The sequence below is a fragment of the Paraburkholderia bannensis NBRC 103871 genome (assembly GCF_000685015.1).
Classification (GTDB): Bacteria; Pseudomonadota; Gammaproteobacteria; order Burkholderiales; family Burkholderiaceae; genus Paraburkholderia; species Paraburkholderia bannensis.
On sequence record NZ_BAYA01000014.1, the window covers coordinates 113,599 to 168,183 of the forward strand.

Genomic DNA, 54,585 nt, shown 5'->3' on the forward strand with positions numbered 1-54,585 from the left:
AATATGCGCTCGTGAAGGCGCGCGCAGCCGAGTATGGCTTCGATTACTACGGCGGCTTCACGGCGGCGGGGCGGCATCTGCACCATGTGTTCGCGGCGATCTTTGAGCGCAACGATCCGCAGCAAGCCACCCGCGCGGGCGACCTGCTGCGTGCGCTGATGAGCGACGCGCGCGCGGCGGGATACGGCGTCTATCGCTCGCACCTGCTGTATATGGACTACGCGGCGGCGCAGTACAGCTTCAATGACGGCGCGCTGCTGCGTCTTGCGCAGACCGTCAAGGACGCGCTCGATCCGCAGGGCGTGCTCGCGCCCGGCAAGCAGGGCATATGGCCTGCGGCATTGCGCGATATGCGCGGCTATACGTGATTCAAGCGCAGCGAAGTCGAGCGAGGAGCCAGCCATGAACCGGCGCAACTTTATGGTGTCGATGGGCGCTGCGGCCCTGCCGGTTGCGCGATTCGTACGATACGTGCGATTCGCACCGGCGATTGCAGTGCCCGCACGTATCGCGCTTTACGATCGCGCGCTGCCACAGGGCGACGCGCTTGCGCGATATGCTGCGCTTGCAGCGATACCGTCGTTGGCGCTTCAGGACGATATCGGCGCGCTATGGCAAGCGCAGATGGCCGGCCGCGTCCGCGCGCCGGTCATCGCACTGTGTGCGCTGCGCGCTTCGGATCGCTTCGTGATCGAACGGCTCGCCACGCAGCAAGGCATCACCGTGATCGATATAAAAACGATTAGCGATCCTGATTAGCTGATGCTTTCTCCATTTTCCTGATTTCCTCGTCGCGCAACTCGCGACGCAAAATCTTGCCGACATTGCTCTGCGGCAGCGCATCGCGGAATTCCACCATGCGCGGCACCTTGTAGCCCGTGAGCTGCTGGCGGCAGAACTGGATCAGCGCGTCCTCGGTGAGCGCCGGGTCGCGGCGCACGACGAACACTTTCACGCGCTCGCCCTGCACGACGTCCGGCACGCCAATCGCCGCCACTTCGCGCACGCCGGGATGCTGTGCGATCACGTCTTCGATCTCATTCGGATACACATTGAAGCCCGAGACCAGGATCATGTCCTTCTTGCGATCGATGATGCGGATATAGCCGCGCGGATCCATGACGCCGATATCGCCGGTCGCCAGCCAGCCGTCGTCGACGAACACGCGCGCGGTTTCATCAGGGCGGTTCCAGTAGCCGCGCATCACCTGCGGGCCCTTCACGCACAATTCGCCCGGTTCGCCCAGCTCGGCCCACGTGCCGTCGTCGCGGCGCAGGCGCACCTGCGTCGAGGGCGCGGGCAGGCCGATCGAGCCTTCGAAATCGGCGAGATGCGCGATGTCGACGGGATTGAGCGTGACGATCGGCGAGCATTCCGTGAGGCCGTAGCCTTCGACGATCGGCTTGCCGGTGACGGCCTTGAAGCGATCGGCAATCGCCTTTTGCGTGGCCATGCCGCCCGCCATCGCAAGCTTGAGGCCGGAGAAGTCGCGCTGGCGGAACTCCTCGCTGTCGAGGAACGCGTTATAGAGCGTGTTGACCGCGCTAATGCAACTGAAGGTCTCGTTGCGCAGGATCTTCATGACGCGCTTCGTGTCGCGCGGATTCGCGATCAGGATATTGCGCCCGCCCAGCGCCATGAAGATCAGCGCGTTGATCGTGAGCGAATAGATGTGATAAAGCGGCAGCGGCGTAACCACCGTTTCGGCGCCTTCGCTGTCGAGCTGGCCCGCGACCCAGGCCTTCGCTTGCAGCACATTCGCGAGGATGGTGCCGTGCGTGAGCATCGCGCCTTTGGCTACGCCTGTGGTGCCACCCGTGTATTGCAAAAAGGCGAGGTCGTCGCGCTGCGCTGACGCCGGCGCGCGCGGCGCGCGTGCGCCTTGTTCCAGGACGTCGAGCAGACGCAGCGCCTGGGGCAGTCGATAAGCCGGCACCATCTTCTTCACATGGCGCAGCATGAAGTTGATGAAGCGGCCCTTCAGGTTGAGACCTTCGCCAAGCAGGTCGCCCAGTTGCGTGACGACGATGCGCTCGACGGCCGTGCCGGGCAGCGCGTCTTCGAGCGTCTTCGCAAAGCTCTCGAATACCACGATGGTTTGCGCTCCGCTGTCCTTGAGCTGATGCGCGAGCTCGCGCGCCGTGTAAAGCGGATTGACGTTGACGACGATTGCGCCGGCCTTGAGCGCGCCGAATAGCGCAACGGGGTACTGGAGCGTGTTGGGCAGCATGATCGCGACGCGCTCGCCGGGCTTGACGCCCGCGCCTTGCAGCCATGAGGAGAACGCCGTGGCCTTGCGCGCGAGCGCGCCGTAAGTCATCGGCGAACCCGCGCTCACGTAGGCGACGCGTTCGCGAAAGCGCGCGGTGCAGTCGTCGAAAAACTGCACGAGCGAGGCGTACTGCGCGACGTCCACTTCGTGCGGCACGCCGCCTGGGTAGGAGTCGTACCAGACGCCGTCGGTGTTCGGGGCGGCGGCGCCAGCGGTGGCGGTGGCGGCAGCAGGGTGTGGTTGCGGCGATTCGCTCATTATGGTTCTCCGGGGCATGCGTGATCCTTGGCCGCGCCCATCATGCACCGTGCCGCGCCGTCCGGGCAGGCGGACTTTCCCTGCCGGAAAGTTGCCCTGCGAGCGTCATGCAAACGCCATCCAAAAACCATCCAAAAGCCAGGGGCCGTGCGGGAGTCAACCCGGCACGGCCCCTGGTGGCGGTATGCGTTGCGCCTGGCGGCTAGCTGGTCACATGCTTCGCGGTCTGCGTCATGTCGATGCCGCGCCGCTCGCGGCTGAACAGGATCAGCACCGCAATCACGACCGCCACGGTGCCCGCGACAATCGCCATCGCCATGCCGTAGTTCTGGTCGTGGGTTTCAGCGAGCGAGGCCTGCAAGGTCGCGTTCACCGACGCGAACAGGTTGCCGAGTTGATACACGAGGCCGGGGAACGTCGCACGCACTTCGTCGGGCGAGATTTCGTTGAGGTGCACGGGGATCACGCCCCACGCGCCTTGCACCGAAATCTGCATGAGGAACGCGCCCAGCGCGAGCATCATCGGCGTGGCAGAGAAGGCCCACAGCGGCAGCACCGGCAGCGCGATCAGCGCGGCGATGCAAATAGCCTTGCGGCGGCCGATCTTTTCGGACATCGAACCGAAGAACAGGCCGCCCACGATCGCACCGATATTCAATACGATGGTAATGAGCGACACCGTATGCGGATCGAAGTGATGCTGCTCGCGCAGGAAGGTCGGATACAGATCCTGCGTGCCGTGCGAGAAGAAGTTGAACGCGGTCATCAGCACGATCGCGTAGATCGACAGCGCGGCGTTGTGCTTGAGCGTCGTCAGCAGGCTCGGGCGCGCGCGCTTTTCCATTTCCTTCCAGGCCGGCGATTCGGGCACGTGAGCGCGCACATAGAGCACCAGCAGGGCAGGCAGCACGCCGATGAAGAACATGCCGCGCCAGCCGATGTGCTGATAGAGCACGCCGAATACCACGGAGGCGAGCAGATAGCCGCTCGGATAACCCGCTTGCAGCAGGCCGGAAACGATGCCGCGCGCCTTGGGCGGAATGGTCTCCATTGTGAGCGCCGAGCCCACGCCCCATTCGCCGCCCATCGCGACGCCGAACAGCGCGCGCAGCACGATGAAGGTGGTGAGGTTGGGAGAGAAACCGGTGAGCAGTTCGAGCAGCGAGTAGCACGCGATGTTGACCATCAGCGTGGGGCGGCGGCCATACCGGTCGGCGAGCCGGCCGAATATCAGCGCGCCTAATGGGCGCATGGCCAGCGTTATCGTAATGGCAAAAGCGACAGCGGGAATCTTGGTGTTGAATTCAGTGGCGATATCTTTCAGAACGAAAACCATTAGAAAGAAATCGAAGGCGTCGAGCGTCCACCCCAAATACGCTGCGATCGTGACGTTTTTCTGCTCCGGCGTCCAGCTCATGTCTTTTTTCTCCTGAAAAACCCGCACCCTGCGTGTCTCCCGGCAGTGTGTGAGTGGCTCGCTCCGCCCCGCGCTGCGAGCTTCGTACGAGTGTACGCCCGGCATTAAACATTTGCATGAATGTCGGGCGCAACCGGACTAAACCCTTAGGGACGGATTTAGCGGCGCCTATCAGAAGAAAGCTGATTGTTTTAAATGTAATTTAAATGTAATTAAAATGAAGCCGGATATGAATATCGTGTGAATCGCGAATCGGCAGATTGATTCGCGATCCTGTTTAGTACGCGGCGCTATAGATGCCTAATGCTGCGATAGCCAGTTCGCGGCAAGATCCATCACGCCATTCCAGTCGCCCATTGTCGTTTGCCTCAGGACGTGAGCCGACGCCATCCACGGCGAGCGCGTGCTGTGGCGGCCCCAGCGCCATTCGCCGGTGGGATTGACGAGCACGGCGGTCGGTTTGCCCATCATGGCCGAGAGATTGGCGATCCCGGCGTCCACGCTCAGCACGGCGTCGAGCTGCTCGATACAGGCCGCCGTGTCGGCGAAGCTCGCGATGCCAGCCGAGTAATGCACCACGTTGCCGCGCGGCGAGCCGCTTTTCATCTCCGCCGCCGGGTGGTGCAGGCTCACGAACTGGACGCGGCGGGCGATTTCCGGGGCGAGCGTCAGGCGTTCGAGCGATTCGATCGGCAGGCTGCGCAATCCGGCCCAGCTCCGTTCCTTGCTGCGCATCGTGCTTTCATGGCGTTGCGCGCAATCCCAGAACACGCCCACCCGTTTTTTTTCGGGATGTTGTGCGCGCAACGTGTGCGCCCAGGCCGTCGCGCGCTCGCGCTGCGCTGCGGGCGCGCGCAGGAAGGCGGGGAAATACGGTGCGGGGCGCGGCACGTCGCGTATCGCGAGCATCGGCAGGTGAAGCAGGGTGGCCTGCATGGTCGGGGCAAAAGCGTGGACGGCGGGAAGCAGCGCTTCATCGCAGGGCGCGAAGAGCGCGAGCGGGCGTGCGCACGCGACGACCTTGCAGTCGGGCAAGGAGGCTTCGATCAGACTATGGATTGCCGCGTCGCAGGTCACCATCACTTGCGCGCCGGCGTCCCGCCAGTGCCGCACGCTGCCGAACAGCATGAACTGGTCGCCGTAGCCCATCTGGTGCGTCACGAGTACGCGCTCGCCGCGCAGATCGCGTTGTCCATTCCACATCGGGATATCGCTGTGCCGATAGCTGCCGCTGTCGCCGCAGTTGCGCCACAGCCAATGCGTAAAGCCGCTTGCGTCGCCCTTGCTGAGCATGGCTTCGGCCAGCCACTTGCGGGCGCGCAGTTTGTCGGGATGGCTGTCCGGCTCCGGTTGCTGGATCGCCTGGTTCAGCACGGCGATGGCTAGCTCGACGTTGCCGCCTAAATAGAGATCGCGGCCGAGCCGTCCCAGATAGAACAGCGGCGACCAGTCGAGCGTCGCGTGATCGATCCAGGTTTGCGCCGCCTGCGCATGGTGGCCGAGCAGTCGCAAGGCGCGGGCGCGCGCGTGGACGAAAGTGCGGCTGCGCGGATCGAGTACGAGGCCTTTTTCGGCCCAGGGGAGCATCTGCTCGTCGCGCTGTACGCCCGCGAGCGCTTCGCAGATCTGTTTGAGCGGTTGCGGGTCGGCTGGCTGGCGGGTGTGCGCGACGAAGGATTCGAGCAGGCGGTGTTCGGGATTGAGGCTCATGATCGGCTGGGCAAGTCACGGTTCAGGTATGAGAAAAATCTTATCGATGCGTCAGGCGCGTCGATATCGGAGCCGTCCTAAATCGTCTTGAAATGCCGCCACCCGATGTCTGGGCGCGTTTCGCCTGATTGTGCAGCCCATGCGCAGTTCGCTGCACGCCACTCACAATTTCACTGATAATGAACGACCGTGCTTTTCCTGATTCACTTCGTTTGCCGGAGTGACTAGAATCGGACGCGATCACGTTGGTTTCGCTATGCGGAACGAATGATGGCGGGCACCGACATCAGCAAGGACACAAGCGCGGACACAAGTACAGAGTCAGCAGAACCAGGAGGCGGGCCGCGTCGCGGCCCCCGCAGGACATCAGGCAGACATCAAGGAGACGCAGTCATGCAGGTCAGGGAATTGTTCGAATTGAAGGGTCAGGTGGCGCTCATCACGGGCGGCTCGCGCGGTCTCGGGCTGCAGATGGCCGAGGCGCTGGGCGAAATGGGCGCGCGCGTGGTGATCTCGGCGCGCAAGGCCGACGAACTCGCCGAGGCGCAGCGGCATCTCCAGGCGCTGGGTATCGAGGCCATGACGATCGTGAGCGATCTCCAGCGCCCGGACGCCGCCGTGAAGCTCGTCGACGAAACGCTGGCGGCGTGCGGCCAGATCGATATTCTGGTGAACAACGCGGGCGCTACATGGGGCGCCCCGGCCGAGGACTATCCCGACGAGGCATGGCACAAGGTCATGAACCTCAACGTCAATGCGCCGTTTTTCCTCGCGCGCGAAGTGGGCAAGCGCTGCATGATCGGGCGCAAGCGCGGCAAGATCATCAATATCGCCTCGATTGCCGGCCTCAAGGGCTCGCTCGGCCCGATGCAGACCATCGCCTATAACACCTCGAAGGCCGCCGCGATCAACTTCACGCGCGCGCTCGCTGCTGAGTGGGGCAAATACGGCATCAACGTGAATGCGATCTGCCCGGGATTCTTCCCGACGAAGATGGCGGCGGGCCTGCTCGACAAGCTTGGCGAGAGCGTGATCGCGCATACGCCGCTGCAACGGCTGGGCGACGAGAGCGACCTGAAGGGCGCCGTGGTGTTTCTCGCGAGCGGTGCGTCGCGCCATATCACTGGCCAGTATCTGGCCGTCGACGGCGGCGCGAGCATCGTCTGATCGCGGTCGACGCAAGACCGCGATTTATCTCGCATACCTAAGCCTATCGGATGGCTCGCGGCGCGGCCCAGCTGCCGCGAGCCGATTGCACGACCCGCGCGCCGCTCGTGGCGGCGCGCAATCCACGGGACGGAACCCGCCATGTCCACGCCTGCCGTCGCTGTATCGCGCAAGACCTCGTCGAAAAGCTCGCCTTTCTGGCCCGCGCAACTCTCGCCGAACCTCAGTATCCCTGCCACGAACCTGTTCTATAACGCCGAAGTCTCCGCTGCGCGTTATCCAGACAAGCCCTTCATCATCTTCTACGACACGCCCATCACGTTCGCGCAGTTCAAGGACGAGGCCGAGCGCGTCGCCGGTTATCTGCAAACGCAATGCGGCGTGAAGGCTGGCGACCGCGTGCTGCTCTACATGCAGAACAGTCCGCAATGGGTGATCGCCTACTACGGCATCCTGCGCGCCAACGCCGTGGTCGTGCCCGTCAATCCGATGAACCTGACCGACGAGCTTGAGCACTACGTGGAAGACAGTGGTGCGACGACGGCTTTCGTCACCCAGGAGCTTTATCCGCGCATCGCGCCGTTGGTGGGCGAAGGCGCGGGGCCGGGGCTGCGTCATCTGCTGGTGGCGACGTACAGCGACTACATCAAGCGCGAGCCGTTTGCGACGCCGCCCGAATTCGTGAGCGCGCCGCGCCATGTCGAAGGGCCGGGCGTCGCGCATTGGGCCGATGTGCTGGAAGCGAATATCGCACCGGCGCCGCTCACCGCAGGCCCCGACGATCTTTGCGTCATGCCCTATACCTCGGGCACGACCGGCAAGCCCAAAGGCTGCATGCATACGCATCGCAGCGTGATGTGCACCGCGGTGGGCGGCTGCAACTGGTTCGGAAGCAATCAGGACGCCGTACAGTTGTCGGTGCTGCCGCTCTTCCATGTGACCGGCATGCAGGGCGGCATGAACAGCCCGCTGTATAACGGCTCCACGGTCGTGATCCTGCCGCGCTGGGATCGCGACGTCGCGGCGCGTGCGATCGAGCATTACCGCATCAACGGCTGGCAGGCGATTTCGACGATGGTGGTCGATTTCATTTCGAATCCGCGCATCGGCGAATACGACCTGTCGAGCCTCGCGTGGATGCGCGGCGGCGGCGCGACCATGCCCGACGCCGTCGTCAAGAAGCTGCGCGATCTGACCGGTCTGGAATTCGTCGAAGGCTATGGCATGTCGGAGACCATGGCGGCCACCCACATCAATCCGCCGCAAAACCCGAAGCCGCAGTGCCTGGGCATTCCGGTGTTCGACGTCGATGCGCGTATCGTCGATCCGATCACGCTGGAAGAGGTCGCTGAAGGCGAGGCGGGCGAGCTCATCATGAGCGCGCCGCAGGTGATGCAGGGCTATTGGGGCAACGCGAAAGCGACGAAAGAGGCCTTCATCGAGCGCGACGGCAAGCGCTTCCTGCGCACGGGCGACCTCGTGCGGCGCGACGCCGACGGCTACTACTTCATGACCGACCGGCTCAAGCGCATGATCAATGCGTCGGGCTACAAGGTGTGGCCGGCCGAAGTGGAGGCGCTGATGTATCGCCATCCGGCGATCAAGGAGGTGTGCGTGATCGGCACGCAGGACGCGAAGCGCGGCGAGACGGTGAAGGCCGTGGTCGTGCTCGATCCGCAGCAACTGGGCAGCGTGAACGAGGACGACATCATCGCGTGGGCGCACGAAAACATGGCCGCGTACAAGGCGCCGCGCATCGTGCAGTTTGTCGATACGCTGCCCAAGTCGGGTAGCGGCAAGATCCTGTGGCGCAAGCTCCAGGAAGACGAGGAGGCCGCGCGGTGAGCCGGTGTATTGCGTTGATGTATGGCGACGGCGGCCTCGCCTTTGCGAAGGCCGCCGATCAAGACGTTTTTCGTCTGAACCCGATTTGAACCTTCCCGCGAGCATCAGGCTCCGGCCAGCGCCGGCAGCCCGGGCTCGCTCCAGTCCCATCCCCCTGTTTCGTGTCCCTGCGACGTCTGCCTGACCGCGGCTTGATGCGTGGTCTGCGCAGGTGTCCACTCGCCAGGCGCCTGCGCATTCTTGCGTCCGAGTATCGCTTCGCACAGGAAGTCGATGCTGTAGGCGTTCAGCAGGTGCGCATGATGCGTCCTGATATAGGCGGCAAGGCGTGCCGCCTCGCCCTCGATCGACGCCAGCGCATGCAGCGTGGCCGTATCCCAGCGAAACCGCAATCCCAGTTCGGCGAAGGCCGAATTGAATGCGCACAACTGTGCGTGGGTGTGCGGCTCGTGTTCGATGGCTTGCAGGGAAGGGGACGGCTGATTCATGACGTTTCTCCTGGTGCAGATGAAGAGTGGCGTGAATCCAGCGTAGAAGCGGCGATCAATAAACGATAGTTAAAGTTTTTTTCGATATTCATAAAGCAAAAGCTATGAAATCGGATTGCGTGCGATTTCCGTGGCTGGGTGCGTGTAAACCCGCTTTGTGATCTTCGGATTGCTGATATATCGTATTTCACATATCGCATTCGCCAGCAGCGCAGGCCACACGAACGTTGGAGACCCGTCACCGATGTCCGCCGAAACCCAAGACGAAGCCGCAGCGTCGCCGTTGTTCCTGGCGCTCGAACCCATTCATGCCACGGTTTCGTTGCGCGACCAGGCCTACGCGAAGCTCAAGCAGGCGATTGCCGAAACCGACATCTACCGTTCGCGAGACGAAATTCGTCTCGATGAGAAGGAGCTCACCGAAAAGCTGGGTGTGAGCCGCACGCCGGTGAGAGAAGCGATGACCCTGCTGGAGCAGGAGGGTTTCCTGCGGACGGTGCCGCGGCGCGGCGTCTATATCCTGCGCAAGACGCGCAAGGAGATCGTCGAGATGATCTATATGTGGGCGGCGCTGGAGAGCATCGCGGCGCGCCTTGCGACGCAGCGCGCCTCGGACGCGGACATCGCCCGCCTGCGCCGCATGTTCGCGGACTTCGGCGAGCACGCGCCTGCCGAACATATCGAAGAGTACTCCGAAGCAAACATCACGTTTCATCAGGCGCTGGTCGAGCTGTCCCAGTCGCCGATCATCGTCGACACCATTAAGAACATCTTCATGCATGTGCGCGCGATTCGCAGAATGACGATCGCGCAGAGCGACCGGGCCTCGCGCTCGATCGTCGACCACATGCGCATTATCGAGGCGCTGGAGGCGCGCGACACCGAACGCGTCGAGCGTCTTGTGCGCCAGCATTCGATCGAGCTTGCGCTGTTCGTCGAGGCGCACTGCGATTTTCTCGACTGAGTTGTGCGTATCGACCGGTGTGAACGTGCTGGTGATGTTATTCGGACTACGTAGTAACGATCAGGAAGTTTCAGCAGGCAAGACGGAGCGGAAAACGTCTTGACTAATGAAGTGTGTGGAATATTGTATATCACGGATCGCAGGCAACCCACGCGGCGACCCGCATAACGCCCCGCCAAAAGAGGACATGTCATGGCAGAAGCAGGCATCAACGACGCGCAGCGCAGCCCTGCGCAGGACGAGCAGGCGACGACGGACGGCTTTCATCTCGTCATCGACGCGCTGAAGCTCAACGATATCGACACGATTTTCGGGCTGGTCGGTATTCCGATTACGGATCTCGCGCGGCTCGCGCAAGCGCAGGGCATGCGTTTCATCGGCTTCCGTCACGAGCAGAACGCGGGCAATGCGGCCGCCGTCGCGGGCTATATGACGAAGAAGCCCGGCATCTGCCTGACCGTTTCCGCGCCTGGCTTTCTCAACGGCCTGACTGCGCTTGCGAATGCGACGACTAACTGCTTTCCGATGATCCTCATTAGCGGATCGAGCGAGCGTGAAATCGTCGACTTGCAGCAGGGCGATTACGAAGAGATGGATCAGCTGAATGCCGCTAAGCCCTATGCGAAAGCTGCGTATCGGGTGCTGCATGCGGAGGACATCGGCATCGGCGTGGCGCGCGCGATTCGCGCGGCGCTGTCCGGGCGGCCCGGCGGCGTGTATCTTGACCTGCCTGCCAAATTGCTGGCCCAGACGATCGACGCCGTAAAGGGCCAGCAGTCGCTCATCAAGGTGGTCGACGCAGCGCCGCGACAGATACCCGCACCCGATGCGGTTCAACGTGCGATCGATACGATAAGGAATGCAAAGCGTCCGTTGATCCTGCTCGGCAAGGGTGCGGCTTACGCGCAGGCCGATGCGCAGATTCGAGAGCTGGTGGAAAAGAGCGGCATCCCTTATCTGCCGATGTCGATGGCGAAGGGGCTCTTGCCCGATACGCACGCGCAATCGGCCTCGGCGGCGCGCTCGTACGTACTCGCCGAAGCGGACGCGGTCGTGCTGATCGGCGCACGCCTGAACTGGCTGCTGGCGCACGGCAAGGGCAAGACGTGGGGCGCACCGACGCCCAAGCGCTTTGTGCAGATCGATATTGCACCGACGGAAATCGACAGCAACGTCGCGATCGAAGCACCGCTGATCGGCGATATCGGATCGTGTGTGGAGGCACTCGTTGCAGGCCTGGGCGATCACTTCCCGCAGCCGCCCGCCGAATGGCTCGACGCAATCGCCCAGCGCAAGAACGCGAACCTCGCCAAGATGGCCGCGACGCTCGACAAGAACCCGTCGCCGATGAATTTCCATAGCGCATTGCGCGCTATCCGCGACGTGCTCAAGACGCGCCCCGACATCAACGTCGTGAACGAGGGGGCAAACACGCTCGATTACGCGCGCAGCATCATCGACATGGCGCAGCCGCGCAAGCGTTTCGACTCCGGTACGTGGGGAATCATGGGGATCGGGATGGGCTTCGCGATTGGCGCGGCTGTCACGAGCAGCACCCAGGTGGTGGCGATCGAAGGCGACAGCGCATTCGGTTTCAGCGGCATGGAACTGGAAACGATCTGCCGCTACAACCTGCCGGTCTGCACCATCGTCTTCAATAACAACGGCGTCTATCGCGGCACGGACGTGAACCCGACCGGCGGCGCCGACGTCGCGCCCACGGTGTTCGTGAAGAACGCGCGTTACGACAAGATGATCGAAGCCTTCGGCGGCGTGGGCCATCAGGCGACGACCCCCGAAGAACTCACGCAGGCGCTGCTTGAAGCGATCGCATCGGGCAAGCCCACGCTCATCAACGCGGTGATTGACGAAACCGCGGGCACGGAAAGCGGACGTCTCACGAACCTGAATCCGCAAAGCGCGGCGATGAAGAAATAAGTCGCGGCGAATCACGATCAAAACTCGACATACACGAAGCGGTAAAACAGACACACCAGGAGATAAGGCCATGAGCAACCCCCTCGACGGCATCAAGATTATCGACTTCACGCACGTACAGGCCGGCCCCGCGTGCACGCAATTGCTCGCGTGGTTCGGCGCGGACGTCATCAAGGTGGAGCGCCCCGGCGCGGGCGACGTGACGCGCTCGCAACTGCGCGACATTCCCGAAGTCGACGCCCTGTATTTCACGATGCTCAACAGCAACAAGCGCTCGCTGACGCTCGACACCAAGAAGCCCGAAGGCAAGGAGGTGCTGGAGAAACTGATTCGCGAATCGGATGTGATGGTCGAAAACTTCGGGCCGGGCGCGCTCGATCGCATGGGCTTTACCTGGGAGCGCATCAACGAACTCAATCCGAAGATGATCGTGGCGTCCGTGAAGGGCTTCAGCGAAGGCCATCATTACGACGATCTCAAGGTGTACGAAAACGTGGCGCAATGCGCAGGCGGCGCGGCGTCGACGACGGGCTTCTGGGACGGCCCGCCCACGGTGAGCGCCGCGGCGCTCGGCGACAGCAATACCGGCATGCACCTGGCCATCGGCATTCTCACGGCGCTGATTGGCCGCGACAAGACTGGCAAGGGTCAGAAGGTGGCGGTCTCGATGCAGGACAGCGTCATCAACCTGTGCCGCGTGAAGTTGCGCGACCAGCAGCGGCTCGATCGCATCGGCTATCTTGAGGAGTACCCACAGTATCCGCATGGCAGCTTCAGCGACGTCGTGCCGCGTGGCGGTAATGCGGGTGGCGGCGGGCAGCCGGGCTGGGTGCTCAAATGCAAGGGTTGGGAGACCGACCCGAATGCGTACATCTACTTCACGGTGCAGGGCCATGCATGGGAGCCGATTTGCCATGCACTCGGCAAGCCGGAATGGATCAACGATCCCAACTACAGCACGGCGCAGGCGCGTCAGCCGCATATCTTCGATATTTTCGCGACCATCGAAGCCTGGCTCTCCGACAAGACCAAGTTCGAGGCCGTGGACATCCTGCGCAAATTCGATATTCCGTGCGCGCCGGTGCTGAGCATGAAGGAGCTGGCGAACGATCCGTCACTGCGCGCGAGCGGCACGATTGTCGAAGTCCCGCACAAGGAGCGCGGTTCGTACCTCACGGTTGGCAGCCCGATCAAGTTCTCGGATCTGCGCCCGGAAATCAAGGGCTCGCCGCTGCTGGGCGAACATACCGACGAAGTGCTGTCCGACCTTGGCTATACGCCGCAGCAGATTGCGGCGCTGCATGAGGTGCGCGCGGTCTGAAGCCGGGTGCAGTCGCGTTGTTGAAAAGGAGCGGCGAATGATGCGCGAGCCTGCGAGCTGGCGCACCATTCGACCGCAACCGGAAAACCTGTTCCCCACACGGTCAACGCCATGTCATCAGCTATCGACTTCGCGCAGCTCGCCGACGCTATCGGCGATGCGGTCGTTATCTCCGACGCCGCCGGCGACATCACCTACTGGAATCCCGCTGCGACCCGCATGTTCGGCTACACGGTCGAAGAGGCGCTAGGCAGGACGCTTGATCTCATCATTCCGGAGCGCTTGCGCGGCCGGCATTGGGAGGGCTACCGGAAGACGATGGCGACGGGACAGACGCGCTATGGCAATGATGTGCTGCGCGTGCCTGCCGTAGACAAGAGCGGACGTGCATTGTCGATCGCGTTCACCGTCGCGCTCTTGCGCGATCCGCAAGGCACGTTGAACGGCATCGTCGCCGTCATTCGCGACGAGACGGCGCGCTTCCAGGAAGAGCGCAATCTGCGCAAGCGCGTCACGGAACTCGAAGCACTGGCAAATGCACCGCAGTCCTGATGTTCGCGTGCGTGTGCAGTAGAAGTAGAACATAAAGAACATAACGTTCAGGAGACAGTCGGCATGGCGATGACCGTCGCGATACCGCGCGAAATATTCGAAGGCGAGCGTCGAGTGGCTGCCACGCCGGAAAGCGTGGCGCACTTGCTCAAGCTGGGCTATGTGGTCGAAGTGCAGGCCGGTGCAGGCGAGAGCGCTTCTTTCAGCGATGAAGCGTATCGCGCAGCAGGCGCCTGCATCGTCGAAGACGCACTCGAACTCTGGAGCAGCGCGGACATCGTGCTCAAGGTGCGTCCGCCTTCGCTCGACGAAGCGCAGCGCCTGAAACCGGGCGCGACGCTGATAGGCTTTATCTGGCCCGCGCAACAGGATGCGTTGCTCGATGCACTCGCGGCGCGTGGTGCTACCGTGCTCGCCGTAGACTGCGTGCCACGCATCTCTCGTGCGCAGAAGCTCGACGCGTTGAGCTCAATGGCGAACATGGCGGGCTACCGCGCCGTGATCGAAGCCGCGCAGTATTTCGGACGCGTTTTCACTGGGCAGATCACGGCCGCGGGGAAAATGCCGCCTGCAAAGGTGCTCGTGATCGGCGCAGGCGTGGCCGGTCTGGCGGCGATTGGGGCAGCGCGCGGGCTCGGCGCGATCGTGCGTGCATTCGATACGCGTCCCGAAGTCGGGCAGCAGATCGAGAGCATGGGCGCGGAGTTCCTCACTGTGGAACTCGAAGAAGAAGGCGGCGGTGCGGGTGGCTACGCGAAGCAGATGAGCGCGAAGTTCATCGAAGCGGAAATGGCCCTGTTCAAGGTCCAGGCCGCCGAGGTCGACATCATCGTGACTACCGCGCTGATTCCTGGCAAGCCCGCGCCGCGCCTGATCGATGCGCAGACCGTTGCCTGCCTGCGGGCAGGGAGCGTGATTGTCGACCTGGCGGCAGAGCAGGGCGGCAACTGCGAATTGACGCGTGCGGGCGAGGTGGTGCGCGCGCATGGCGTGACGATCGTCGGATTCACGGATTTGCCAAGCCGGATGGCGAACCAGTCGAGCCTGCTCTATGCGACCAACCTCAGGCATCTGCTGACTGACCTCACGGTCAATAAGGATGGCGAATTAAAGATTGACATGGACGACGTGGTGCAGCGTGGCGCCACGGTCATGCTCAAAGGCGAATTGTGCTGGCCCGCGCCGCCCGTGCAGATGCCCGCGCCCGTTGCTGCGCAGGCCGGGGCCTCCAGGCCTGCCCCTTCGTCATTGCCTGCGAACGATTCCGCCGGGGAACCGTCGACTAGCGCAGGACGCCGCGGCATGGGCGGCCTTGTCGCGCTTGTCTGCATTGCGGTGCTCTTGCTTGCGCTGGGCGCAATCGCGCCGCCTGCGTTCGTCGCGCATTTCACGGTGTTCGTACTGGCCGTGTTTGTCGGTTATCAGGTGGTCTGGAACGTCACGCCCTCGCTGCATACGCCGCTCATGAGCGTCACCAACGCGATCAGCGGAATCATCGTGATCGGCGCATTGCTTCATCCTGTTGGCCACAATGCGCTCGTCAGTGTTCTCGCGGGTGTTGCGCTAGTGGTTGCGACCATCAATATTGCAGGCGGCTTTCTGGTGACCCAGCGCATGCTGAAGATGTTCCAACGAACCTGAGGAGACGTCATGCTGAATGGAATCGGCAATATGGCGTGGCTGGGCGCGGCGACGCTGTTCATTCTCAGCCTGCGCGGACTGAGCCATCCTGCGAGCGCACGCCGCGGCAACCTCTATGGTGTGTGCGGGATGACGATTGCGGTACTGGCGGCGTTGCTGGTGACGCGCGGCGCGGGTCTGAGCGTGGCGGTTGGCGCGGCGCTCGTGGGCGGCGGAATCGGCACGGTGCTGGCGCGGCGTGTAGAGATGACGCAGATGCCGCAACTTGTCGCGGTGCTGCACAGCTTTGTCGGCCTGGCGGCGACCTTGATTGCGTTTGCCAACGCGCTGTCGCCGGCGGCGACATCGAGTGTTGTCGAACGCGCGATTCACGATACCGAGATCTACGTGGGCGCGTTTATCGGCACGATTACGTTCACGGGTTCGATCGTCGCGTTTCTCAAGCTGCAAGGCACCGTGGGCGGCAAGCCGCTCATGCTGCCTGCGCGGCACGTCATGAATGCGGCAGCGCTCGCGGTGTGCGTCGTGCTTGGCTATCTTTTCGTGAGCGCGACAGACGGCGCGCAGGCGCTCATGGCGCTTGGCATCATGTGCGTGATTGCGGCGGCGCTGGGCGTGCATCTCGTGCTGGCGATCGGCGGAGCCGACATGCCCGTGGTCGTGTCGATGCTCAACAGCTATTCAGGTTGGGCGGCGGCCGCGACGGGCTTCATGCTCGATAACGATCTGCTGGTGACGACGGGCGCGCTGGTCGGTTCGAGCGGCGCGATCCTCAGCTACATCATGTGCCGCGCGATGAACCGCAGCTTTGTGTCGGTGATCCTGGGAGGCTTCGGTGCGGTGGCTGCCACGGCAAGTGCCGCGCCGCAAGGCGAGGTGGTCGCGACTACGGTCGACGAAGTGGGTTCGCTGCTGCGCGATGCGTCCGAAGTCGTGATCGTACCGGGCTATGGCATGGCGGTGGCCCAGGCGCAAGGCACCATCAGCGAAATCACACGCCGTTTGCGCGCACAGGGCGTGCGGGTGCGATTCGGCATTCATCCGGTGGCGGGGCGTCTGCCGGGGCACATGAACGTGCTGCTCGCCGAAGCGAAAGTGCCCTATGACATCGTGCTCGAAATGGATGAGATCAACCATGACTTCACGAGTACCGATGTGGTGCTCGTGATCGGCGCGAACGATATCGTCAATCCCGGCGCGCAGGAGGACGCCGCCAGTCCGATCGCCGGCATGCCCGTGCTGGAAGTCTGGAAGGCGCGCACGGTGGTGGTCTCGAAGCGCAGCATGGCGACGGGCTACGCGGGCGTGGACAATCCGCTGTTCTATAAGGACAACACACGAATGTTGTTCGGCGACGCGAAAGGCAGCGTCGATGCGCTGCTCAGGCAGCTTGAGACGGCCTGAGGCCGCTTGAGGCAGTTTGAGACCGCTTGACGCTGGCGATGACGCCAGCACGTCAACACATGGAGAGAGACAACCGTGCCACACACCGATCGCATCGAAGCCCCCTATACGGCTCGACGCCATAACCGCTGGGTGCAGCTCGTGGCGGGCATTGCCTGCATGGGCCTCGTCGCCAATCTGCAGTATGCATGGACGCTTTTTGTCGTGCCGATGGATGCGCGTCACCACTGGGGGCAGGCCGCGATCCAGCTCGCGTTCTCGCTGTTCATCGTCACGGAAACGTGGCTCGTGCCGGTCGAAGGCTGGCTCGTGGATCGCTTCGGGCCGCGTCCCGTCGTGATGGGGGGCGCATGTTGCGTGGCGCTGGGCTGGCTGCTCGACGCGTGGGCGCCCGCGCTGCCGGTGCTCTACGTTGCGGCGGTGATCTCCGGTATCGGCGCGGGCTGTGTGTACGGCACGTGCGTCGGCACGGCGCTCAAGTGGTTCCCGGATCGGCGGGGCCTTGCTGCGGGCATGACGGCCGCAGGCTTTGGTGCGGGCGCGGCGCTGACCGTCATTCCGATTTCGCGCATGATCCAGCACTCGGGCTATGAGGCCGCTTTCATTTTCTTCGGAATCCTGCAAGGTGCGTGCATCTTCGCGCTTGCACTGGTGATGGTGCGGCCCAGGCCGCCCGCGCAGGCGGTGCGCGTGAAGCGCGTTGTCGCGACGAAGACGGATTACACCACGCAGCAGATGGTGCGCGCGCCGTTGTTCTGGGTGATGTACGCGATGTTCGTCTGCGTGGCGACGGGCGGCATCATCGCGACGGCGCAGATCGGGCCGATCGCGAAATCGTATGGGTTTGCCACCATGCCGGTGGCGTTCATGAGTATTTCGCTGCCGCTGCTCACGATGACGCTGTCGATCAACAATCTTTGCAACGGCTTCACGCGCCCGTTGTGCGGCCTGATTTCGGATCGCATCGGTCGCGAGAACACCATGTTCATCACCTTCCTGGGCGAAGGGCTCGCATTGCTGGGACTGCGATACTTTGGGCACGACCCGTATCTGTTCATGCTTTTCTCGGGGCTCGTGTTCCTGTTTTACGGCGACATTTTTTCGAATTTCCCCGCAACCTGTGCCGATACCTTCGGCGCGCGCTACGCGGCGGGCAACGCGGGCACGCTCTATACGGCGAAGGGAACTGCTGCGCTACTCGTGCCGGTTGCGACGCTGCTCGCGTTGCATGGCGGCTGGAACAGCGTATTCGAATTTGCGGCGTGTATCGCGATGTTGGCGGGCGTGTGCGCGAAGGTCGTATTGCAGCCGATGCGCAGGCGGTGGATCTTTCAATCGGCTGCGCCCGGGGTTGCGTCCGAAGTGCGTCCTGAACTGGCGTTCAACGCCGAGCCTTTGCGCTCGCAGAAATAGCCGTAACGTTTAGATGGCCGCTTTGCGTCGACGGCGCGAAGCCGCCGCACACGCATTGCCCGCACGCGAGCGCAACGCACGAACCAGCTTCATGGCAGACGCGCTGGCTCGCACGCGCGAGCGGCGCACGCGACGGGTATCGGTGCGGGCCTGGTCACGGCGCGGGTCAGTCTCGTCAGGGAGTTCGACTTCAGTGAGCGAGCCATAGCGGCCTGCGTTCTGGCCGCGCTCGATCAACGCGGCTGGCAGGCGCGTCGCGATCATCCAGGTCGCCGTAGCGCCGAAGCCGACGGCAACGATCGCGGCGATGACGACAATTTCCATTCGGTCTCCATTCGTTTGGGTGTCGCGTTGCGGGTTCGATTCAATGTATCCAGAAGAATATATCGCTTCGATACGAACGAGGAGATCAGAATAGAAGGAAGGAGAGGGAAACAGCAAAGCAGAAATGAAAAAAGCCAGCTAGAAAGCTGGCTTTTTTCATGAATCTTGGTGCCCAAGAGAGGACTCGAACCTCCACAGTGTTGCCACCGCCAGGACCTGAACCTGGTGCGTCTACCAATTCCGCCACCTGGGCAAGGTGTCGCTTACTACTTGTTGCTGCGCTGTGTCGTGCAGCAGAGAGCGAAATTCTAGCGCATCTGCAGAGCTTGTCAATAGATGTTTTCAAAAAATCTTCACATCGCGGAAGATCTGCGTTCTCGCGCCTCGCAGCATGAGAGAGAAGGCCTCGTTGCGGAGACAAAAAACAAAAGCCCGGCAGAGCAGGGTGTGCTGTTGCCGGGCCGCTGGCGAATCGACTTCAAGACGACTTCGATGCGAGCGCAACCACTCGCGAGTCGGGATGAGCCAGGACGACAGAAATGAAAAAAGCCAGCTAGAAAGCTGGCTTTTTTCATGAATCTTGGTGCCCAAGAGAGGACTCGAACCTCCACAGTGTTGCCACCGCCAGGACCTGAACCTGGTGCGTCTACCAATTCCGCCACCTGGGCAAGGTGTCGCTTACTACTTGCTGCTGCGCTGTGTCGTGCAGCAGAGAAACGAGATTCTAGCGTATCTGTAGAGCTTGTCAACAGGTGATTGCAAAATTCTTTTGCGACCATGCCCGCTTGCCGTCTGCTCCCCGTCATCGCATCGATGTCGCGTGGTCAACCTCGCCAGTACGCGCGCAGCGGCCCGCACGCTGGATGGTAGGGTGCGGCGCGGGTGTTAGAATGCCTCGCAGCAGTATGGAGGGCGCACGACATGGTGTGGTGCGCGCCTGCTGCGCCAGCCGCATGTTGCAGCATACGAAGACCGGGGCGCGGCGCGTTTGCCTACCGAGCCACACTGAGCCACGATCCGCGCGCAATCCGACGTCCACGCAACGAGAACAACCATCGACAAGCCCTTGAGCAAATATCCGTACCCGATTCCCAGCCGCGAAGAAATCCTCGGCGTGCTGCGGACCAGCGAATCGCCCTGCACCGCGAACGATATCGCCGAGGCGCTCGCGATCAAGCGCCAGGAGCGCGAAGGGTTCTTCAGGCGGCTCGCCGCGATGGAGCGCGACGGGCAGATCCGGCTCGATTCGCGCGGCCACTATCAACTCGCGCATCCCTCTAACTTTGTCGCGGGCCGCGTCCAGGGCCATCGCGACGGCTATGGCTTCCTGATTCGCGACGACGGCCAGGACGATCTGTTCCTGCCGCAAGGCGAGATGCAGAAGGTCATGCACAACGACCGCGTGCTCGCGCGCATCGTCGGCTACGACCGGCGCGGGCGCCCCGAAGGGCACATCGTCGAGGTCACCGACCGCGCGAATCGCCGCGTGATCGGCCGCCTGCTCAATGAAAACGGCGCGCTGATCGTCGCGCCCGAAGACAAGCGCATTGGCCACGACATCCTCGTCTCGCAGAACCCGAAGAAGGCCAAGGTCGGCCAGGTCGTGGTGGTCGAGCTCACCGATTTCCCGAGCCGTCACTCGCAGCCGCTGGGCCGCGTGGTGGAAGTGCTCGGCGACATCGACGATCCCGGCATGGAAATCGAAATCGCCGTGCGCAAGTACGGCGTGCCGCACGAATTCAGCGCGCCGGCGCTCGCGGACGCCGCGAAGCTGCCTGACGCCGTGCGTCCGACCGATATCCGCTACCGCGTCGACCTGCGCGACGTGCCGCTCGTCACCATCGACGGCGAAGATGCACGCGACTTCGACGACGCCGTCTATTGCGAGCCGATGCAGGTCGGCAAGGGCGAGGGCTTCCGTCTGCTCGTCGCGATCGCGGACGTCTCGCACTATGTGCTGCCGGGCAGCGGCCTGGACGTGGACGCGATCGAGCGCAGCACCTCGGTGTACTTCCCGCGCCGCGTGATTCCGATGCTGCCGGAGAAGCTCTCGAACGGCCTGTGCTCGCTCAATCCGCACGTGGATCGCTGCGTGCTGGTCTGCGACATGGTCATCACCGCGCGCGGCGAGATCAAGGCGTACCAGTTCTATCCGGGTGTGATGCACTCGGCGGCGCGCCTGACCTATACCGAAGTCGCGGCGGTGCTCAAGAACACCAAGGGCCCGGAGGCGACGCGCCGCGCGGCGCTGCTGCCGCAGCTGCAAAACCTCTACGGCGTCTACAAGGCGTTGTTCGCGGCGCGCCAGAAACGCGGTGCGATCGACTTCGATACGACCGAGACCTACATCGTCTGCAATGCGCAGGGCAAGATCGAGCAGATCGTGCCGCGTCAGCGCAACGACGCGCACAAGCTGATCGAAGAGTGCATGCTCTCGGCCAACGTCTGCGCCGCGGACTTCATGAAGCGCAACAAGCACCCGGGCCTGTACCGCGTGCACGCGGGCCCGAGTGCGGAAAAGCTCGAAAACCTGCGCACCTTCCTGCGCGGCATGGGGCTGTCGCTGGGCGGCGGCGACACGCCGCACGCGAGCGACTACGCCGCGCTGATGGCGCATATCCGCGACCGACCGGACGCGCAGATGTTGCAGACGATGCTGCTGCGCTCGATGCAGCAGGCCGTCTACAGCCCGGACAATATCGGCCACTTCGGTCTCGCGTATGAGGCGTATGCCCACTTCACGAGCCCGATCCGCCGCTATCCCGACCTGCTCACGCACCGCGCGATCTACGCGATCCTGCAAGGCAAGAAGTATCAGCCGGCCGCGCCCGAAGGCGTCGACCTCAACACGGCGCTCTCGCCGCGCGCCCGCGCCATGCAGGCGGAGGACGAAGAGAAGCGCGGCCGCAGCCGTGCCGCTCGCGGTGCGAACACGGCGATCTGGGAAGAACTGGGCCTGCATTGCTCGGCCAACGAGCGCCGCGCCGACGAAGCTTCGCGCGACGTCGAAGCCTGGCTCAAGTGCTATTTCATGCGCGACAAGCTCGGCGAGGAATACGGCGGCATGGTCAGCGGCGTGACCTCGTTCGGCATCTTCGTGCAGCTCGATTCGCTCTTCATCGAAGGTCTCGTGCACGTGACGGAACTCGGTTCCGATTACTTCCAGTACGACGACATCAAGAACGAGCTGCGCGGCGAGCGCACCGGCATCCGTTATCGCCTGTCGGATCGCGTGCGCGTGCAGGTGAGCCGCGTCGATCTGGACGCGCGCAAGATCGACTTCCGCCTCGTGCGCGATACGCCGGTCAAGCCTGCCGCGAATCGTGGCCCGCAAGGCCAGCAGCAGGAGCGTGGCGCGGTCGAAGGCGGCGCGCGCGTGCGTCCCATGCCGCTCGCGGCAGACGACGTGCGGCGCAAGAAGGCTGCGCCGCCGCAGAGCGCGGCCGTGAAGGAAGCGCGTGCGGCGCGTGGCGCGGCCAAGACCGCGAAGAAGCGTGCGCCGTCCAAGCCGACGGCCAAGAAGTCGCCGCCGCGCAAGAAGCGTTAAAGCCGTACCCACGGCGCGAGCTTTGCTCCTGAAACGGAGCGGGCACGCGCCGTGACCCGGTGCGCGGAATCATCCGGCGCACCGGCGCAATATCACTCGTTCGCGGCGCCATCGATGCGCCGCGAACCGTTTATCAGGGGTAGTTCCAGTCATGTCACGTCTCAAGGTTCTTTACGGGTTTCATGCGGTGACCGCACGTATGCGGCACGACGCGTCCACGGTCGAGGATGTCTATTACGATCCGACGCGGCGCGACCGCCGCATGCAGGAATTCCTGCACGCCGCGAAGGAAGCCGGCGTGCGCGCGATCGCCGCCGACGAGACGCGCCTCTGGGGCCTCGCCCATACCGAGCGCCATCAGGGCGTGGTGGCGCGCGTGCACGACCTGGCGCTCGCGCAGAACCTGGCCGAGCTGCTCGACGGCATTCAGGGTTCGCCGCTGCTGCTGGTGCTCGACGGCGTGACCGATCCGCATAACCTCGGCGCCTGCCTGCGGGTGGCCGACGCTGCCGGCGCGCACGCCGTGATCGCACCGCGCGACCGCGCCGTGGGCCTGAACGCAACCGCCGCCAAGGTGGCCAGCGGCGCCGCCGACACCGTGCCGTACATCACCGTGACGAACCTGGCGCGCGCGCTGCGCGAACTCAAGGACGCGGGCGTGTGGGTGGTCGGCACGGCGGGCGATGCGCCCGCGGGCCTCTACCAGACCAAGCTCGACGGCCCGGTGGCGCTCGTGATGGGCGCCGAAGGCGAGGGCATGCGCCGCCTGACCCGCGAAACCTGCGACGAGGTCATGCAGATTCCGATGGCCGGTACGGTCGAGAGCCTGAACGTTTCCGTCGCGTCGGGCGTGTGCCTGTTCGAAGCGGTGCGCCAGCGCGCCGCGCGCTGATCCGGCTGCAGCGATCCAGTACGACCGGGGCAGCATGACGACCTTTCAAGGCGTGAGCCGGGCGGCGCTGGCCGCCGTGGGCGCGGCGCTCGCGCTCGCGGCCTGCGTGCCCGCCACGATGACCGACCGCGGCGCGTATATCGCCGATTCGCAGCATCACGCGCGCAGCGCCGACTCGCGCATCCGTTTTCTCGTGCTGCACTACACGGAAGGCGACGAGCCGACTTCGCTTGAGGAGCTGACGCGCGAAAACGTGAGCGCCCATTACCTGGTGCCCGAGCACCCGCCGCTGCGCGACGGCAAGCCCGTCGTGCTGCAACTCGTGCCCGAATCGCGGCGCGCGTGGCACGCGGGCGTGAGCGAGTGGCAGGGCACGACCGAGCTCAACGCGGCGTCCATCGGCATCGAAAACGTCAACTCGGGGCCGCACGACACGCCGCAAGGCCGCACGTGGGCGCCCTGGCCTGCCGATCAGGTGGCGGCGATCATCGCGCTGTCGAAGGACATCGTCACGCGCTACGGCATTCCGCCCACGCGGGTGGTGGGCCATAGCGACATTGCTCCGCAGCGCAAGATCGATCCGGGCGCGGCGTTCCCGTGGAAGCAGCTCTACGACGCGGGCGTGGGCGCCTGGCCCGACGACGCCACGGTCAAGGCCGATCTCGCGGGCCGCGCGCCCGATGCGCCCGCCGACGTGCGCGGCCTGCAGACCAAGCTCGCGCGATACGGTTACGACGTCGCCACCGACGGCGTGCTCGACGAGCGCACGCGCCGCGTCTTCGCCGCGTTCCAGATGCATTTCCGCCCGCGCGATTGTTCCGGCACGCCGGACGCGGAAACCGACGCCATCGCCCAGGCGCTGCTCGACAAATACGTCGATCGCAGCGCCCCCGCGCTGCCCGGCGCGACCGAAACGGCGCCCTGAATTGCACGCTTGCCGCGCGCCAATCCTTACCGGCGCGCGTAAGGAAATCGCCCGAAAAACCGGAAAACGCAGACCGCAGCGGCGGGTGCCGCCCGCAACTCCGGTAAACTATGCGTTTTCCGCGTTTCCTCTCCTCGGGCAGTACCCATCATGACTCAAGACGAACTCAAGAAACTGGTCGGCCAGGCGGCCGCCGACTATGTCAACGCGAACGTGCCGGAAGGCGCCATCATCGGCGTCGGCACCGGCTCGACCGCTAACTGCTTCATCGACGCGCTGGCCGCCAACAAGAGCCGCTACCGCGGTGCGGTGTCCAGCTCGATCGCCACCACGGCGCGCCTGGAAGCGCACGGCTTCAAGATTTTCGACCTCAACGAGATCGAATCGCTGCCCGTCTACGTGGACGGCGCCGACGAAATCGACGGCTCGGGTGCGATGATCAAGGGCGGCGGCGGCGCGCTCACGCGCGAGAAGATCGTCGCGTCGGTGTCGGAAGTGTTCGTCTGTATCGCCGATGCGAGCAAGCGCGTCGAGGTGATGGGCCAGTTCCCGCTGCCGATCGAAGTCGTGCCGATGGCGCGCACGGCCATTGGCCGCCGCGTGACGGCGCTCGGCGGCGTGCCGGTGCTGCGCGTGCAGAAGGACGGCTCGCCGTTCATCACCGACAACGGCAACGAGATTCTCGACGTGAAGGGCCTGCGCATCAGTGACCCGCGCACGCTCGAAGCGCACGTCAATGCATGGCCGGGCGTCGTGACCGTGGGCCTGTTCGCGGCGCGTGGCGCAGACTTCTGCCTGCTGGGCGGCGAGAACGGCGTCGAGCGCATCGACTACCGCAAGGCCTGATCGCTTGATCGCGTGATCGGATAAGCGACGGCGTGTAGCGATGCACGCTGTTGGCGGCCCGCCATGCTGCGGGCTTTTTTACGCGCCGATTAATAGGGATTCCTGATAAAGAGGAATGCCGTGCGGGCGCAAAAAAATCACCAGAAAAGCCGCAAAAACAGAAGAAAAGGCAAAGCGCGCCGCTGCCGGAACGCTTTGCAAAATCAAACACACACACGAGAAACGAGGCGTGGAGCCGCCGCGCGGCGGCCCCGGCCCTGCTTCTACGTCTTATTCCACCGTTTCGGCCTGACGCAGGCGCGGCAGCAGGCGGTCGAACTCGCGGCGCACGAGGCCATAGCACTCGCAGGCGCGCGCTTCGAGGCCTTCGCGGTCGAGCACGCGGATACGGCCGCGGCTGTGGTGGATCAAACCTTCATTGTGGAGCTTGCCGGCCGCTTCCGTGATGCCTTCGCGGCGCACGCCGAGCATGTCGGCGATGAGCTGCTGCGTGACCGTGAGGTCGTTCGACGCCACGCGGTCCACTTCGATCAGCAGCCAGCGGCACAGTTGCTTGCTCAGCGAGTGGTGGCGGTTGCAGGCGGCGGTTTGCGCGACCTGCGTGAGCAGCGCGTGCATGTAAAGCAGCATCAGGCGGCGCAGGAAGTCCGAGCGCGCGAACTGCTGCTTGAGGCTTTGTGCGCTCATGCGATAGGCGAAGCCCGCGCACTGCACCTGCACGCGGTTCGGCATGGTTTCGCCGCCCGTCAGGACGGGCACGCCCGTCATGCCTTCGCGGCCCACGGCGGCGATTTCCACGGAGCTGCCGTCTTCCATCGTCGAGAGCATCGAGATGATGGCCGTGGTCGGAAAGTAGACGTGGTGAATGCGCTGGCCGGAATCGCAGAGGAGTTGTTCGGTGCGCAGATGGACGAGTTCGAGATGCGGTGCGAGTGCTTGCCATTCATGCGACGGCAGTGCGCCGAGCAAATGGTTGCCGTGCAGATCCGATTGAAGGGTCAACATGATTTGGTCCTCGTGTGAAGGCGCTTGCGCAGCCTTCCGTCTTTTCATTCCGGTCGCCGAATCGGTTGTTGTTTGCCGCTTCCCGTAGCGGCTGTTCATTCGTCGTGCCGGCCCCATAGTCCCGAGTGCGTTCGCGTTTTTTGTTTGCGTCACGCTGTGTGGCGCTTCTCACTAAGCAGGGTGTGTGCCAGAAGGTCGCAAAGCGCGTCATTGCGAGCTTTCGCGGGTGTTACGGGCGAAGCGCACAGGGACAACTCCGCGTTTTTGTTTCAAATCTGTACGACGCCTGCGCGGGGTGCGCCAATCGGCTGAGCAATTTGTATTGCGATAAGTACTTGATTTGTAATGGATAAATAGCGCTCTGGAGCGGTATCGCAAAAATGACTCCAGGTTGAAACATGCCGTGCGGCAGCCCACTGCGATGGGGCCGGGGAGGGCCGCATAGCGTTCGAATTTGATTCATTGCTGTCGCGCGGCGGCTGATTGAGCCAGAAACGTTCTCCTGTGAAACATGACCGCGTTACGGCGCGTCACGTTACGTTGTGTGGGCTGGCGCACGGAGCGCCGCCGGTTCGGGTGCAACGCCGCGCCAGTCGTGGCTGCCACGCGTTGCGGGCGCAACGATCTTCATTGGCCGTCTGTCCGGACGGTCGTGTCAGCGTCGTCTCCATCTGCATCGCCAACTGTGTCGCCAGCATAGTCAAACGCGTCGGCGCGCCGCCGTGCGGCAGCGCTCGGTCAGTGTGGGTATGCGAACAGAATCGGCTGACAGCCTTTGTTCCAATGGAGTCCGACAACGAGGGAGCGCGCATGCATGACGAAGCGAGATCCGGTGCAGGTACTGAACCCGCCGCCGCTCGCGAGCGCCAACCCAATATCAGACTTTCAACGGGGAGCTTTTCGAATGAACCAGCTCGTCACACCGGCCGGCTTGATCGCCGCAGCCAATGAAGCCGAAGTTGCGCTCGTCGTGCAGCCGGTCGTGCTCGCCGGTGGATCCGGCACGCGTCTGTGGCCGCTCTCGCGCGAACATTGCCCGAAACAGTTGATCGATCTGCTCGACGGCGAGTCGCTGCTCGAAGCTACGGTGCGTCGCCTCGATGGTCTTTATGCCCGCGCAGGCGACAAGAGCGGTGACAAGAGCGGCGCGCAGACCGACGCGCCGATCCGCAAGGCCGCGCCCCTCGTCGTGAGCAGCGAAGAGCTGCGCCATATGACCGCTGACCGGCTGGGCCGCAGCGGCAAGGCCGCACGTATCGTGTTCGAGCCGCACGCGCGCAACACCGCGCCCGCGCTGACCGTGGCCGCGCTCGCCGCCCAGGCCGCGCACGGCGAAGCGCGCGCCGGCGATGCGATGCCCGTCGACAGCGACCCGATTCTGATTGCCATGCCCGCCGATCATCTGATCGCCGACCGCGCGGCGTTTTCCGCTGCGCTTGAAGACGCCGTGAGCTACGCGGCGCGCGGCGCCATCGTCACGCTAGGCGTGCCGCCGCAGCGTGCGGAAACCGGCTACGGCTACATCTGCGCGGGCGCCATGCTCGGCACGAGCGGCGCACGCACGATCGAGCGCTTCGTCGAAAAGCCCAACGCCGAACTCGCCGCAAGCTATGTCGCCTCGGGCGATTACTGGTGGAACAGCGGCATTTTCGTCGTGCGCGCCTCGGTGTGGCTGGCGGCCATCGCGCGCGCGCGGCCCGCCATCGCCACGCTCTGTGCGCAGGCGTTCGAACTGGCGCGCGTCGATGCGGACAACGCGGTTCACCTCGACCCGGCGACATTCGAAGGCTGCCCATCGGATTCGATCGACTACGCGGTGATGGAGTCGATCGGCGCCGATGCGCGTCTGGCGGGGGTGGTCGTGCCGCTGGTCGCGGGCTGGTCGGACGTGGGCGCATGGGACGCTGTCTGGCAGGTCTCGGCCAAGGATGCGAGCGGCAACGTCGCGCGCGGGCGCGTGATCTTCGAGGACTCGACCGACAGCTTCGCGCATTCGGACGGGCGCCTCGTCGCCTGCGTGGGCGTGCATGACGTGGTGGTAGTGGAGACGGCGGACGCCGTGCTCGTCGCCGCCAAGGATCGTGTGCAGGACGTGCGTGCGATCGTCGGCAAGCTCAAGGCGCAGCGTGGCGAAGAGGTGCGCAACCATCGCCGCGTCGAGCGGCCGTGGGGCTGCTACGACTCGGTGGATCGTGGCGAGCGCTTCCAGGTCAAGCGCATCGTCGTGAAGCCGGGCGGCGTGCTCTCGCTGCAAATGCATCATCACCGCGCCGAGCATTGGGTCGTCGTGCGCGGCACCGCGCGTGTCACGCGCGGCGACGAGGTGTTCCTGATTTCGGAAAACGAATCGACGTATATCCCGCTTGGCGTGAAGCACCGGCTCGAAAATCCGGGCAAGACGCCGCTTGAAATTATCGAAGTGCAGTCGGGCGGCTATCTGGGCGAAGACGACATCGTGCGCTTCGAGGATCAATACGGACGAACGGACGCGCAGCGCTGACGGAACCCGTCGTGGGCCAGTTGGCGCGTGTGTCGCTGCATATGCACACAAAAATAACGCTGCAAATAACTATAAAGCCACGTAAATCAGTCTTTGTTTAATACAGACTGCTTACGAAAAGACAACGAATAACTTCATAAAACGAGATTCGGGAAACCGAAGGGCCAAATCACGAAGAACTTGTACCGCTTGGGCATTTGTCACGCGAAATTTGCGTCAGGAGATATCCTGGCTTACGTTTTATGCAATTAGCATGGCAACGTACGGATGAGTTCGACGAAGCACGAGGGCCCACGCAGTAACCGGCAAACAGGGCGATTAACGCCATCGGGGGGAGGGGTCATGGAACTGGGGAACAACAAGGAACGCTCACTCGTGAGCAAGGTCATGGATGGCCTGATTTCGGGCATCGTCGAAGAGCGTTATGGCGCGATCCTGCCGCCGCAGGACGTGTTGTCGAAGGAGTTCGACGTGAGCCGCACGGTCATGCGCGAAGCGCTGTCCATGCTGCTTGCGCGCCATATGCTCGATGTGCGGCCCAAGATCGGCACGCGCATCAGGCCGATGCGCGACTGGCGCATGATCGACGAGGACGTCGTGAGCTGGCGTTTTCGCGCCAAGCCGGACAAGACCTTTCTGCGCGACGTGATCGAATTTCGCACGCTGATCGAACCGGCCGCCTGCGCGCTGGCGGCTGAACGCGCGGGCGCGGCGGATATCGCGGGCATTCGCGACGCCTTCGAGGCGTTGCAGCAGGCCAGTCCCGGCGACACGGGCTGCCAGGCCGCCGACTCGCTGCTGCATACGCGCATTCTCGCGGCGAGCGGCAATCAGTTCTATCAACAGATGGCGGCGATCGTGCGCGGTGCGCTGACCATCGTCAACCCGATCCTGAGCCAGCGCGCGGACGGCTGGAGCAACGTCGTCGCCGCGCACGGGCGCGTGGTCGAGGCGATCGAACGGCGCTCGCCCGCCGATGCACAGGCGGCCGCCACGGCAATGCTCGCCTATACCGCCGACGAGCTGAACCGCGCGTTCGCGCCGGAGACGGCGGAATAAGGATCGATAACCACTGATACCGTCGATCGGCAAGGTCGATCGGCGAGGTCGGGCGCGTTTTCGCCGCATCTCTCGCAGCTTGATTTCGCACGCACGCCGCGCGCGTCCTTGACCGGGCGCCTGCGGCGTTTGCCTTCATGCGCGCGAGCCAGTATCGTGCGTCTCTTTGCCTCGGCGCGGCTGTCCTGCGCGGCGAGACCCGCAATCCGCACAAAGAGAGACGAGAGACATGGGCGATATCGCTGAAAACGGCACGATTCGTTGGGGCATCGTGGGCGCGGGCCGCATCGCGCGGCGTTTCGCGCAGGGCGTGGGGCATGTCGAAGGCGCGCGCGTGAGCGCGGTCTGGTCGCGCCGCCCGCAACCCGCCGAGACGCTGGCGCAGGAATTCGGCGCACAGGCGTGCGGGAGCTTCGAGGCGCTGCTCGCAAGCGGCATCGACGCCGTCTATATCGCGACGATGCAGGACAGCCATGCACACTACGCCACCGCCGCCTTGCAGGCCGGCGTGCCCGTGCTCTGCGAGAAGCCCGCGACGGTCAACGCCGCGCAGCTCGACGCCGTGCTGCAGGCCGCGCGCGACAACCAGCGCCTCTTCATGGAGGCGATGAAGCCGCCGTTCTATCCGCTCTATCGGGCGCTGCGCGCGCATCTGCAAGCCGATCCGATCGGGCCCGTCGGCCTCGTGCGCGCGGGCTGCTCGGTCGCCAATGTGCCTGCCGATCACCCGTCGTTTTCATTCGCGCACGCGGGCGGCGCGCTGCTCGACATCGGCGTCTACGAGATGTTTCTGGCGGTGGACTGGCTCGGTGCGCCGCGCGAGGTGCAGACGTTCGGGCGACTTGGCGCGACGGGCGTCGACACGTTTGCAAGCCTCAATTGCCAGCATGAGCACGGCATTGCGCAGCTCTTCTGCGGGCTCGACCTGCATGGCTTTGGCGATGCGCTGCTGGCAGGGCCGCTTGGCAATGTGACGATCCACGCGAACTGGTGGAATCCGGCGCGCGCGACGATCCGCTATGTCGATGGCCGCACGGTGGAGCTGGACGAGCCGTTCGAAGGCGGCGGCCTCAACTACGAGACGGCACACTTCTGCGAGCTGCTGCGTGCGGGTGCGCTGGAAAGTCCGGTGATGCCGCACGAGACGTCGCGGCGCATGATCGCGATGGCCGATGCCGCGCGCGGCGCGCTTGGCTTGCGGTTCGACTGCGAGTGAGGAAGGCGGGCGCGGCGGTTGCACGAACCGCCGCGTTTCACGCTTGTGTCAGTGGCGCGAAGGCAGCGCCAGGCGCTTTTCGTACCAGTGCTGAACCCATTCGAGCACCTGGCACAGCACCCAGTAGATCGCGGCCGCCGCGAGATAGAGCGGCAGCGGCTGATAGGTCGATGCGATGATTTCCTGCGCGCTGCGCAGCAGCTCCGTCACCGTGATGACCGACACCAGCGACGTATCCTTGATCAGGCTGATGAGGCTGTTCGACAGGCTGGGCACGGCGATGCGCAGCGCCTGCGGCGCGATCACGTAACGCAGCGTCTGGCGTCGCGACAGCCCGAGGCTGTACGCCGCAAGCCACTGGCCGCGATGAATGCCGAGAATCGCGCCGCGCATGCTTTCGGACAGATACGCCGCGACGTTGGCCGACAGTGCGATCACGCCGGCAGGTGTGGGATCGAGCGAAATGCCGATGCTCGGCAGGCCGTAATAGATCACGAAGATCTGCACGAGCAGCGGGGTGCCGCGCATGAGGCTCACGTACACGCGCGCGATGAACACGAGCACGCGGTTCGAGCTGATGCCCATGAGGGCGAGTACGGCGCCGCCGATGAGCCCGAAGATCATCGACAGGACAGCGAACTTGACCGTGAGCACCGCGCCCTGCGCGAGCACCGGCAGCGACTGGAGGATGAGCGTGTAGATGGGCATGGGAGACGCGGAAAGAATGGCTTGCGCAGCCTGGCCTTGAAACACCGCGGGGCGGCAACCTGCCCGCAGGCAGGATGCGCGCCCCGCGCCTGTCATGTCATGCGGCAGCGCGAGCGCTGCACGTCGACACGTCCGAAACTGCCTTTACTTCGTGACCGGCTTGGTCACGTCGATGCCGAACCACTTGTCCGAGATCTTCGTGAAGGTGCCGTCGGCTTCGAGCTGCGTCATCGCATCGTCGATCGCCTTGGCGAACTTCGGATTGCCCTTCTTGAACGGAATGCCCGACGGGTTGCCGTCGCCGACGATCGCGCCCGCACGCAGCGGCAGCTGCGAGTTCTTCATCAGGTACGCCAGCATCAGGCGGTCGTTGAGCGCCGCGTCGAGACGCCCGGCGGCCAGGTCGCGCAGGTACTCGGGCGCGCCCGGGTAGGTCTTCACGTCGATGCCCGGAACGGACTTGGCCATGTCCATGTAGTTGGTGCCGAGCGCGACGCCGAGCTTCTTGCCCTTGAGGTCGTCGAGCGACTTGAACTGGCGCGAATCGTCCTTGCGCTCGATGAGCTGCGCGGCCGAATACGTGTAAGCCGGCGAGAAGTCGAGCACAGCCTTGCGCTGGTCGGTAATGCCCACCTGGTTGGCGATCACGTCGAACTTGCCGGCTTGCAGACCGGCGATGATGCCGCTCCATTCGGTCGTGACGAACTCGGGCTTCACGCCGAGCTTCGCGGCGACCGCCCTGGCGATATCGACATCGAAGCCGACCAGGTCGCCGTTGGGCGCCTTCGAGTTGAACGGCGGGAAGGTGCCCTCGAGACCGATGCGCAGCGTGCCGCGCGCCTTGACCTGGTCGAGCAGGTCATCGGCGTGGGCGCTTGCCGCCACGAACGACGTGCCCACCAGCGCGAGCGCGAAAAGCTTCTTGAGCAAAGCGAATTTCATTGTTGTCCTCTTGTTTTTGCTGCTGTCCGTCTTGCAGCCTTCTTGCAGTCTGTCTGCGGCGCGAACCGAACAGGTTCGATGCGCCGCACATGGCCTGAAACTATAGCCTCAGGCGCGGCCCGAGGCCAGCGCCCGCGCGCACTCGGCGACGAGCGCCGGGCCGCGGTAGATGAAGCCCGTGTAGACCTGCACGAGCGCGGCGCCCGCGGCGATCTTCGCGCGCGCATCCTCGCCCGAGAAAATGCCGCCCACGCCGATGATCGGCACCTGCCCGCCGAGTTCGGCGCGCAGCTTGCGGATCACCTCGTTCGACGCGTCGAACACCGGGCGGCCCGACAGGCCGCCGGTTTCGGTCGCGTTCGGCAGGCCTTCGACGGCCGCGCGCGAGAGCGTCGTGTTGGTGGCGATCACGCCTTCGATCTTGTGGCGCAGCAGCGTGTCGGCGATTTCCTTGACCTGTTCGTCGTCCAGATCGGGCGCGATCTTGAGCGCGAGCGGCACGAGCTTGCCGTGCATGTCGGCCAGACGCTGCTGCTTGTCCTTGAGCGCCGCGAGCAGGGCGTCGAGTTCGCCGCCGCCTTGCAGCTGGCGTAGGTTCTTGGTGTTCGGCGACGAAATGTTGATCGTCACGTAGCTCGCGAACGGATACACGCGTTCGAGGCAGAAGAGATAGTCGTCGGCGGCGCGCTCGATCGGCGTATCGGCGTTCTTGCCGATATTCAGGCCGAGAATGCCGCGATAACGCGCGGCCTGCACGTTCTTCACGAACTGCTCGACGCCGTGGTTGTTGAAGCCCATCCGGTTGATGATGCCGCCCGCCTGCGGCAGACGGAAAATGCGCGGACGCGGATTGCCCGGCTGCGGACGCGGCGTGACCGTGCCCACTTCGATAAAACCGAAGCCCAGCGCGGCGAAACCGTCGATGGCGGCGCCTTCCTTGTCGAGGCCCGCGGCGAGACCCACCGGATTGCGGAAGGTCAGGCCCATGACGGTGCGCGGCGAATCCGGCACGCGCGAGGCGAGCAGCCCGGCCATGCCGGTGCGGCCCGCTGCGCCGATCATGCGCAGGGAAAGATGGTGGGCGTCTTCGGCGTCCATGCGAAAGAGCTGGTCGCGGACGAACGGATAAAGGGTGCTGAACACGGGAGGAAGGCGCGGGCGCCAGAAAATGAGAACCCGCTATTTTAGCGACAAAGGCGCGGCGGCTGGCGGGCGCGCTGGAATCGGCGTAATCCGCGGTGCCGGGCAACGACCGTCACTCAACCGTCACTCGACCGGATCGAGCGCGCGCCAGACGCCGTCGAACAGGCCTTCGAGCGGCTGGAAGCGCGCCTTGTAGGCCATTTTCGGGCTTTCCCGAATCCAGTAGCCCAGGTAGACGTACGGCAGTTGCAGGCTGCGCGCCTGCTCGATCTGCCAGAGGATGTTGTAGGTGCCGTAGCTTGCGTGCGGCGTGTCGGGCTCGAAGAAGGTGTACACCGAGGACAGCCCGTCGCCGAGAATGTCGATCATGCTGACCATGCGCAGGATCCCCGGCGCATCGGGATGTTGCGGATCGGGCTCGCGAAACTCCACGAGCCGCGAGTTGATCCGGCTCTGCAGCAGGAACTGCTCGTACTGGTCGCGGCTGTCGCGATCCATGCCGCCGCCCGCGTGACGCGCCGACTGGTAGCGCATGTAGAGCGCGTAATGCGCCTCGTCGTAATGCAGCGGCGCGACCGTCGCGACGAGTTCGCCGTGATGCTTCCAGGTGCGCCGCTGGGTGCGGTTGGGCGTGTAGTGCTCGACCGGCACACGCACCGGCACGCAGGCGCGGCAGCCGTCGCAGTACGGGCGGTAGGTGAACACACCCGAGCGGCGAAAGCCCGCCTTGACGAGATCGGTATAGACGTCGGAATTGATCAGGTGGCTAGGCGTCGCCACCTGCGAGCGCGCGATGCGCCCCTCCAGATAGCTGCAGGGGTAGGGCGCCGTTGCATAGAATTGCAGCGCGGAAAGCGGTGAAAGCGGCAGCTCGTTTGGATGAGTCACGTTGGCAGCTCTCGAAGCAGATCGGAACGCCGCGTGTCTCGGGGGCCGCCGGTGCTGGCGGTAAACGCGACGTGTTCTGACTGCATACTAACATCGACGCCTGGCTTGCATCTATCGAAATACGCGGCCTGGCGCACGTGTGGCGACGGGTGGTGCAGGCTTCGGCGTGGTTCGCAGTCGCGCAGGCAGGTCGACTCAGACCGTGGGAACAGGCGGATTTTCGGCCTGGCCCAGACCGCGACCTTCGTGACCGAGCCAGTCGGCCAGCACGCCTTTGTCGAAGCGCCACGCAATCGCCTGTGCGCCGACATTCGCCCGCACATGCGCGATGAACGGCTTGCGCGCGATTTCGCGCCCGCCCAGCGACGCCAGATGCGCGGTGTTCTGCTGGCAGTCGATCAGCGCGACGCCGTTGCGGCGCAGATGCGCGACGAGCGCCGAGAGCGCGATCTTCGAGGCGTCGGTCATGGACGCGAACATCGATTCGCCGAAGAACATCGTGCCGAGCGATACGCCGTAAAGACCGCCCACGCGCTGTCCTTCGAACCATGCCTCGATGCTGTGCGCGTCGCCGATCCGATGCAGCGCCGAATACGCGTCGATCACGTCGGCGGTGATCCAGGTGCCGCGCTGGCCGCGCCGCGGCGCGTTCGCGCAGGCGCGCATCACGGCGGCGAAGTCGTCGTCAACGCGGATTTCCCACGCGGGATCGCGCAGTACGCGCTTGAGCGTTTTCTTGAGAGAGGGTGAGACCTTGAACTCGTCGGGGCGCAGGATCATGCGCGGATCGGGGCTCCACCAGAGCACCGGCTGGCCGTCCGAGTACCACGGAAAAATGCCGTGCCGGTAGGCGTCGATCAGGCGCGAGGGCAGCAGGTCGGCGCTGGCGGCGAGCAGCCCCGGCGCGCCGCTCGAGGCGCCCAGGGCGCGCTCGACCGGTGGGAACGGGTCGTCGGGCGAAAGCCAGGGCACCATCGCCGGAGCGCGTCAGCCGTCGCGCAGCGGGCGCAGGACGTCGCCGGTATGCAGGCCGTAGCTGCCCGACTGGCGATCAGCGAAGAAAAAGCGCAGGGTCTGGCCGACCGTGGGGAAGGCGATTTCGTCCCACGGAATTTCGTGCTCCTCGAACAGGCGCACTTCGAGACTTTCCTCACCGGCTTCGACGTCGAGGTCGAGCAGGCGCGCGAGATAGAACAGGTGAACCTGATGCACGCGCGGCACGTTGAGCAGCGAGAAGAGGCTTTGCACTTCGACCCGTGCGCCGGCTTCTTCCAGCGTTTCGCGTGCGGCGGCTTCGGAGGTCGTTTCGCCCATTTCCATGAAGCCCGCGGGCAGCGTCCAGTAGCCGTAGCGCGGCTCGATCGCGCGGCGGCACAGCAGCACCTTGTCTTCCCAGACCGGCACGGTGCCGACCACGTTGCGCGGATTCTGATAGTGGATGGTGCCGCAGTGCGCGCAGACGTAGCGTTCGCGGTTGTCACCGGGCGGCACGAGCAGGCTGACCGCCTGACCGCAAGTCGAGCAGAATTTCATGGGCACGATAGGGGGATGGGTGATGCGAGTGTATCACCGCGGCGCGTCATGACGGGAGCTTGACCCGGAGCGCTCGCATAAGCGGATCGGCATGAAGGTGCCGCCGATGTGGGGGCGTCGCTGCTTGAGCGTCGATATGGCGGCTAGAAAACAAAAAAGGGTTACACGCCGATGCGTTGTAACCCTTGATTGCTTCTGACAGAACAGCTTTGGTTGCGGGGGTAGGATTTGAACCTACGACCTTCGGGTTATGAGCCCGACGAGCTGCCAGACTGCTCCACCCCGCGTCCGTCAGAGAAAAAGATTATAGGGTAGATCCTGGGATCCTGCAAGCGCTATTTGACGAATCCTTTTCTGGGCGCTTGCGAAAAGGCTGCCCGCACATTGCAGAACCTTTGCAAAGCGATTCCAGATCGCCAGGCTAGAATCGGGGCCGAAGTCGTTGCTGACGTCTTCTGACTGCTTTCTTCCTGCGTCGCCTTCACGTTCCCACGGATATATGGATATCGCTCACGACCTGCAAACGATCGCCGCGCAAGAGCGCACGCTCGTGTTTCCCCGCTTCGATACCGAGCGCGCCTGGCAACTCGGCGCCTTTTTGCGCGAGCTGGCTGTTGCGCGCTCGCATGCGGTTGCCATCGACGTGCGCACCTTCGGCCTGCCGCTGTTCTTCTGCGCATTGCCCGGCGCTTCGCCCGACAACGTCTCGTGGGTGCAGCGCAAGTCGCGCGTGGTCGAGCACTTCCGTCGCAGTTCCTACGCGATCGGCTTGCGCCTGCAGCAGACCTGCACCACGCTTGCGGACAAACACGGCTTGCCGGCCACCGACTACGCGACGCACGGCGGCGCGTTTCCGCTCGCAGTCGATGGCGTAGGCGTGATTGGATCGGTGACGGTTTCGGGGCTGCCGCAACGCCTCGATCACGAACTCGTCGTCGAGGCGCTGTGCGCGCAGCTTGGCGCCGACTACAGCCAGCTCGCGCTTGCAAAGGCCTGACGCGATGCGCACCTCACCCTGGCTCATTCTCGCCATCGCGATCGTCGCCGAAGTGATCGCCACCTCCGCGCTGCGCGCCTCGAACGGTTTCTCGCGGCTCGTGCCGTCGGCGATCGTCATCGTGGGTTACGGCGTGTCGTTCTATTGCCTCTCGCTCACGCTCAAGACGCTGCCGGTCGGCATTGTCTATGCGGTGTGGTCGGGCGTGGGCATCGTGCTCATCACGCTCGTCGCGATGGCGCTCTATAAACAGGTGCCGGATCTGCCCGCGACCATCGGCCTCGGCTTGATCGTCGCGGGCGTGCTCGTCCTGAACCTGTTTTCGAAAATGCAGGCGCACTGAGCGCCTCCCGCGCGCGTCGTGCGTGTCGTAAGCGCGGCGGTCGTGCCGCCGCGCTCAACGCTCGGGTGGCACGATGCGCACGCCGCAACCCGCGACGGTTTCGCGGCTGCTTTCTCCCTCGGGCGTCGCCGCGTCTTCCCACAGGCTGATCGCGCGCGCGATGTCGATGTCGTGCTCCCCCGCGTAGCGGAACCAGCGGTTCGCGGCCTGCGATTCGGGGATTTCCTGATCGGTGTCGAAGTAGCGTCCAGTCATGTGCGCGTCCATCGAGAGTGAAGGGGCTTGCAGAAAAGGGGCTTGCAGAAAAGCGGCTTGCGCAATGAAAGCCTGTGCAGCTGGTGCAACTCAGCGTGCAAGTGAGTTTCGCAGATTCGGCTGCCACGTCGATGCAGAATGCACACGTCGCCGCCTCGCGTGTCCCGCTGCGCGTAACATGGTGCGCGCCTGCGATGTCTGCTGGCGCGACTTTTCCTCTGCTGATTTCTCCGCGGGGCTGGACATGGATATCCGTTTTCCTTCCGAAGCGCCGTCCTGGCACGACTCCAATCTCACTGTGGTGTTTCCCGCGCTGGTCGACGGTGCGCGCGTGCCTTGCGCGATTTCCGTCGAGGCGCTTGAGGATCATTTCGGCGCGCGTCCCGAAGGCCGCGAGGCCTGGATGCAGGCTTTCGACGCGGGCCGCCGCCGCATCGAAGCCGTTGCGCGCGCCCATCTCGAACTGAGCAACGGCACGCCCGTGCTGCTCAAAAGCGGGCATTTCCCGCCGGGTACGCTGCTGTCCTGATCGCGGCCGCCATCAGCGCTATCACCATCATGAGCACCGTCGAACCGAAAGAGCCGCGCGTGTCGCCCTTGCGCGCACGTATTCTCGATGCCGCCCGCCGGATTGTGATGCGCGAAGGCATCGACCTGCTTTCGATGCGCAAGATCGCCGACGCGATTGGCTACTCGCCCGCATCGCTTTATCTGCATTTCGAGGGCCGCGACGCGATTGTGCGAGCGCTGGGGCGCGAAGGCTTTGCGCAACTGCTGACGCGCCTTGAGCCTTGTGCCGAAATCGAGGTGCCGCGCGCGCGGCTTCACGCGCTCGCGCATGCTTATGTGGCATTCGGCTGTGCGCATCCTGAAACGTATCGGCTGATGTTCTTGCCTGCGCCTTTGCCGGAGCGGGAAATGCCAGAGGCCGAACTGCCGCCGCCCGACGACCATATTGCCGCGATCACGACGCTTTTCGCCGATGCGTTCGCATCAGTCTGCGCCGAACCCGCGCTGCTCGCGCGTGCAATGTGGGCGCTGCTGCATGGCGTCGTGGCGTTCTCGCTTTCGGGGCCGGCATTCGGGCCCGAGTCGTCGCACCTGCCGGTGATCGACGCCGCGCTCGATGGCTGGCTCGATGGCCGGCACGGCGCGGGCTTCAAGTCCGAAGCGGGATAGAAAACGCGGCCTGCCGCCACGTGATAGCCTCGCAAAGCCGACTTGCTCGCGTTTTTCATTGCGCTTTCACTTATCCGCCAGTTCGCCATGCCCCAGCAAACCCATCCTTCAATCGCCGACGCCGAACAACACGTCCTCACACACGTCACGAATCGCATCGGTTTCATCGAGCTTGCCCGGCCGCAGGCGCTCAATGCGCTTTCGACCGCCATGGTGCGCTCGATGCAGGCGGCGCTCGACGCCTGGCGCGACGACCCGGAAGTGCTCGCCGTGCTCGTGCATACGCGTCATCCGCGCGCGTTCTGCGCGGGTGGCGATATCCGCTTTCTGTACGAGTCGTATCGGGCAGGAAATCAGGCGGCAATCGACACGTTCTTCATCGAGGAATATCGCCTCAATCACACGATCTTCAGTTATCCGAAGCCTTATATCGCGCTGATGAACGGCGTCGTGATGGGCGGCGGCATGGGGATCTCGCAGGGCGCGCATCGCACCGGTGGGCTACGCGTGGTCGACGGCACGACGCGCCTGGCGATGCCCGAGACGCGCATTGGCCTCTTTCCCGATGTCGGCATGGGGTGGTTTCTCGCGCGCACGCCGGGGGCGCTGGGGCGCTATCTCGCGGTGACGGGTGAAGCGATCGACGCCGCGAGCGCACTTTATGCCGGTCTCGCCGATGTGTCTATCGACGGCGACGCGCAGCCTGGGTTGGTGAATGCGCTGCAAACGGAGCCGTTCATGTCGGGCGAGGATATCGTCACGCGTATTCGCCGCGCGACAAGGACGGAAACGCAGACGGAAACGCGGACGGAAGCGCAGAAAGAGGCGAAAGCGCAGTGTGGCCTGGCCGTTGCGCGCGCATGGATCGACCGGCACTTCTCGCGCCCGACGGTGGCGGAAATTCTCACGTCGCTGGAGGCCGCTCAGGGTGCTGCGAAGGGCGCCGAAAGCGAATGGGCCGAGCAGATCGTCGGCGTGCTGCATGAGCGCTCGCCTCTGTCGATGGCGGTGTCGCTAGAGGTGGTGTCGCGTGCCGAAGGATCGATGTCCGACGTATTGCGCCGCGATCTCGACCTGACGCGTTCGAGCTTCGCGCAGGGCGACGTAGTGGAAGGGATCCGCGCGCGCATCATCGACAAGGACAACCATCCGCACTGGCGTTTTGCACGCATCGAAGACGTGCCGCCCGCCGAAGTCGAAGCGATGTTCAGGAGCCCGTGGAGTATCGCTGAGCACCCGTTGCGGGTGTTAGGCGCCTAGAAGCAGAGGGGGAACAGCAGGAGGGGAGGTGAAGCGCGGCGCGCGATGAAGCTCATGCGCCGCGCTGGCTACATCAGTCTTCGTCGGTTTCGCTCATGAAGGCGCGCATGAACACGAGCGCGCCCCAGCCCCACACCGCGTTCGAGGCGAAGCCCATCGCCAGGCGCGGCAGCATGTTGCCGCTCGGCCAGATCCCGCGCAGCGGATCGATCACGAACACCATCGCGGCGGTCAGCACGACGCCGCCGAACACGAACGCCTGCACCCACGGCGCGGGCCGCGAAGGCGACACGCGCAGCAGCCACGTCATCAGGATGGCCCACAAGGCGCTCCAGATCGCATTGACGAGGAACTCGGGCAGGCCGAGCGGCGCGAACGGCTCAGTCGAGAAACCAGCGGCGTCGATCACCTGCGCGGCATGCAGCAGCGCAAGCGTTGCCTCGCGAAAGAATAGCGAGGCCAGGAAGCCGGATACGAACGGCAAGATAATTTTTTGCATGAGAACGGGCGAGAGTTGCGCGGCGCGGCACGCATGCGCCCATGAAGACTGGGATAAGCGGCGGCCGGATGCTTTTGTCGGTATGGGCGCCATTATATCGGCGTGCCGGGCGCGCGATGCACCCCCGTATGCTAAAGCGTCGCGTAAAGCACGAAAGTGGAAAACCTAAGCTAAAAAAAATCGTTCAAAAGGCTTAGGGCGATCCCTAGACTGGTTCCCCATGAAGACGGCGCCGCCGTCATGGCCCGCCGCTCCCCGCGTCAGTCAACGATCAGTGAACGTTTCTTCCGGCCGCTCTGGATGACCAGGCGGGCGCGGACAAGCTCGTCCTGTTCTGCGTGTGAGAGCCGAGCCATTACGCCATTTTTCGCTGATTCGTTCAGCTCGAAGCTTTCATTTTCACGTCTCGAACAAAAAGCAGGAGTCACGCATGAATGTGTTCTGGTTCATCCCGACCCACGGCGACAGCCGCTATCTGGGCACCTCCGAAGGCGCGCGCGCCGCTGATCTCGCGTACTTCCAGCAGGTGGCCGTAGCGGCCGATACGCTCGGCTACGAAGGCGTCCTGCTGCCGACGGGCCGTTCGTGCGAAGACGCCTGGGTCGTGGCGTCGAGCCTGATCGCCGCAACGAAGCGCCTGAAGTTTCTCGTCGCGATCCGCCCGGGTCTGTCGTCGCCGGGTCTCGCCGCGCGCATGGCCGCGACTTTCGATCGCCTCTCGAACGGGCGCCTGCTCATCAACGTGGTGACGGGCGGCGACTCCGCCGAACTCGAAGGCGACGGCGTGTTCGTCGATCACGACACGCGCTACGAAATCACCGACGAATTCCTGCATATCTGGCGCAAGCTGCTGGAAGCCTCGCACACCAACGAGGCGATCGACTTCGACGGCAAGCATCTGCAGTCGAAGGGCGGCAAGGCGCTCTATCCGCCGGTGCAGCACCCGCATCCGCCGCTGTGGTTCGGCGGTTCGTCGCCGGCTGCGCACGAGATCGCAGGCGAGCATATCGACACCTACCTGACGTGGGGCGAGCCGCCCGAAGCGGTCGCGAAGAAGATCGCCGACATCCGTGCCCGCGCGGAACAGCGCGGCCGCAAGATCCGCTTCGGCATCCGCCTGCATGTGATCGTGCGCGAAACGGAAGAAGAAGCCTGGGCCGCCGCCGATCGCCTCATCAGCCGTCTCGACGACGACACGATTGCGCGCGCCCAGGCCGCGTTCAACAAGATGGACTCGGAAGGCCAGCGCCGCATGGCCGCGCTGCACGGCGGCAAGCGCGGCTCGCGCAAGGACCTGGAGGTCTACCCGAATCTGTGGGCGGGCGTGGGCCTCGTGCGCGGCGGGGCAGGCACCGCGCTGGTCGGCAATCCGGAACAGGTGGCGGCGCTCATGAAGGAATACGCGTCGCTGGGCATCGAGACGTTCATTCTCTCGGGCTATCCGCACCTTGAGGAATCCTACCGTTTCGCCGAACTGGTGTTCCCGCTGCTGCCGGGCCGCCAGGCGAAGACCGCGGGTGGCCCGCTGTCGGGGCCGTTTGGCGAAGTCGTCGGCAACCAGTATCTGCCGAAGGCGAGCCAGAGCTGATCGTAGCGGGTTCGCAATAACGTGCGTGCCGCGCGAAAACGTGCCGCACGCACGCTGCAAGTGTGCAAGAGGAGGACGATTCGATGACTCAATCCGCTGTGACCGCTGCCGCTGCGTCCGTCGTGGGCGCAGGCGGCGCACCGCGCACTGCACGGCCTTTCGCCGCGCTCGCGCGTGCGGCGCTCAAGCGCCTCGCGCCGTGGCTCGTGCCGCTCGCGATTCTCGCCGCGTGGGAACTGGCCGCACGCACGGGTGCGCTTTCCACGCGCGTGCTGCCTGAACCGCTCGCGGTCGTGAAGGCCGCGTGGTCGCTGATCGAGTCGGGCGAGATGTGGCAGGACGTGCGCGTGAGCACGTGGCGTGCGATCTCGGGTTTTGCGATCGGCGGCAGCATCGGGCTTGCGCTCGGTCTGGCGACGGGTCTGTTCAAGCCCGTCGAAACCGCGCTCGATTCGACCATCCAGATGGTGCGCAACATCCCGGCGCTCGCGATGATTCCGCTCGTGATCCTCTGGTTCGGGATCGAGGAAGAGGCGAAGGTGTTTCTCGTCGCACTGGGCGTGTTCTTCCCGGTGTATGTGAATACCTTTCATGGCATCCGCTCGGTGGACGCCAATCTCGTCGAAATGGCGCGCAGTTACGGGCTCAAGGGCTTCGCGCTCTATCGCGAAGTGATCCTGCCGGGCGCGCTGCCGTCGATTCTCGTGGGCGTGCGGTTCGCGCTCGGCCTGATGTGGGTGACGCTGATCGTGGCGGAGACGATCTCCGCGCAATCGGGCATCGGCTACATGACGATGAACGCACGCGAATTCCTCCAGACCGACGTGGTGGTGGTCGGCATCCTGCTCTACGCCGCGCTCGGCAAACTCGCCGACGTGCTCGCCAAATGGCTCGAGCGCGTAGCGCTGCGCTGGCATCCCGCGTATCAACAAGGAAGCGACGCATGAACGCAAGCACATTGGCAAGCCGTTTTGGCGGCGTCGCAAGCCGCCATCAAGCCGGCGAGGCTGGACAGTCCAGTCTTCAGGATAACCAGGTAAGTGGCGTGCAGCGGACACGCGCCGCCATCGATGACAAAGGCGCTTTTGCACAAGGCGTCAATGCTCGCGGCGATGCGCGCGCACACGACCCGGCTGTGGAGCTGCGCGGCGTGGGCAAGCGTTACGGCGAGCGCGTCGTGCTCGACGATTTCGACCTTTCGATCGAGCGCGGCAGCTTCGTGGCGATCGTCGGTCGCAGCGGTTGCGGCAAGTCCACGCTGTTGCGTCTTGTTGCGGGACTGGAGACGCCCGACGCAGGCGAACTCACACGCCGCGGCGAAGCAGGCGCACAACTCGACACGCGCATCATGTTTCAGGACGCGCGCCTGCTGCCATGGAAGACCGTATTGCAGAACGTGATGCTGGGCCTGGGCCGGGGAGCTCGCGACGATGCGCGCGCGGTGCTCGACGAAGTGGGCCTGCTTGCGCGCGCCGACGAATGGCCCGCGCGATTGTCGGGTGGCCAGCGCCAGCGCGTGGCGCTCGCCCGGGCGCTGGTGCATCGGCCGAGCCTGCTGCTGCTCGACGAACCGCTGGGCGCACTCGACGCGCTCACACGGATCGAAATGCATGCGCTGATCGAGCGCTTGTGGCGCGAGCATCGCTTCACGGCCTTGCTGGTCACGCACGACGTGCATGAAGCCGTGGCGCTTGGCGACCGCATTCTGCTGGTGGAGCAGGGGCGCATCGCGCTCGACCAGAACGTGTCGCTCGAACGCCCGCGTGCCCGCGCCGATGCGCGCTTCGCGGCGCTCGAAGAAAGCGTGCTCCAGCGCGTGCTGGGCAGCGAGACGCCGCCGGGCGGCCACGCACCGCGTAAGCAGGACACGCGCGATGGGCTGAGGCCGACCGACGTGCGCTGGGCGCTTTGAACCGTTTTTACTCGCAACGATTACTTGCTGCACCGACCTTTCGTCACTTCTGTTCATCAAAATTTGGAGCCGAATCAATGAGCATTACCGCCATCAACGTGCGCAACCAGTTCCGCGGCAAGATCAAAGAAATCATTCGCGGATCGGTGGTCTCGGAAGTCGACGTCGAAACGCCGTTCGGCGTCGTGACGTCGGTGATCACCACGCGCTCGGTCGACGAACTCGACCTGAAAGTCGGCTCGGAAGTCGTCGCGCTGGTCAAGTCAACCGAGGTCTCGATCGCGCGCCTGTGAGCGCGCTTGCGGTGGCATGCGCCTGCACGGCGTCCCTCGCGGGCGGCCGGCGCCAAAGTGCTACGATGGGCCGGCTAGCCACCGCGGAGGGACGATCATGGAGCCGAAAGGCCTCGACATGGGCGACTACGAAGAGCACTACCAGGACTGCGACATCGAAGTCGCGGTCGAGCAGGTGCTCACGGGCGTGAAGGCACACTTTCGGGTGACGCGCGCGGGCGTCGTGCTCAAGGACTGGGAACTCGTTCATATCGACCGGCTTTGGCCCACCGAACATGCCGCTGCCGAAGCCGGTTTTGCGGCGGCGCGTGCATGGATCGACCGGGGCGCTGCGCCTTGACGACGTTTGCCGCGGGCACGCGGTCTCGACACACTTCAGCCTGAGTGGGCATGCTTTTTACGTGGGTTGGGATAAAAGCGCGTCTGGCCGAAATGATCCGGGCCAATGAAGAGCAGCAATAACATGCCAATCTGGCCGAATGGCACGCATATCATTAGCCACCACCACCAGCCGCTCAAGCCTATATCGTGAAGACGCCGTACGATCACGGCAATCGGAATCCAGAAAACCACGCCGATAATCACGACGCCGAATATCGCACTGGCCAGCGAATTGCCGAAGGCGCTCGAATCTCCTTGTGAATCGAGTAATAAAACTAATGTGCAAAAGAGCAGCATCGTGGCTGCATATTCCCGGCGCGTGGCGCGACCGGCGAGCTTGAAGCGTCTTTCTAGCCATCTTTCCATGTGTATCGATCTTTCCGTCGTCGATTGATGTGTCTGGGCTATTCCCCTCGGAGGGATGCGATTTTACGCACGCATGGAAGTCAGGCGACAGGGCAATGAGGCGGATTTTAACGATTCATTGATATTGAACCGTGTCTGAATATTTAGTCTGAATTGGCCGGTGATTAACCAGGAAAAACTGATGCCGCGCGGATAAAAAAATGCCGCGCTCTGGGGGAGCGCGGCGCAGGGGAAGCCGGGGCCGACCGATGTTGGAGAGAAGGCCCCGTGCCTTCGATCAGACGAAACGCTATCAAATTGCCTGGGCGAAGTATACGGTTTGATATTTCGGTTTCTTACCTTGTTGTGAAACCTCGCTTGGCGCTCAGCGTTGTGCGGGAAGGGTGACGGACGGCTAAGATGAGACGATCCTGACAGGAGCCGTCATGTGCACGAACTACGCTGCTGCGCGACGTGATCGTCTTTTCCGGCATTTCGGCATTGAGCCGCCTGACAGCCCTTGGCGCGACGAGATCTACAAGGACTACGCCGCGCCGATTATTCGCCGTGTCGATGGTGTCAGGCGCGCGGATCTCGCGACTTTCGGCATGGTGCCGCGCAAGCATATTCCGCCCGGCGTGCGGGTGTTCGATACGATGAATGCGCGCTCGGAAACGCTTGGGGAAAAGCGCTCGTTTAGCGGCGCGTGGAAACGACAGCAATTGTGTCTCGTGCCGTGCGAGGCGTTTTATGAGCCGTGCTATGAAACGGGCAAAGCAGTGCGCTGGCGCATCGGCATGGCAAACGGCGAACCGTTGGCGATCGCGGGGTTGTGGCGGGAGTGGGAGGAGCCTGCGGTTGAAGAGGGCGAAGTAGCGCGCACGTACTCGTTCACGATGCTGACGGTGGACGCCGATGCTCATGCGCTGATGAACCGGTTTCATAAGCCCGGCGATGAGAAGCGTTCGGTCGTGATCGTGCCGCCAGTGGAGTATGAGAACTGGTTGGCGAGTCGGTCGATGGATGAGGCGCGGTCGTTTTTGCGGCTGTTGCCCGCGCAGGAACTGGCGGCAGTCGAGGAGCCGGTTGTGGCCAAGGCGAAAGCGCCGGTCTAGTCCTGCGTAGGCTTCTTTCTGCACGGAGCTTCGGGACTTCAAAGATGATGGTGCTGGCCGTCATAGGCCGCCTGCTTGCGGATGTACATGAAGAACATTGTTGGGGCTTGTACGTCCGGATGATCGAGTGAGCTTGGCGAGAATTCAAATCCCGCCATCATGCCCCTGATGCAAACACAAAGCCCGCGAGCGAAAGCAAGCGGGCTTTGTGTTTGCATTTTTGGATGGGTACGGTTAGAATCCCGGCCGCGGGGTGGAGCAGTCTGGCAGCTCGTCGGGCTCATAACCCGAAGGTCGTAGGTTCAAATCCTACCCCCGCAACCAACATTAAAGCCCGCTCTGCGTATGCAAGCGGGCTTTTGCTTTTGCTTTTGGTGCTGTCGTTGTCACGGTGGTTGCGGCTTGTATTTGTTGTCTACGCGCTGAATGAACAGTGAGCTGGCTTCAATTCGTCTAGTCCTTCCCATTTCAAGGTGACGCCGGTCTTTCGTTGGCTGGAGTGCGGTTGACGCAGCCAGAGAGGAGAGCATCCTCGACCTCTCCGACAATAGAGAAGCGTCGGCTGACAAGTCCGGAGGCCGTTATCCCAGCGACCGCGCTGCTCCACGTCACCAATCGTGAACTGGTGGTTGGAGAGGTCAAAGAGCGCCATCGCATGCTGGCGCGCGATTGACGAAATCCGGTGACACAGAGATTGCACAGACGCCAGAATGCAAAAAGCCCAGTTCAATGAACTGGGCTTTTTGCATGAATCTTTTGGGGTGGCTGATGGGACTCGAACCCACGACGACAGGAATCACAATCCTGGACTCTACCAACTGAGCTACAGCCACCACTGTCCTACTGTTTTCTTGTTTGTCGCTGCTTCGTCAGCGGCGTCAATCAAGAAGCAAGATTATATACACGCCATATCACTCTTGCCTAGCCCTTTATTCAAAAAATTATGAAGAAAGTTCGGCTGAGGCTTCGAGGGGCGCGCGCAGGTGCGAACGCGCCGTTTCGAAAATGGCGAGATCGCCCTTCGCAAGCTCGCGGCTATCCGACAGCACACGGCGCCAGCCGCGCGCACCGGCCTCGCCGCGATACAGCCCAAGCGCGTGGCGCGTGATCGAGCCAAGGAACGTGCCGCGCGCAACTTCGCTCGCGCAGTATTCGATCAGCTTCGCTTCGATTTCGTCGCGGGTGAGGGCGGGGCTGCTTGCACCATAGAAACGCGCGTCCACATCGGCGAGCACATAGGGGTTGTGATAAGCCTCGCGCCCGAGCATCACGCCATCGACGTGTTCCAGGTGCGTCTCGACTTCGTCGAGCGTCTTGATGCCGCCGTTAATGATGATTTCGAGCTGCGGGAAATCGCGCTTGAGCCGGTACGCGTAGTCATACTTGAGCGGCGGGATCTCGCGGTTCTCCTTCGGGCTCAGGCCCTTCAGGATCGCATTGCGCGCGTGCACGATAAAGACTTCGCAACCCGCGTCCGCGATGGTGCCGACGAAGTCGCGCACGAACGCATAGTCCTCGACTGCATCCACGCCAATGCGGTGCTTGACCGTCACCGGCACCGACGTCACGTCGCGCATCGCCTTGACACAGTCCGCCACGAGCTTCGGCTCGTTCATCAGGCACGCGCCGAACGCGCCGCGCTGCACGCGCTCGGACGGGCAGCCGCAATTCAGGTTGATCTCGTCGTAGCCCCATTGCTCGCCGAGCTTCGCGCAACGCGCGAGGTCGTCGGGTTCGCTGCCGCCCAGCTGCAGGGCGACCGGCGCTTCTTCCGGCGTGAAGGCGAGGTGGCGCGGCACGTCGCCGTGGAGCAGGGCGCCGGTCGTCACCATCTCCGTATACAGCCAGGTATGCCGGGAGATGAAACGGTGCAGCGATCGGCAGTGACGATCAGTCCAGTCCATCATCGGGGCCACACTGACGCGGCGGGGGCTGGCGATACGGTTCGAAGACATGGTGATTACGTGCGCAATCGACGCGCGGCAGACGTGGAACAACCTTGTATTTTAACGTATTTCGCCGAAATCGCTTCCGGCGTTTTTGCACTGCGCCAAGCCGGCTTTTGCCATCGTGTTGCCGTTGTTCAGATGTTTGCAAACGCCATCCGAAAGCGCTTCCAGCCTTATTTCCAGGCCCAAAGACCCTACCGCCGTTATGTAATCCGCGCGTCCAATGTTGCGTCGCGAAAATTATTTTGGGACGTCTTTTTAGGGTCTGTTCGTCGCTCAGCCAAGCCTGGATTGCGACTCCGGATTGTTTCCGAAGCCGGAATAAACAATTCGGATTATCGAGATTATTTTCCGATAGTAGGTGTATACACTGACTTCCATTGACGCGGCACGTGGGCTCTGACCTCCCAGGCGCGGCGCCTTTCCCTACCGCAAGTTGAACCGGATATTGGAGTCCACCATGAAGACCAAACTGATCGCAGCTCTGCTCGTCGCAGCTTCCGCTTCCATCGCCGCTCCGGCATTCGCCAGCGGCTACGGCCCGGCTCCGTTCTACCGCCCGAACGTCGGCGCACCGGCTTCGCAGCAAGGCCAGAGCGCACAGACCGTGGCCGCCGAACGCGCCCAGCAGCAAGGCGTCGATTCGTCGTACGGTGGTGTGGCAGGTGCAGCGACCCAATCGGGCGCTCACACGCAAACGCCGCGCGCGCAGCAAGTCTACTTCGGCAACTAAGTTCTCACTTAGGTTCGCTGAGCGAAGCGCCGCCGCCCCTTGCGGGCGGCGAAAAACGCCGGGTGTCTTCACGACCCCGGCGTTTTGCATTTGTGCGCGAGAAGAAGTGTTGGCGCTTAGGACGCCTCGCGCACGCGCTGGTCGATGGCTTCGCGGATACGATCGAACGCCGCGTCGAAGGCGTTGTCCTGGGTCGGGAAGCGGTCGCCGGCAATGCCATCGATGGGCACGTCGGCGTGGGTGGCGTCGGTGAGGCTGTGGATTTTCTGGGTCGTGATCGTGAAGCCCGTCTCATGCGCGCCGTCGACGCCTGCGGTCATGTCGTAGCCCATGTATTCGTAGCTGCGCCGGTTTTCCATGCTGTTTCCTCCGCAATTGCAGGATCTGCTTCTGATCTGTTTTTGATCTGATTCTATTCGGCCATCCGCCGATTCTTGCACGTCCCGCGCCTGCGCCGCCGCCCGCTGCGCGGACGCGTTCGCGTCGCCCGTCACAGTCGCTGTACTACCATCGTCTGCGAAGGGCGTGCGCCGCGGGGCAGGCGGCGCGCGCCTGTTACGCCAGTCCGTCGCTGGCTCAACAGGAGGTGAACAATGAAGAAACGCTTTGTGCTTCTCGCTGCGCTGGCGCTTCCGGCCATTCTCGCGCCGGCCGCGGCTTTCGCGCAGCAGCCGCCGCCCCGGCCGGGCCCGAACGAGTATCACGGCGGGCCGCCGCCGGATCGGCCGCCCCATGACATGCCGCCCCCGGAGTGGCGCAAAGGTGACCGCATCGGGCCGGAGTATCGCGACCGTCAATATGTGATCGACGACTGGCGCCAGTATCACCTCAGCCCGCCGCCGCGCGGCCATCATTGGGTGGGCGTGAGCGGCCAGTACTATCTGGTGCGCAATTCGAACTGGGCCGTGGAGCGCATCGGGCCGTAATGCCTGCGATGCATGGCAGGAAGGTCTATGGTGCAGCGCAAAGCCGGGCCATGTGAATCGGGCGATTCGCACCCGGCTTTTTCGCTCCCTGAAAAAAATCGGCCAGCGTGATAGCTTTTGCGTTCTCCTCAAACCCATGATGGAAACGCTTCGATGGAATACCGCACACTCGGCGATACGGATATCAAGGTCAGCCTGATCGGCCTCGGCACGATGACGTGGGGCGAACAGAATACCGAGCGCGACGCGCATGAGCAGATCGGGTACGCGCTCGATCAGGGCGTCACGCTGATCGACGCCGCGGAGATGTATCCCGTGCCGCCCCGTCCCGAAACGCAAGGCCAGACCGAGCGCTTCATCGGCACCTGGCTCGCGAAGCATCGCGCGGCGCGCGAGCGTATCGTGCTCGCCACCAAGATCGCGGGCCCCGCGCGCCAGCCGCACAATCCGCGCCATATCCGCGGCGAGGGCAACCAGTTCGACCGCAAGAATCTGACCGAGGCGCTCGACGACAGCCTCAAGCGCCTGCAGACCGATTACGTCGATCTCTACCAGCTTCACTGGCCCGACCGCAGCACGATGACCTTTGGCCGTTCGGCGTATCCGTGGATCGACGACGCCTATACGGTGCCGATCGAGGAAACGCTCTCGGTGCTCGCGGAGTTCGTGAAGGCGGGCAAGGTGCGCCATATCGGCGTGTCGAACGAGACGCCCTGGGGCGTGGCGCAATTCCTGCGCGCCGCCGAAAAGCTCGGCCTGCCGCGCATCGTCAGCGTCCAGAATCCGTACAGCCTCGTGAACCGCACGTTCGAGCTGGGCCTGTCCGAGTTTTCGCACCGCGAGGGCATCGGCCTGCTGGCGTACTCGCCGATGGCGTTCGGCTGGCTCTCGGGCAAGTACGAGGGCGGGGCGCGGCCCGAGGGCGCGCGCATCACCAAGTTCGAGCGCTTCCAGCGCTACAGCAAGCCGCAGGCGGTGGCGGCGACCTCGCGCTACGTGGCGCTCGCGAAGGAGCTGGGCTATACGCCCGCGCAGTTCGCGCTCGCATTCGTCAACAGCCGTCCGTTCGTGACGAGCAACCTGATCGGCGCGACCAGCATGGCGCAGCTCAAGGAAAACATCGCCAGCGTCGATGTGAAGCTGTCGGCCGACGTGCTCGCACGCATCGACGAGCTGCACGATCAGCAGCCGAACCCCGCGCCGTAAAGGGCGTCAGTCACCCGGCTCGCGCCATGCCGGGTGACAGGGTTGCCGCGCTTTATCGAACGCGAAGTTCCAGCGATAAAGCGCGTGCGCGCGCGCTGTCTGACTCCGCACTCCCAAAATCGTTGGCGATTCGCAAGGCATGCACTACGATCCTGCCAACGCCCGCGCGGCCGTGGATCGTGCCGATTCGACGCTGCACTTGATCGACACGCCCGCCGCGTCACGGTGCCGACCTCAACGCGCCACACGCTGACGACGCTCGGCCCACCAGGCTCCTATCATTCCAATCGCCTTTTGCGGAGTATTCCCACGATGACGAGCGCCCCGAACGCGCAATCGCCACGATCGCCTGAACCGACGCAGGCGCAGCCCGGCTACGGCTGGGCCATTTTTGTTCTGCTGGCGGTCGCCGGTCTGTTCTACGTAAAGTGGTTTCCCTATTACCACCGCGCCTTTACCGCCGAAGCGACGCATTCGATCGGCAAATCGATCCTGACGGGCGGTGCGGACAGCGCGCCCGCGCCGTCGGTCAGCGCTGCGCTCGATTACGCGCTGGCCTACGGCAAGGCGATCTGGCAGGCGATGGTGCTGGGCCTGCTGCTCGGCTCCGGCGTCCAGGCGCTGTTGCCGGTGCAATGGGTTGCGCGCGTGCTGGGCCAGCGCGGTTTCGGCAGCGTGGCGGCCGGCGGGCTGCTGTCGGTGCCGGGCATGATGTGCACCTGCTGCGCCGCGCCCGTGGTGGCGGGGCTGCGCGCGCGCAATGCCTCGACCGGCGGCGCGATTGCGTTCTGGCTCGGCAATTCGGTGCTCAATCCGGCGACGCTCGTGTTCATGGGCTTCGTGCTGGGCTGGCAGTGGAGCGCGTTGCGCCTCGTGCTGGGCGTGCTGCTGGTGTTCGGTCTCGGCTGGCTCGCCAACCGGCTCGTGACGCCGCAGGAAGCGCGCGCCGCCGATGACCGCCTTGCGGAGCTTGCACGCCAGCAGGCCGAAGGCGGCAATGTGTTCGTGCGCTGGGCGCGAATTTTCGCGCGCATGGCCGTGCGTCTCGTGCCCGAGTACATCGTGCTTGTGTTGCTGCTTGGCGCGGCGCGTGCGTGGCTGTTTCCGCATATCGGGCCGGACGTCACCAGCAGCATTGGCTGGATCGTCGCTTTCGCGGTCGCGGGCATGCTGTTCGTGATCCCGACGGCGGGCGAAGTGCCGATCATTCAGGCGATGCTCGCGCTCGGCATGGGCGTTGGCCCCGCTGGCGCGCTCCTGATGACGCTGCCGCCCGTGAGCGTGCCCTCGCTCGCCATGCTGGCGGGCTCGTTCCGCCCGCGTGTGTTGACGCTCGTGGCGTGCGTGGTCGTGCTGGTCGGCATCGTGTCCGGGCTGGCGGCGGTGGCGCTCGGGTTTGGCGCGGCTTGAAACAGGCGATACAGGCGCTTTCGATGAACTGCGCCGCAGCCGTTCTCGCAGGGTCGAGGGCGTTTGCGGCGCGGCTGCGATGCTACGATGAATCGACAGGATCGCGTATAGACCGTGGCTGGCCGCAAGGCCCGCTGCACAGATAAGGGCTCAGGCCCAGGAACCGGCATGGCAAAGCAAAAAACCAATCCGAAACTCGAACAGGCGCTCACGCGCGGCGACCTGGCGATCCGCCAGGCCAACTCCGCACGCGCCACGGCCGTGCTGCGCGCGCTTGGCAAGATGATCGTCGAGGCTTCGGCGACCATCGGCGTGCAGGCGCACGTCTCGATTCCCGACGGCGACCGCATTTACGATCCCGCCGACGGTCTCTGGCCGCAGCAACTGCTGATCTCGCTCGACGAACCCGTGGAAGAGGCGGATCCGGAAGAAATCCGCACGGTGCGTCTGCACGCGCAGACCCAGGCGACGGTGTTCCGCGTCGAATGGCACCGCTCGGACGGCAAGATCGGGCGCCAGGAAGGCGGCCCGTTCGCGACGGTCGCCTTTATCTCGGACGTCGAGATTCCCTGGGGCGACGACGAAGAGTGAGGGTGTTTTCGTCTTCGTCGTCGTTTTCGTTTTTGCCTTCGTCTTCGCCGCGCGTCGTCAGCGCATCATGCGGCGCCGGAACAGGATCGACGCGATGCCGAACGGCACGATGATGTAGAACGCGAGCATGCCCAGATGCAGCGCGGCGTGCTCGACGGGCCGCCCGAGCATGGCCGGGCGGATCAGGTCGACGGCGTGCGCGAGCGGCAGCATCAGCGTGATGTGCTGAGCGGCGGCGGGCAGCTGCGTGATCGGGAAGAACACGCCCGAAAGCAGCAGCATCGGCGTGAGCACGAGCGTCTGATAGAACATGAAGAAGTCGTAGGACGGCGCGAGCGCGGTGACGATCATCGCGCAGCTCGCGAACGCGAGGCCCGCGAGCGCGATCACGGGCAGCGCCAGCAGCATCGACGGGAAGCTCGCATAGCCGAGCGCACCCGCCACGATCATGATGGCCGCGCCCGATAGCATCGACTTGCTGGCGGCCCACATTACTTCCCCGAGCACCACGTCGCCGAGCGACAGCGGCGTGTGCATGATCGCCTCCCACGTGCGCTGCACGTGCATGCGCGAAAAGCCCGAGTACATCGACTCGAAGCTCGCCGACATCATCACCGACGACGACACCGTGCCTGCCGCGAGAAACGCGATATACGACACGCCCTGGACGTGGCCGACCATCAGCCCAAGCCCGAAGCCCAGGCCGAACAGATAGATCATCGGATCGGCGAGGTTGCCGAACATCGACGCAATCGCCAGCTTGCGCCAGACCAGATAGTTGCGCCGCCAGACGGCGATCCAGTGCGTGGCGTTCGAGGGCAGCGCGGCGCGAGGTTCGCGCAGCGGTTGATCGGCGGAGCGCGTGGGTGGTGGAGGTTGGGTGCGTGTCTGCATGGATCAGTCCTGCATTTCGCGGCCGGTGAGCCGCAGGAAAACGTCTTCAAGATTTGCCGGCCGATGCAGATAGCGCAGATCCGAGCGATGACGCAGTTGCGCATGCACGGGCGCGGGATCGTCGACGTAGCAGAACAGGGTCTCGCCGCTGATTTCGGTGCGCTTGGCGAAGGGCGCGAGTTCGTCGCGCAACGATGAAGGATCGGGGCCGTAGACTTCGATCACGTCGCAGCCGATCTCGGATTCGATCAGCGCCTTGGGCGCGCCCTCGGCGATCTTGCGGCCTTCCTCGATCACGCAGACGCGATTGCACAGGCGCTCGGCTTCTTCCATGAAGTGCGTGGTGAGCAGGATCGTCTTGCCGCGCGCGAGCAGCGAGCGCAGCCGTTCCCAGATCAGGTGGCGCGCCTGAGGATCGAGCCCGGTTGTGGGTTCGTCCATCACCAGGACGTCGGGATCGTTGACGAGCGCGCGCGCCAGCGTCAGGCGACGGCGCATGCCGCCGGAGAGTTCCCCCACGCGGGCGTCGGCCTTGCTTTCCAGTCGTGCGAATTCGAGCAGCGGCGCGACCAGCGCCTTTGTCTCGCTCGACGAAAGCCCGAAATACCGGCCGAAAACCAGCAGGTTTTCGCGCACCGTGAAGTCCGGATCGAGGTTGTCGAACTGCGGCACCACGCCTACGCGCGCGCGGGCATGACGCGCGCGTGCGGGCACTGGCTCGCCGCACAGGCTGATGCGCCCCGCATCGGGTGAAACGATGCCGAGCAGCATGCGCAGCGTGGTGGTCTTGC

At 64.1% G+C, this 54,585-nt stretch carries 55 protein-coding genes and 5 tRNA genes (2 of these 60 cut by a window edge); 36 read left to right on the forward strand and 24 right to left on the reverse strand.

Annotated features, from left to right (window positions below; genetic code table 11):
* Window positions 1-368, forward strand: the 3' portion of a protein-coding gene (locus tag BBA01S_RS21605) for an FAD-binding oxidoreductase (RefSeq protein WP_027818278.1). Its footprint begins 1,219 nt before the window's first position; the window shows 368 of its 1,587 coding nt (coding positions 1,220-1,587); the start codon falls outside the window, past its left edge; its stop codon occupies window positions 366-368.
* A 34-nt stretch (window positions 369-402) separates the two neighbouring features.
* A complete protein-coding gene (locus BBA01S_RS42120; protein WP_052391827.1) occupies window positions 403-759 on the forward strand; it encodes a hypothetical protein in 357 nt (118 codons plus the stop codon).
* Here BBA01S_RS42120 and BBA01S_RS42125 read toward each other — a convergent pair.
* From BBA01S_RS42125 to BBA01S_RS21625, 3 genes are all read right to left on the reverse strand, one after another.
* A complete protein-coding gene (locus BBA01S_RS42125) occupies window positions 743-2,530 on the reverse strand; it encodes an AMP-binding protein (protein WP_042297655.1) in 1,788 nt (595 codons plus the stop codon). The genes BBA01S_RS42120 and BBA01S_RS42125 overlap by 17 nt on opposite strands.
* Before the next feature lie 202 nt (window positions 2,531-2,732).
* Complete coding sequence (locus BBA01S_RS21620; RefSeq protein ID WP_027818279.1) at window positions 2,733-3,947, reverse strand: MFS transporter; 1,215 nt, start codon at window positions 3,945-3,947, stop codon at window positions 2,733-2,735.
* A gap of 300 nt (window positions 3,948-4,247) precedes the next feature.
* Window positions 4,248-5,657: a glycosyltransferase family protein gene (locus tag BBA01S_RS21625; protein ID WP_052391828.1), complete on the reverse strand. Its 1,410-nt coding sequence runs from the start codon at window positions 5,655-5,657 to the stop codon at window positions 4,248-4,250.
* A 393-nt stretch (window positions 5,658-6,050) separates the two neighbouring features.
* Here BBA01S_RS21625 and BBA01S_RS21630 point away from each other — a divergent pair, with 393 nt between their 5' ends.
* On the forward strand, window positions 6,051-6,824 hold the full coding sequence (locus BBA01S_RS21630; protein ID WP_027818281.1) for an SDR family oxidoreductase: 774 nt from the start codon (window positions 6,051-6,053) through the stop codon (window positions 6,822-6,824).
* 141 nt (window positions 6,825-6,965) lie between these two features.
* Window positions 6,966-8,669: a long-chain fatty acid--CoA ligase gene (locus tag BBA01S_RS21635; RefSeq protein ID WP_042297656.1), complete on the forward strand. Its 1,704-nt coding sequence runs from the start codon at window positions 6,966-6,968 to the stop codon at window positions 8,667-8,669.
* 104 nt (window positions 8,670-8,773) lie between these two features.
* On the opposite strand, the gene BBA01S_RS21640 is transcribed toward BBA01S_RS21635, so the two are convergent.
* On the reverse strand, window positions 8,774-9,157 hold the full coding sequence (locus tag BBA01S_RS21640) for a hypothetical protein (RefSeq protein ID WP_042297657.1): 384 nt from the start codon (window positions 9,155-9,157) through the stop codon (window positions 8,774-8,776).
* A gap of 244 nt (window positions 9,158-9,401) precedes the next feature.
* Here BBA01S_RS21640 and BBA01S_RS21645 point away from each other — a divergent pair, with 244 nt between their 5' ends.
* The 7 genes from BBA01S_RS21645 (at window position 9,402) to oxlT (ending at window position 18,390) form a co-directional block, all read left to right on the forward strand.
* Entirely contained in the window at window positions 9,402-10,121 is a 720-nt protein-coding gene (locus tag BBA01S_RS21645) for a GntR family transcriptional regulator (RefSeq protein WP_027818284.1), read from the forward strand.
* 192 nt (window positions 10,122-10,313) lie between these two features.
* Window positions 10,314-12,059, forward strand: a complete 1,746-nt coding sequence (oxc, locus tag BBA01S_RS21650; RefSeq protein ID WP_027818285.1) for an oxalyl-CoA decarboxylase — start codon at window positions 10,314-10,316, stop codon at window positions 12,057-12,059.
* Between the two features lie 70 nt (window positions 12,060-12,129).
* The gene (gene frc / locus BBA01S_RS21655; RefSeq protein WP_027818286.1) at window positions 12,130-13,380 is read left to right on the forward strand and encodes a formyl-CoA transferase; all 1,251 of its coding nucleotides are present in this window, start codon (window positions 12,130-12,132) and stop codon (window positions 13,378-13,380) included.
* Window positions 13,381-13,491: 111 nt separating this feature from the next.
* Window positions 13,492-13,932 carry a PAS domain-containing protein gene (locus BBA01S_RS21660; RefSeq protein ID WP_027818287.1) on the forward strand — a complete coding sequence of 147 codons (441 nt, stop codon included), beginning with the start codon at window positions 13,492-13,494 and terminating at the stop codon, window positions 13,930-13,932.
* Window positions 13,933-13,995: 63 nt separating this feature from the next.
* On the forward strand, window positions 13,996-15,573 hold the full coding sequence (locus BBA01S_RS21665; protein ID WP_027818288.1) for a Re/Si-specific NAD(P)(+) transhydrogenase subunit alpha: 1,578 nt from the start codon (window positions 13,996-13,998) through the stop codon (window positions 15,571-15,573).
* 9 nt (window positions 15,574-15,582) lie between these two features.
* The gene (locus BBA01S_RS21670) at window positions 15,583-16,977 is read left to right on the forward strand and encodes an NAD(P)(+) transhydrogenase (Re/Si-specific) subunit beta (RefSeq protein WP_027818289.1); all 1,395 of its coding nucleotides are present in this window, start codon (window positions 15,583-15,585) and stop codon (window positions 16,975-16,977) included.
* Between the two features lie 75 nt (window positions 16,978-17,052).
* Complete coding sequence (oxlT, locus tag BBA01S_RS21675) at window positions 17,053-18,390, forward strand: oxalate/formate MFS antiporter (RefSeq protein ID WP_027818290.1); 1,338 nt, start codon at window positions 17,053-17,055, stop codon at window positions 18,388-18,390.
* Window positions 18,391-18,399: 9 nt separating this feature from the next.
* Here oxlT and BBA01S_RS42130 read toward each other — a convergent pair whose 3' ends face one another.
* From BBA01S_RS42130 to BBA01S_RS21690, 4 genes are all read right to left on the reverse strand, one after another.
* A complete protein-coding gene (locus BBA01S_RS42130; RefSeq protein WP_042297658.1) occupies window positions 18,400-18,714 on the reverse strand; it encodes a hypothetical protein in 315 nt (104 codons plus the stop codon).
* Window positions 18,715-18,880: 166 nt separating this feature from the next.
* Window positions 18,881-18,967 (reverse strand) — tRNA-Leu (locus tag BBA01S_RS21685).
* Window positions 18,968-19,056: 89 nt separating this feature from the next.
* The gene (locus BBA01S_RS46910; protein ID WP_156966025.1) at window positions 19,057-19,305 is read right to left on the reverse strand and encodes a hypothetical protein; all 249 of its coding nucleotides are present in this window, start codon (window positions 19,303-19,305) and stop codon (window positions 19,057-19,059) included.
* A tRNA-Leu gene (locus tag BBA01S_RS21690) sits at window positions 19,296-19,382 on the reverse strand. The genes BBA01S_RS46910 and BBA01S_RS21690 overlap by 10 nt, the downstream gene beginning before the upstream one ends.
* Window positions 19,383-19,780: 398 nt before the next feature.
* Here BBA01S_RS21690 and rnr point away from each other — a divergent pair.
* The 4 genes from rnr to rpiA all read left to right on the forward strand — a co-directional run bounded on the left by rnr (window position 19,781) and on the right by rpiA (window position 24,924).
* A complete protein-coding gene (gene rnr / locus BBA01S_RS21695; RefSeq protein ID WP_027818291.1) occupies window positions 19,781-22,261 on the forward strand; it encodes a ribonuclease R in 2,481 nt (826 codons plus the stop codon).
* A 151-nt stretch (window positions 22,262-22,412) separates the two neighbouring features.
* Window positions 22,413-23,153, forward strand: a complete 741-nt coding sequence (gene rlmB, locus BBA01S_RS21700) for a 23S rRNA (guanosine(2251)-2'-O)-methyltransferase RlmB (RefSeq protein ID WP_027818292.1) — start codon at window positions 22,413-22,415, stop codon at window positions 23,151-23,153.
* A gap of 34 nt (window positions 23,154-23,187) precedes the next feature.
* A complete protein-coding gene (locus tag BBA01S_RS42135) occupies window positions 23,188-24,078 on the forward strand; it encodes an N-acetylmuramoyl-L-alanine amidase (RefSeq protein WP_042297659.1) in 891 nt (296 codons plus the stop codon).
* 150 nt (window positions 24,079-24,228) lie between these two features.
* Window positions 24,229-24,924 carry a ribose-5-phosphate isomerase RpiA gene (gene rpiA, locus BBA01S_RS21710; RefSeq protein WP_027818293.1) on the forward strand — a complete coding sequence of 232 codons (696 nt, stop codon included), beginning with the start codon at window positions 24,229-24,231 and terminating at the stop codon, window positions 24,922-24,924.
* 270 nt (window positions 24,925-25,194) lie between these two features.
* Here rpiA and BBA01S_RS21715 read toward each other — a convergent pair whose 3' ends face one another.
* Complete coding sequence (locus BBA01S_RS21715; protein ID WP_027818294.1) at window positions 25,195-25,929, reverse strand: Crp/Fnr family transcriptional regulator; 735 nt, start codon at window positions 25,927-25,929, stop codon at window positions 25,195-25,197.
* 904 nt (window positions 25,930-26,833) lie between these two features.
* Here BBA01S_RS21715 and BBA01S_RS21720 point away from each other — a divergent pair.
* The 3 genes from BBA01S_RS21720 (at window position 26,834) to BBA01S_RS21730 (ending at window position 30,704) form a co-directional block, all read left to right on the forward strand.
* Window positions 26,834-28,429: a mannose-1-phosphate guanylyltransferase/mannose-6-phosphate isomerase gene (locus BBA01S_RS21720; RefSeq protein ID WP_027818295.1), complete on the forward strand. Its 1,596-nt coding sequence runs from the start codon at window positions 26,834-26,836 to the stop codon at window positions 28,427-28,429.
* A 342-nt stretch (window positions 28,430-28,771) separates the two neighbouring features.
* Window positions 28,772-29,488: a FadR/GntR family transcriptional regulator gene (locus BBA01S_RS21725; protein ID WP_027818296.1), complete on the forward strand. Its 717-nt coding sequence runs from the start codon at window positions 28,772-28,774 to the stop codon at window positions 29,486-29,488.
* Window positions 29,489-29,717: 229 nt separating this feature from the next.
* Window positions 29,718-30,704 carry a Gfo/Idh/MocA family protein gene (locus BBA01S_RS21730; RefSeq protein WP_027818297.1) on the forward strand — a complete coding sequence of 329 codons (987 nt, stop codon included), beginning with the start codon at window positions 29,718-29,720 and terminating at the stop codon, window positions 30,702-30,704.
* Between the two features lie 48 nt (window positions 30,705-30,752).
* Here BBA01S_RS21730 and BBA01S_RS21735 read toward each other — a convergent pair whose 3' ends face one another.
* From BBA01S_RS21735 to BBA01S_RS21765, 7 genes are all read right to left on the reverse strand, one after another.
* On the reverse strand, window positions 30,753-31,412 hold the full coding sequence (locus BBA01S_RS21735) for an amino acid ABC transporter permease (RefSeq protein WP_027818298.1): 660 nt from the start codon (window positions 31,410-31,412) through the stop codon (window positions 30,753-30,755).
* A gap of 144 nt (window positions 31,413-31,556) precedes the next feature.
* Complete coding sequence (locus BBA01S_RS21740) at window positions 31,557-32,354, reverse strand: transporter substrate-binding domain-containing protein (RefSeq protein ID WP_027818299.1); 798 nt, start codon at window positions 32,352-32,354, stop codon at window positions 31,557-31,559.
* A 108-nt stretch (window positions 32,355-32,462) separates the two neighbouring features.
* Complete coding sequence (locus BBA01S_RS21745; protein WP_027818300.1) at window positions 32,463-33,497, reverse strand: quinone-dependent dihydroorotate dehydrogenase; 1,035 nt, start codon at window positions 33,495-33,497, stop codon at window positions 32,463-32,465.
* A gap of 123 nt (window positions 33,498-33,620) precedes the next feature.
* The gene (locus tag BBA01S_RS42140; protein WP_042297660.1) at window positions 33,621-34,385 is read right to left on the reverse strand and encodes an arginyltransferase; all 765 of its coding nucleotides are present in this window, start codon (window positions 34,383-34,385) and stop codon (window positions 33,621-33,623) included.
* A gap of 195 nt (window positions 34,386-34,580) precedes the next feature.
* Entirely contained in the window at window positions 34,581-35,360 is a 780-nt protein-coding gene (gene aat / locus BBA01S_RS42145) for a leucyl/phenylalanyl-tRNA--protein transferase (RefSeq protein WP_042297661.1), read from the reverse strand.
* 12 nt (window positions 35,361-35,372) lie between these two features.
* The gene (locus BBA01S_RS21760) at window positions 35,373-35,918 is read right to left on the reverse strand and encodes an NUDIX hydrolase (protein WP_027818301.1); all 546 of its coding nucleotides are present in this window, start codon (window positions 35,916-35,918) and stop codon (window positions 35,373-35,375) included.
* A 210-nt stretch (window positions 35,919-36,128) separates the two neighbouring features.
* Window positions 36,129-36,205 (reverse strand) — tRNA-Met (locus tag BBA01S_RS21765).
* A gap of 212 nt (window positions 36,206-36,417) precedes the next feature.
* Here BBA01S_RS21765 and BBA01S_RS21770 point away from each other — a divergent pair.
* Entirely contained in the window at window positions 36,418-36,915 is a 498-nt protein-coding gene (locus BBA01S_RS21770; protein WP_027818302.1) for a heme-degrading domain-containing protein, read from the forward strand.
* A 4-nt stretch (window positions 36,916-36,919) separates the two neighbouring features.
* A complete protein-coding gene (locus BBA01S_RS21775; protein WP_027818303.1) occupies window positions 36,920-37,258 on the forward strand; it encodes a DMT family transporter in 339 nt (112 codons plus the stop codon).
* A gap of 54 nt (window positions 37,259-37,312) precedes the next feature.
* Here the strand turns inward: BBA01S_RS21775 and BBA01S_RS21780 are convergent, their stop codons facing one another.
* Window positions 37,313-37,513, reverse strand: a complete 201-nt coding sequence (locus BBA01S_RS21780; protein WP_042297662.1) for a hypothetical protein — start codon at window positions 37,511-37,513, stop codon at window positions 37,313-37,315.
* A gap of 244 nt (window positions 37,514-37,757) precedes the next feature.
* Here BBA01S_RS21780 and BBA01S_RS21785 point away from each other — a divergent pair, with 244 nt between their 5' ends.
* From BBA01S_RS21785 to BBA01S_RS21795, 3 genes are all read left to right on the forward strand, one after another.
* Complete coding sequence (locus BBA01S_RS21785) at window positions 37,758-38,042, forward strand: DUF1488 family protein (protein ID WP_027818305.1); 285 nt, start codon at window positions 37,758-37,760, stop codon at window positions 38,040-38,042.
* 29 nt (window positions 38,043-38,071) lie between these two features.
* Window positions 38,072-38,692, forward strand: a complete 621-nt coding sequence (locus BBA01S_RS42150) for a TetR/AcrR family transcriptional regulator (RefSeq protein WP_042297663.1) — start codon at window positions 38,072-38,074, stop codon at window positions 38,690-38,692.
* An 87-nt stretch (window positions 38,693-38,779) separates the two neighbouring features.
* Window positions 38,780-39,952 (forward strand): enoyl-CoA hydratase/isomerase family protein, encoded by a 1,173-nt coding sequence (locus BBA01S_RS21795; RefSeq protein ID WP_027818306.1) that lies wholly within the window; start codon window positions 38,780-38,782, stop codon window positions 39,950-39,952.
* 73 nt (window positions 39,953-40,025) lie between these two features.
* On the opposite strand, the gene BBA01S_RS21800 is transcribed toward BBA01S_RS21795, so the two are convergent.
* Window positions 40,026-40,451, reverse strand: coding sequence for a hypothetical protein (locus tag BBA01S_RS21800; RefSeq protein ID WP_027818307.1), 426 nt, complete (start codon window positions 40,449-40,451; stop codon window positions 40,026-40,028).
* A 430-nt stretch (window positions 40,452-40,881) separates the two neighbouring features.
* On the opposite strand from BBA01S_RS21800, the gene ssuD reads away from it, so the two are divergent.
* The 5 genes from ssuD (at window position 40,882) to BBA01S_RS21830 (ending at window position 44,584) form a co-directional block, all read left to right on the forward strand.
* Entirely contained in the window at window positions 40,882-42,039 is a 1,158-nt protein-coding gene (gene ssuD / locus BBA01S_RS21810; protein WP_027818308.1) for an FMNH2-dependent alkanesulfonate monooxygenase, read from the forward strand.
* Between the two features lie 83 nt (window positions 42,040-42,122).
* On the forward strand, window positions 42,123-42,986 hold the full coding sequence (gene ssuC, locus BBA01S_RS21815; RefSeq protein ID WP_027818309.1) for an aliphatic sulfonate ABC transporter permease SsuC: 864 nt from the start codon (window positions 42,123-42,125) through the stop codon (window positions 42,984-42,986).
* Window positions 42,983-43,951 carry an ATP-binding cassette domain-containing protein gene (locus BBA01S_RS21820; protein WP_027818310.1) on the forward strand — a complete coding sequence of 323 codons (969 nt, stop codon included), beginning with the start codon at window positions 42,983-42,985 and terminating at the stop codon, window positions 43,949-43,951. Before ssuC ends, BBA01S_RS21820 begins: the two co-directional genes overlap by 4 nt.
* 77 nt (window positions 43,952-44,028) lie before the next feature.
* Window positions 44,029-44,244 carry a TOBE domain-containing protein gene (locus tag BBA01S_RS21825; RefSeq protein ID WP_027818311.1) on the forward strand — a complete coding sequence of 72 codons (216 nt, stop codon included), beginning with the start codon at window positions 44,029-44,031 and terminating at the stop codon, window positions 44,242-44,244.
* 97 nt (window positions 44,245-44,341) lie between these two features.
* Window positions 44,342-44,584, forward strand: coding sequence for a hypothetical protein (locus tag BBA01S_RS21830; protein WP_027818312.1), 243 nt, complete (start codon window positions 44,342-44,344; stop codon window positions 44,582-44,584).
* Window positions 44,585-44,619: 35 nt separating this feature from the next.
* Here BBA01S_RS21830 and BBA01S_RS45235 read toward each other — a convergent pair whose 3' ends face one another.
* A complete protein-coding gene (locus BBA01S_RS45235; protein ID WP_052391829.1) occupies window positions 44,620-44,991 on the reverse strand; it encodes a DUF805 domain-containing protein in 372 nt (123 codons plus the stop codon).
* A gap of 425 nt (window positions 44,992-45,416) precedes the next feature.
* Here BBA01S_RS45235 and BBA01S_RS21840 point away from each other — a divergent pair, with 425 nt between their 5' ends.
* Together BBA01S_RS21840 and BBA01S_RS21850 are read left to right on the forward strand one after the other, a co-directional pair.
* Complete coding sequence (locus BBA01S_RS21840) at window positions 45,417-46,085, forward strand: SOS response-associated peptidase (RefSeq protein WP_027818313.1); 669 nt, start codon at window positions 45,417-45,419, stop codon at window positions 46,083-46,085.
* Window positions 46,086-46,332: 247 nt separating this feature from the next.
* A tRNA-Met gene (locus tag BBA01S_RS21850) sits at window positions 46,333-46,409 on the forward strand.
* Between the two features lie 433 nt (window positions 46,410-46,842).
* Here the strand turns inward: BBA01S_RS21850 and BBA01S_RS21855 are convergent.
* Window positions 46,843-46,918: transfer RNA gene (locus BBA01S_RS21855), tRNA-His, on the reverse strand.
* A gap of 108 nt (window positions 46,919-47,026) precedes the next feature.
* Window positions 47,027-48,040, reverse strand: coding sequence for a tRNA dihydrouridine(20/20a) synthase DusA (dusA, locus tag BBA01S_RS21860; RefSeq protein ID WP_042297688.1), 1,014 nt, complete (start codon window positions 48,038-48,040; stop codon window positions 47,027-47,029).
* Between dusA and BBA01S_RS46915 the strand changes: the two genes are divergently transcribed.
* Together BBA01S_RS46915 and BBA01S_RS21865 are read left to right on the forward strand one after the other, a co-directional pair.
* The gene (locus BBA01S_RS46915; protein WP_167336030.1) at window positions 47,936-48,418 is read left to right on the forward strand and encodes a hypothetical protein; all 483 of its coding nucleotides are present in this window, start codon (window positions 47,936-47,938) and stop codon (window positions 48,416-48,418) included. The two genes, dusA and BBA01S_RS46915, sit on opposite strands and share 105 nt — an antisense overlap.
* 76 nt (window positions 48,419-48,494) lie before the next feature.
* The gene (locus BBA01S_RS21865) at window positions 48,495-48,767 is read left to right on the forward strand and encodes a hypothetical protein (RefSeq protein ID WP_027818315.1); all 273 of its coding nucleotides are present in this window, start codon (window positions 48,495-48,497) and stop codon (window positions 48,765-48,767) included.
* A 116-nt stretch (window positions 48,768-48,883) separates the two neighbouring features.
* On the opposite strand, the gene BBA01S_RS21870 is transcribed toward BBA01S_RS21865, so the two are convergent.
* Window positions 48,884-49,126, reverse strand: coding sequence for a hypothetical protein (locus tag BBA01S_RS21870; protein WP_027818316.1), 243 nt, complete (start codon window positions 49,124-49,126; stop codon window positions 48,884-48,886).
* A gap of 234 nt (window positions 49,127-49,360) precedes the next feature.
* On the opposite strand from BBA01S_RS21870, the gene BBA01S_RS21875 reads away from it, so the two are divergent.
* The 4 genes from BBA01S_RS21875 to BBA01S_RS21890 all read left to right on the forward strand — a co-directional run bounded on the left by BBA01S_RS21875 (window position 49,361) and on the right by BBA01S_RS21890 (window position 52,900).
* On the forward strand, window positions 49,361-49,693 hold the full coding sequence (locus tag BBA01S_RS21875; protein WP_027818317.1) for an RcnB family protein: 333 nt from the start codon (window positions 49,361-49,363) through the stop codon (window positions 49,691-49,693).
* Window positions 49,694-49,846: 153 nt separating this feature from the next.
* Window positions 49,847-50,899: an NADP(H)-dependent aldo-keto reductase gene (locus tag BBA01S_RS21880; RefSeq protein WP_027818318.1), complete on the forward strand. Its 1,053-nt coding sequence runs from the start codon at window positions 49,847-49,849 to the stop codon at window positions 50,897-50,899.
* Between the two features lie 312 nt (window positions 50,900-51,211).
* Window positions 51,212-52,309: a permease gene (locus tag BBA01S_RS21885; protein WP_042297664.1), complete on the forward strand. Its 1,098-nt coding sequence runs from the start codon at window positions 51,212-51,214 to the stop codon at window positions 52,307-52,309.
* 168 nt (window positions 52,310-52,477) lie between these two features.
* Entirely contained in the window at window positions 52,478-52,900 is a 423-nt protein-coding gene (locus BBA01S_RS21890; RefSeq protein ID WP_027818320.1) for a hypothetical protein, read from the forward strand.
* Between the two features lie 57 nt (window positions 52,901-52,957).
* On the opposite strand, the gene BBA01S_RS21895 is transcribed toward BBA01S_RS21890, so the two are convergent.
* The gene (locus BBA01S_RS21895; RefSeq protein WP_027818321.1) at window positions 52,958-53,794 is read right to left on the reverse strand and encodes an ABC transporter permease; all 837 of its coding nucleotides are present in this window, start codon (window positions 53,792-53,794) and stop codon (window positions 52,958-52,960) included.
* A gap of 3 nt (window positions 53,795-53,797) precedes the next feature.
* Window positions 53,798-54,585 carry the 3' portion of a nodulation factor ABC transporter ATP-binding protein NodI gene (gene nodI, locus BBA01S_RS21900; protein WP_027818322.1) on the reverse strand. Its footprint extends 121 nt past the window's final position, so only the last 788 of its 909 coding nucleotides appear in the window; its start codon lies off the right edge, out of view — the gene reads right to left on this strand; the stop codon is at window positions 53,798-53,800.

What these genes read in the sequence shown, in the direction of transcription:
- BBA01S_RS21730 (WP_027818297.1), top strand. Translation starts at nt 29,718, where the DNA reads ATGGGCGATATCGCTGAAAACGGCACGATTCGTTGGGGCATCGTGGGC.
- BBA01S_RS21840 (WP_027818313.1), top strand. Translation starts at nt 45,417, where the DNA reads ATGTGCACGAACTACGCTGCTGCGCGACGTGATCGTCTTTTCCGGCAT.
- rlmB (WP_027818292.1), top strand. Translation starts at nt 22,413, where the DNA reads ATGTCACGTCTCAAGGTTCTTTACGGGTTTCATGCGGTGACCGCACGT.
- BBA01S_RS42130 (WP_042297658.1), bottom strand. Translation starts at nt 18,714, where the DNA reads ATGGAAATTGTCGTCATCGCCGCGATCGTTGCCGTCGGCTTCGGCGCT.
- BBA01S_RS21830 (WP_027818312.1), top strand. Translation starts at nt 44,342, where the DNA reads ATGGAGCCGAAAGGCCTCGACATGGGCGACTACGAAGAGCACTACCAG.
- BBA01S_RS21785 (WP_027818305.1), top strand. Translation starts at nt 37,758, where the DNA reads ATGGATATCCGTTTTCCTTCCGAAGCGCCGTCCTGGCACGACTCCAAT.
- dusA (WP_042297688.1), bottom strand. Translation starts at nt 48,040, where the DNA reads ATGTCTTCGAACCGTATCGCCAGCCCCCGCCGCGTCAGTGTGGCCCCG.
- BBA01S_RS21725 (WP_027818296.1), top strand. Translation starts at nt 28,772, where the DNA reads ATGGAACTGGGGAACAACAAGGAACGCTCACTCGTGAGCAAGGTCATG.
- BBA01S_RS21795 (WP_027818306.1), top strand. Translation starts at nt 38,780, where the DNA reads ATGCCCCAGCAAACCCATCCTTCAATCGCCGACGCCGAACAACACGTC.
- BBA01S_RS42120 (WP_052391827.1), top strand. Translation starts at nt 403, where the DNA reads ATGAACCGGCGCAACTTTATGGTGTCGATGGGCGCTGCGGCCCTGCCG.
- BBA01S_RS21870 (WP_027818316.1), bottom strand. Translation starts at nt 49,126, where the DNA reads ATGGAAAACCGGCGCAGCTACGAATACATGGGCTACGACATGACCGCA.
- BBA01S_RS21895 (WP_027818321.1), bottom strand. Translation starts at nt 53,794, where the DNA reads ATGCAGACACGCACCCAACCTCCACCACCCACGCGCTCCGCCGATCAA.
- BBA01S_RS21865 (WP_027818315.1), top strand. Translation starts at nt 48,495, where the DNA reads ATGAAGACCAAACTGATCGCAGCTCTGCTCGTCGCAGCTTCCGCTTCC.
- BBA01S_RS21740 (WP_027818299.1), bottom strand. Translation starts at nt 32,354, where the DNA reads ATGAAATTCGCTTTGCTCAAGAAGCTTTTCGCGCTCGCGCTGGTGGGC.
- BBA01S_RS21660 (WP_027818287.1), top strand. Translation starts at nt 13,492, where the DNA reads ATGTCATCAGCTATCGACTTCGCGCAGCTCGCCGACGCTATCGGCGAT.
- BBA01S_RS21620 (WP_027818279.1), bottom strand. Translation starts at nt 3,947, where the DNA reads ATGAGCTGGACGCCGGAGCAGAAAAACGTCACGATCGCAGCGTATTTG.
- rpiA (WP_027818293.1), top strand. Translation starts at nt 24,229, where the DNA reads ATGACTCAAGACGAACTCAAGAAACTGGTCGGCCAGGCGGCCGCCGAC.
- frc (WP_027818286.1), top strand. Translation starts at nt 12,130, where the DNA reads ATGAGCAACCCCCTCGACGGCATCAAGATTATCGACTTCACGCACGTA.
- BBA01S_RS21645 (WP_027818284.1), top strand. Translation starts at nt 9,402, where the DNA reads ATGTCCGCCGAAACCCAAGACGAAGCCGCAGCGTCGCCGTTGTTCCTG.
- BBA01S_RS21825 (WP_027818311.1), top strand. Translation starts at nt 44,029, where the DNA reads ATGAGCATTACCGCCATCAACGTGCGCAACCAGTTCCGCGGCAAGATC.
- BBA01S_RS42125 (WP_042297655.1), bottom strand. Translation starts at nt 2,530, where the DNA reads ATGAGCGAATCGCCGCAACCACACCCTGCTGCCGCCACCGCCACCGCT.
- BBA01S_RS21780 (WP_042297662.1), bottom strand. Translation starts at nt 37,513, where the DNA reads ATGACTGGACGCTACTTCGACACCGATCAGGAAATCCCCGAATCGCAG.
- oxc (WP_027818285.1), top strand. Translation starts at nt 10,314, where the DNA reads ATGGCAGAAGCAGGCATCAACGACGCGCAGCGCAGCCCTGCGCAGGAC.
- BBA01S_RS42135 (WP_042297659.1), top strand. Translation starts at nt 23,188, where the DNA reads ATGACGACCTTTCAAGGCGTGAGCCGGGCGGCGCTGGCCGCCGTGGGC.
- BBA01S_RS21770 (WP_027818302.1), top strand. Translation starts at nt 36,418, where the DNA reads ATGGATATCGCTCACGACCTGCAAACGATCGCCGCGCAAGAGCGCACG.
- BBA01S_RS21885 (WP_042297664.1), top strand. Translation starts at nt 51,212, where the DNA reads ATGACGAGCGCCCCGAACGCGCAATCGCCACGATCGCCTGAACCGACG.
- BBA01S_RS21875 (WP_027818317.1), top strand. Translation starts at nt 49,361, where the DNA reads ATGAAGAAACGCTTTGTGCTTCTCGCTGCGCTGGCGCTTCCGGCCATT.
- BBA01S_RS21890 (WP_027818320.1), top strand. Translation starts at nt 52,478, where the DNA reads ATGGCAAAGCAAAAAACCAATCCGAAACTCGAACAGGCGCTCACGCGC.
- BBA01S_RS21775 (WP_027818303.1), top strand. Translation starts at nt 36,920, where the DNA reads ATGCGCACCTCACCCTGGCTCATTCTCGCCATCGCGATCGTCGCCGAA.
- BBA01S_RS21715 (WP_027818294.1), bottom strand. Translation starts at nt 25,929, where the DNA reads ATGTTGACCCTTCAATCGGATCTGCACGGCAACCATTTGCTCGGCGCA.
- BBA01S_RS46915 (WP_167336030.1), top strand. Translation starts at nt 47,936, where the DNA reads ATGCCGGGAGATGAAACGGTGCAGCGATCGGCAGTGACGATCAGTCCA.
- BBA01S_RS21665 (WP_027818288.1), top strand. Translation starts at nt 13,996, where the DNA reads ATGGCGATGACCGTCGCGATACCGCGCGAAATATTCGAAGGCGAGCGT.
- BBA01S_RS21635 (WP_042297656.1), top strand. Translation starts at nt 6,966, where the DNA reads ATGTCCACGCCTGCCGTCGCTGTATCGCGCAAGACCTCGTCGAAAAGC.
- BBA01S_RS21820 (WP_027818310.1), top strand. Translation starts at nt 42,983, where the DNA reads ATGAACGCAAGCACATTGGCAAGCCGTTTTGGCGGCGTCGCAAGCCGC.
- BBA01S_RS21720 (WP_027818295.1), top strand. Translation starts at nt 26,834, where the DNA reads ATGAACCAGCTCGTCACACCGGCCGGCTTGATCGCCGCAGCCAATGAA.
- BBA01S_RS21640 (WP_042297657.1), bottom strand. Translation starts at nt 9,157, where the DNA reads ATGAATCAGCCGTCCCCTTCCCTGCAAGCCATCGAACACGAGCCGCAC.
- BBA01S_RS21735 (WP_027818298.1), bottom strand. Translation starts at nt 31,412, where the DNA reads ATGCCCATCTACACGCTCATCCTCCAGTCGCTGCCGGTGCTCGCGCAG.
- ssuC (WP_027818309.1), top strand. Translation starts at nt 42,123, where the DNA reads ATGACTCAATCCGCTGTGACCGCTGCCGCTGCGTCCGTCGTGGGCGCA.
- BBA01S_RS45235 (WP_052391829.1), bottom strand. Translation starts at nt 44,991, where the DNA reads ATGGAAAGATGGCTAGAAAGACGCTTCAAGCTCGCCGGTCGCGCCACG.
- BBA01S_RS42150 (WP_042297663.1), top strand. Translation starts at nt 38,072, where the DNA reads ATGAGCACCGTCGAACCGAAAGAGCCGCGCGTGTCGCCCTTGCGCGCA.
- BBA01S_RS21760 (WP_027818301.1), bottom strand. Translation starts at nt 35,918, where the DNA reads ATGAAATTCTGCTCGACTTGCGGTCAGGCGGTCAGCCTGCTCGTGCCG.
- ssuD (WP_027818308.1), top strand. Translation starts at nt 40,882, where the DNA reads ATGAATGTGTTCTGGTTCATCCCGACCCACGGCGACAGCCGCTATCTG.
- BBA01S_RS21630 (WP_027818281.1), top strand. Translation starts at nt 6,051, where the DNA reads ATGCAGGTCAGGGAATTGTTCGAATTGAAGGGTCAGGTGGCGCTCATC.
- BBA01S_RS21800 (WP_027818307.1), bottom strand. Translation starts at nt 40,451, where the DNA reads ATGCAAAAAATTATCTTGCCGTTCGTATCCGGCTTCCTGGCCTCGCTA.
- BBA01S_RS21625 (WP_052391828.1), bottom strand. Translation starts at nt 5,657, where the DNA reads ATGAGCCTCAATCCCGAACACCGCCTGCTCGAATCCTTCGTCGCGCAC.
- aat (WP_042297661.1), bottom strand. Translation starts at nt 35,360, where the DNA reads ATGGTGCCCTGGCTTTCGCCCGACGACCCGTTCCCACCGGTCGAGCGC.
- BBA01S_RS21880 (WP_027818318.1), top strand. Translation starts at nt 49,847, where the DNA reads ATGGAATACCGCACACTCGGCGATACGGATATCAAGGTCAGCCTGATC.
- BBA01S_RS21670 (WP_027818289.1), top strand. Translation starts at nt 15,583, where the DNA reads ATGCTGAATGGAATCGGCAATATGGCGTGGCTGGGCGCGGCGACGCTG.